The 42,891-nt window shown below is 45.0% G+C and carries 62 protein-coding genes; 38 read left to right on the forward strand and 24 right to left on the reverse strand.

Annotation, left to right across the window (positions count from 1 at the left end; translation table 11 throughout):
- Positions 1-169: 169 nt before the first annotated feature.
- From Q0N70_RS09380 to Q0N70_RS09400, 5 genes are all read right to left on the reverse strand, one after another.
- Complete coding sequence (locus Q0N70_RS09380; RefSeq protein ID WP_294016070.1) at positions 170-1,300, reverse strand: SLC13 family permease; 1,131 nt, start codon at positions 1,298-1,300, stop codon at positions 170-172.
- 164 nt (positions 1,301-1,464) lie between these two features.
- Positions 1,465-1,827, reverse strand: a complete 363-nt coding sequence (locus Q0N70_RS09385; protein ID WP_294016071.1) for a DUF3164 family protein — start codon at positions 1,825-1,827, stop codon at positions 1,465-1,467.
- Positions 1,828-1,839: 12 nt separating this feature from the next.
- Complete coding sequence (locus Q0N70_RS09390) at positions 1,840-2,112, reverse strand: hypothetical protein (protein ID WP_294016072.1); 273 nt, start codon at positions 2,110-2,112, stop codon at positions 1,840-1,842.
- Positions 2,109-2,450, reverse strand: coding sequence for a hypothetical protein (locus Q0N70_RS09395; protein WP_294016073.1), 342 nt, complete (start codon positions 2,448-2,450; stop codon positions 2,109-2,111). The genes Q0N70_RS09390 and Q0N70_RS09395 overlap by 4 nt, the downstream gene beginning before the upstream one ends.
- Positions 2,447-2,701 (reverse strand): helix-turn-helix transcriptional regulator, encoded by a 255-nt coding sequence (locus Q0N70_RS09400; protein ID WP_294016074.1) that lies wholly within the window; start codon positions 2,699-2,701, stop codon positions 2,447-2,449. The genes Q0N70_RS09395 and Q0N70_RS09400 overlap by 4 nt, the downstream gene beginning before the upstream one ends.
- A 180-nt stretch (positions 2,702-2,881) precedes the next feature.
- Between Q0N70_RS09400 and Q0N70_RS09405 the strand changes: the two genes are divergently transcribed.
- Positions 2,882-3,643 (forward strand): LexA family transcriptional regulator, encoded by a 762-nt coding sequence (locus Q0N70_RS09405; protein WP_294016075.1) that lies wholly within the window; start codon positions 2,882-2,884, stop codon positions 3,641-3,643.
- 13 nt (positions 3,644-3,656) lie between these two features.
- Positions 3,657-3,869, forward strand: coding sequence for a hypothetical protein (locus Q0N70_RS09410; RefSeq protein WP_294016077.1), 213 nt, complete (start codon positions 3,657-3,659; stop codon positions 3,867-3,869).
- Between the two features lie 107 nt (positions 3,870-3,976).
- Here Q0N70_RS09410 and Q0N70_RS09415 read toward each other — a convergent pair whose 3' ends face one another.
- Positions 3,977-4,171, reverse strand: a complete 195-nt coding sequence (locus tag Q0N70_RS09415) for a hypothetical protein (RefSeq protein WP_294016079.1) — start codon at positions 4,169-4,171, stop codon at positions 3,977-3,979.
- 476 nt (positions 4,172-4,647) lie between these two features.
- Between Q0N70_RS09415 and Q0N70_RS09420 the strand changes: the two genes are divergently transcribed.
- From Q0N70_RS09420 to Q0N70_RS09490, 15 genes are all read left to right on the forward strand, one after another.
- A complete protein-coding gene (locus tag Q0N70_RS09420) occupies positions 4,648-5,208 on the forward strand; it encodes a hypothetical protein (protein ID WP_294016081.1) in 561 nt (186 codons plus the stop codon).
- Entirely contained in the window at positions 5,205-5,510 is a 306-nt protein-coding gene (locus Q0N70_RS09425) for a hypothetical protein (protein ID WP_294016083.1), read from the forward strand. Before Q0N70_RS09420 ends, Q0N70_RS09425 begins: the two co-directional genes overlap by 4 nt.
- A complete protein-coding gene (locus tag Q0N70_RS09430; RefSeq protein ID WP_294016085.1) occupies positions 5,488-5,823 on the forward strand; it encodes a hypothetical protein in 336 nt (111 codons plus the stop codon). The genes Q0N70_RS09425 and Q0N70_RS09430 overlap by 23 nt, the downstream gene beginning before the upstream one ends.
- The gene (locus tag Q0N70_RS09435) at positions 5,747-6,022 is read left to right on the forward strand and encodes a hypothetical protein (protein WP_294016087.1); all 276 of its coding nucleotides are present in this window, start codon (positions 5,747-5,749) and stop codon (positions 6,020-6,022) included. Before Q0N70_RS09430 ends, Q0N70_RS09435 begins: the two co-directional genes overlap by 77 nt.
- Before the next feature lie 76 nt (positions 6,023-6,098).
- Entirely contained in the window at positions 6,099-6,479 is a 381-nt protein-coding gene (locus Q0N70_RS09440) for a hypothetical protein (protein ID WP_294016089.1), read from the forward strand.
- A 3-nt stretch (positions 6,480-6,482) separates the two neighbouring features.
- Positions 6,483-6,767 (forward strand): hypothetical protein, encoded by a 285-nt coding sequence (locus tag Q0N70_RS09445; protein ID WP_294016091.1) that lies wholly within the window; start codon positions 6,483-6,485, stop codon positions 6,765-6,767.
- Between the two features lie 3 nt (positions 6,768-6,770).
- Positions 6,771-7,334 carry a DUF3486 family protein gene (locus tag Q0N70_RS09450; protein WP_294016093.1) on the forward strand — a complete coding sequence of 188 codons (564 nt, stop codon included), beginning with the start codon at positions 6,771-6,773 and terminating at the stop codon, positions 7,332-7,334.
- Positions 7,335-7,348: 14 nt separating this feature from the next.
- Entirely contained in the window at positions 7,349-8,815 is a 1,467-nt protein-coding gene (locus Q0N70_RS09455) for a terminase family protein (protein WP_366774674.1), read from the forward strand.
- Positions 8,809-10,383 (forward strand): DUF935 family protein, encoded by a 1,575-nt coding sequence (locus tag Q0N70_RS09460; protein WP_294016097.1) that lies wholly within the window; start codon positions 8,809-8,811, stop codon positions 10,381-10,383. The genes Q0N70_RS09455 and Q0N70_RS09460 overlap by 7 nt, the downstream gene beginning before the upstream one ends.
- A 4-nt stretch (positions 10,384-10,387) precedes the next feature.
- Positions 10,388-11,725 (forward strand): phage minor head protein, encoded by a 1,338-nt coding sequence (locus tag Q0N70_RS09465; protein ID WP_294016099.1) that lies wholly within the window; start codon positions 10,388-10,390, stop codon positions 11,723-11,725.
- Between the two features lie 154 nt (positions 11,726-11,879).
- Entirely contained in the window at positions 11,880-12,101 is a 222-nt protein-coding gene (locus Q0N70_RS09470) for a hypothetical protein (RefSeq protein WP_294016101.1), read from the forward strand.
- Positions 12,059-12,349 carry a hypothetical protein gene (locus Q0N70_RS09475; protein WP_294016103.1) on the forward strand — a complete coding sequence of 97 codons (291 nt, stop codon included), beginning with the start codon at positions 12,059-12,061 and terminating at the stop codon, positions 12,347-12,349. Before Q0N70_RS09470 ends, Q0N70_RS09475 begins: the two co-directional genes overlap by 43 nt.
- 74 nt (positions 12,350-12,423) lie before the next feature.
- The gene (locus Q0N70_RS09480; protein ID WP_294016105.1) at positions 12,424-12,933 is read left to right on the forward strand and encodes a DUF4406 domain-containing protein; all 510 of its coding nucleotides are present in this window, start codon (positions 12,424-12,426) and stop codon (positions 12,931-12,933) included.
- A gap of 3 nt (positions 12,934-12,936) precedes the next feature.
- Positions 12,937-13,287, forward strand: a complete 351-nt coding sequence (locus Q0N70_RS09485; protein WP_294016107.1) for a hypothetical protein — start codon at positions 12,937-12,939, stop codon at positions 13,285-13,287.
- Complete coding sequence (locus Q0N70_RS09490) at positions 13,284-13,472, forward strand: hypothetical protein (protein ID WP_294016109.1); 189 nt, start codon at positions 13,284-13,286, stop codon at positions 13,470-13,472. Before Q0N70_RS09485 ends, Q0N70_RS09490 begins: the two co-directional genes overlap by 4 nt.
- A 133-nt stretch (positions 13,473-13,605) precedes the next feature.
- Here Q0N70_RS09490 and Q0N70_RS09495 read toward each other — a convergent pair whose 3' ends face one another.
- Both Q0N70_RS09495 and Q0N70_RS09500 read right to left on the reverse strand, forming a co-directional pair.
- A complete protein-coding gene (locus Q0N70_RS09495; protein ID WP_294016112.1) occupies positions 13,606-13,842 on the reverse strand; it encodes a hypothetical protein in 237 nt (78 codons plus the stop codon).
- On the reverse strand, positions 13,829-15,439 hold the full coding sequence (locus Q0N70_RS09500) for an SUMF1/EgtB/PvdO family nonheme iron enzyme (RefSeq protein ID WP_294016114.1): 1,611 nt from the start codon (positions 15,437-15,439) through the stop codon (positions 13,829-13,831). The genes Q0N70_RS09495 and Q0N70_RS09500 overlap by 14 nt, the downstream gene beginning before the upstream one ends.
- Positions 15,440-15,564: 125 nt before the next feature.
- Between Q0N70_RS09500 and Q0N70_RS09505 the strand changes: the two genes are divergently transcribed.
- From Q0N70_RS09505 to Q0N70_RS09520, 4 genes are all read left to right on the forward strand, one after another.
- Complete coding sequence (locus tag Q0N70_RS09505) at positions 15,565-15,897, forward strand: helix-turn-helix transcriptional regulator (protein ID WP_294016116.1); 333 nt, start codon at positions 15,565-15,567, stop codon at positions 15,895-15,897.
- 54 nt (positions 15,898-15,951) lie between these two features.
- Positions 15,952-16,389 carry an Rrf2 family transcriptional regulator gene (locus tag Q0N70_RS09510; RefSeq protein WP_294016118.1) on the forward strand — a complete coding sequence of 146 codons (438 nt, stop codon included), beginning with the start codon at positions 15,952-15,954 and terminating at the stop codon, positions 16,387-16,389.
- Between the two features lie 122 nt (positions 16,390-16,511).
- The gene (locus tag Q0N70_RS09515) at positions 16,512-17,021 is read left to right on the forward strand and encodes a GNAT family N-acetyltransferase (protein WP_294016120.1); all 510 of its coding nucleotides are present in this window, start codon (positions 16,512-16,514) and stop codon (positions 17,019-17,021) included.
- A 32-nt stretch (positions 17,022-17,053) separates the two neighbouring features.
- Complete coding sequence (locus Q0N70_RS09520) at positions 17,054-17,551, forward strand: GNAT family N-acetyltransferase (RefSeq protein ID WP_294016122.1); 498 nt, start codon at positions 17,054-17,056, stop codon at positions 17,549-17,551.
- A 297-nt stretch (positions 17,552-17,848) separates the two neighbouring features.
- Here Q0N70_RS09520 and Q0N70_RS09525 read toward each other — a convergent pair whose 3' ends face one another.
- Both Q0N70_RS09525 and Q0N70_RS09530 read right to left on the reverse strand, forming a co-directional pair.
- On the reverse strand, positions 17,849-19,777 hold the full coding sequence (locus Q0N70_RS09525; RefSeq protein ID WP_294016125.1) for a heavy metal translocating P-type ATPase: 1,929 nt from the start codon (positions 19,775-19,777) through the stop codon (positions 17,849-17,851).
- A gap of 133 nt (positions 19,778-19,910) precedes the next feature.
- Positions 19,911-20,129: a cation transporter gene (locus Q0N70_RS09530; protein WP_294016127.1), complete on the reverse strand. Its 219-nt coding sequence runs from the start codon at positions 20,127-20,129 to the stop codon at positions 19,911-19,913.
- A 166-nt stretch (positions 20,130-20,295) separates the two neighbouring features.
- On the opposite strand from Q0N70_RS09530, the gene Q0N70_RS09535 reads away from it, so the two are divergent.
- Positions 20,296-21,021, forward strand: a complete 726-nt coding sequence (locus tag Q0N70_RS09535) for a metalloregulator ArsR/SmtB family transcription factor (RefSeq protein ID WP_294016129.1) — start codon at positions 20,296-20,298, stop codon at positions 21,019-21,021.
- A gap of 12 nt (positions 21,022-21,033) precedes the next feature.
- Here the strand turns inward: Q0N70_RS09535 and Q0N70_RS09540 are convergent, their stop codons facing one another.
- From Q0N70_RS09540 to Q0N70_RS09550, 3 genes are read right to left on the reverse strand one after another with little or no spacing between them, the layout of a single operon-like run.
- Positions 21,034-21,663 carry an NUDIX hydrolase N-terminal domain-containing protein gene (locus Q0N70_RS09540; RefSeq protein WP_294016132.1) on the reverse strand — a complete coding sequence of 210 codons (630 nt, stop codon included), beginning with the start codon at positions 21,661-21,663 and terminating at the stop codon, positions 21,034-21,036.
- On the reverse strand, positions 21,660-22,112 hold the full coding sequence (locus Q0N70_RS09545) for a GNAT family N-acetyltransferase (RefSeq protein ID WP_294016134.1): 453 nt from the start codon (positions 22,110-22,112) through the stop codon (positions 21,660-21,662). Before Q0N70_RS09545 ends, Q0N70_RS09540 begins: the two co-directional genes overlap by 4 nt.
- Positions 22,113-22,544, reverse strand: coding sequence for a GNAT family N-acetyltransferase (locus tag Q0N70_RS09550; protein ID WP_294016136.1), 432 nt, complete (start codon positions 22,542-22,544; stop codon positions 22,113-22,115).
- 359 nt (positions 22,545-22,903) lie between these two features.
- On the opposite strand from Q0N70_RS09550, the gene Q0N70_RS09555 reads away from it, so the two are divergent.
- Positions 22,904-23,479, forward strand: a complete 576-nt coding sequence (locus Q0N70_RS09555) for an isoprenylcysteine carboxylmethyltransferase family protein (RefSeq protein ID WP_294016138.1) — start codon at positions 22,904-22,906, stop codon at positions 23,477-23,479.
- Positions 23,480-23,717: 238 nt separating this feature from the next.
- On the opposite strand, the gene Q0N70_RS09560 is transcribed toward Q0N70_RS09555, so the two are convergent.
- Positions 23,718-24,602 (reverse strand): hypothetical protein, encoded by an 885-nt coding sequence (locus Q0N70_RS09560; protein ID WP_294016140.1) that lies wholly within the window; start codon positions 24,600-24,602, stop codon positions 23,718-23,720.
- Between the two features lie 158 nt (positions 24,603-24,760).
- Here Q0N70_RS09560 and Q0N70_RS09565 point away from each other — a divergent pair, with 158 nt between their 5' ends.
- The 8 genes from Q0N70_RS09565 to Q0N70_RS09600 all read left to right on the forward strand — a co-directional run bounded on the left by Q0N70_RS09565 (position 24,761) and on the right by Q0N70_RS09600 (position 29,406).
- Positions 24,761-25,417: a hypothetical protein gene (locus tag Q0N70_RS09565; RefSeq protein WP_294016142.1), complete on the forward strand. Its 657-nt coding sequence runs from the start codon at positions 24,761-24,763 to the stop codon at positions 25,415-25,417.
- A 50-nt stretch (positions 25,418-25,467) separates the two neighbouring features.
- Positions 25,468-25,752, forward strand: a complete 285-nt coding sequence (locus tag Q0N70_RS09570; protein ID WP_294016144.1) for a type II toxin-antitoxin system RelE/ParE family toxin — start codon at positions 25,468-25,470, stop codon at positions 25,750-25,752.
- Entirely contained in the window at positions 25,724-26,041 is a 318-nt protein-coding gene (locus Q0N70_RS09575) for a HigA family addiction module antitoxin (protein WP_294016146.1), read from the forward strand. Before Q0N70_RS09570 ends, Q0N70_RS09575 begins: the two co-directional genes overlap by 29 nt.
- A 3-nt stretch (positions 26,042-26,044) precedes the next feature.
- On the forward strand, positions 26,045-26,659 hold the full coding sequence (locus Q0N70_RS09580; protein WP_294016148.1) for a C39 family peptidase: 615 nt from the start codon (positions 26,045-26,047) through the stop codon (positions 26,657-26,659).
- Between the two features lie 173 nt (positions 26,660-26,832).
- Positions 26,833-28,146, forward strand: coding sequence for a winged helix-turn-helix transcriptional regulator (locus tag Q0N70_RS09585; RefSeq protein ID WP_294016150.1), 1,314 nt, complete (start codon positions 26,833-26,835; stop codon positions 28,144-28,146).
- Between the two features lie 99 nt (positions 28,147-28,245).
- Positions 28,246-28,461, forward strand: a complete 216-nt coding sequence (locus tag Q0N70_RS09590) for a hypothetical protein (RefSeq protein ID WP_294016153.1) — start codon at positions 28,246-28,248, stop codon at positions 28,459-28,461.
- 114 nt (positions 28,462-28,575) lie between these two features.
- Entirely contained in the window at positions 28,576-29,133 is a 558-nt protein-coding gene (locus Q0N70_RS09595; protein ID WP_294016155.1) for a GNAT family N-acetyltransferase, read from the forward strand.
- Positions 29,134-29,178: 45 nt separating this feature from the next.
- On the forward strand, positions 29,179-29,406 hold the full coding sequence (locus tag Q0N70_RS09600; protein ID WP_294016157.1) for a pyridoxamine 5'-phosphate oxidase family protein: 228 nt from the start codon (positions 29,179-29,181) through the stop codon (positions 29,404-29,406).
- A 201-nt stretch (positions 29,407-29,607) separates the two neighbouring features.
- On the opposite strand, the gene Q0N70_RS09605 is transcribed toward Q0N70_RS09600, so the two are convergent.
- Positions 29,608-30,954 carry an MFS transporter gene (locus Q0N70_RS09605; RefSeq protein WP_294016159.1) on the reverse strand — a complete coding sequence of 449 codons (1,347 nt, stop codon included), beginning with the start codon at positions 30,952-30,954 and terminating at the stop codon, positions 29,608-29,610.
- 293 nt (positions 30,955-31,247) lie between these two features.
- On the opposite strand from Q0N70_RS09605, the gene Q0N70_RS09610 reads away from it, so the two are divergent.
- Both Q0N70_RS09610 and Q0N70_RS09615 read left to right on the forward strand, forming a co-directional pair.
- Positions 31,248-31,577 (forward strand): BrnT family toxin, encoded by a 330-nt coding sequence (locus tag Q0N70_RS09610; RefSeq protein WP_294016162.1) that lies wholly within the window; start codon positions 31,248-31,250, stop codon positions 31,575-31,577.
- Positions 31,540-31,824, forward strand: coding sequence for a BrnA antitoxin family protein (locus tag Q0N70_RS09615; RefSeq protein WP_294016165.1), 285 nt, complete (start codon positions 31,540-31,542; stop codon positions 31,822-31,824). The genes Q0N70_RS09610 and Q0N70_RS09615 overlap by 38 nt, the downstream gene beginning before the upstream one ends.
- Before the next feature lie 41 nt (positions 31,825-31,865).
- Here the strand turns inward: Q0N70_RS09615 and Q0N70_RS09620 are convergent, their stop codons facing one another.
- Together Q0N70_RS09620 and Q0N70_RS09625 are read right to left on the reverse strand one after the other, a co-directional pair.
- A complete protein-coding gene (locus Q0N70_RS09620) occupies positions 31,866-33,197 on the reverse strand; it encodes a hypothetical protein (RefSeq protein ID WP_294016168.1) in 1,332 nt (443 codons plus the stop codon).
- A gap of 37 nt (positions 33,198-33,234) precedes the next feature.
- Positions 33,235-33,513, reverse strand: coding sequence for a hypothetical protein (locus Q0N70_RS09625; RefSeq protein ID WP_294016171.1), 279 nt, complete (start codon positions 33,511-33,513; stop codon positions 33,235-33,237).
- Positions 33,514-33,660: 147 nt separating this feature from the next.
- Here Q0N70_RS09625 and Q0N70_RS09630 point away from each other — a divergent pair, with 147 nt between their 5' ends.
- Positions 33,661-33,936, forward strand: coding sequence for a helix-turn-helix transcriptional regulator (locus Q0N70_RS09630; protein ID WP_294016173.1), 276 nt, complete (start codon positions 33,661-33,663; stop codon positions 33,934-33,936).
- 6 nt (positions 33,937-33,942) lie between these two features.
- Here the strand turns inward: Q0N70_RS09630 and Q0N70_RS09635 are convergent, their stop codons facing one another.
- A complete protein-coding gene (locus tag Q0N70_RS09635; protein ID WP_294016176.1) occupies positions 33,943-35,211 on the reverse strand; it encodes an ATP-binding protein in 1,269 nt (422 codons plus the stop codon).
- Between the two features lie 257 nt (positions 35,212-35,468).
- Here Q0N70_RS09635 and Q0N70_RS09640 point away from each other — a divergent pair, with 257 nt between their 5' ends.
- Positions 35,469-36,344 (forward strand): radical SAM protein, encoded by an 876-nt coding sequence (locus Q0N70_RS09640; RefSeq protein ID WP_294016178.1) that lies wholly within the window; start codon positions 35,469-35,471, stop codon positions 36,342-36,344.
- A 3-nt stretch (positions 36,345-36,347) separates the two neighbouring features.
- Here the strand turns inward: Q0N70_RS09640 and Q0N70_RS09645 are convergent, their stop codons facing one another.
- Positions 36,348-37,271: a transglutaminase domain-containing protein gene (locus tag Q0N70_RS09645; protein ID WP_294016180.1), complete on the reverse strand. Its 924-nt coding sequence runs from the start codon at positions 37,269-37,271 to the stop codon at positions 36,348-36,350.
- Between the two features lie 114 nt (positions 37,272-37,385).
- Here Q0N70_RS09645 and Q0N70_RS09650 point away from each other — a divergent pair, with 114 nt between their 5' ends.
- Both Q0N70_RS09650 and Q0N70_RS09655 read left to right on the forward strand, forming a co-directional pair.
- Positions 37,386-37,763: a CrcB family protein gene (locus Q0N70_RS09650; RefSeq protein WP_294016182.1), complete on the forward strand. Its 378-nt coding sequence runs from the start codon at positions 37,386-37,388 to the stop codon at positions 37,761-37,763.
- Positions 37,764-37,903: 140 nt separating this feature from the next.
- Positions 37,904-39,292, forward strand: a complete 1,389-nt coding sequence (locus Q0N70_RS09655; protein WP_294016184.1) for an MATE family efflux transporter — start codon at positions 37,904-37,906, stop codon at positions 39,290-39,292.
- Positions 39,293-39,551: 259 nt separating this feature from the next.
- Here Q0N70_RS09655 and Q0N70_RS09660 read toward each other — a convergent pair whose 3' ends face one another.
- Entirely contained in the window at positions 39,552-40,058 is a 507-nt protein-coding gene (locus tag Q0N70_RS09660) for a flavodoxin domain-containing protein (RefSeq protein ID WP_294016186.1), read from the reverse strand.
- Between the two features lie 15 nt (positions 40,059-40,073).
- A complete protein-coding gene (locus tag Q0N70_RS09665; RefSeq protein WP_294016188.1) occupies positions 40,074-40,706 on the reverse strand; it encodes a TetR/AcrR family transcriptional regulator in 633 nt (210 codons plus the stop codon).
- 170 nt (positions 40,707-40,876) lie between these two features.
- On the opposite strand from Q0N70_RS09665, the gene Q0N70_RS09670 reads away from it, so the two are divergent.
- Positions 40,877-41,371: a GNAT family N-acetyltransferase gene (locus tag Q0N70_RS09670; protein WP_294016190.1), complete on the forward strand. Its 495-nt coding sequence runs from the start codon at positions 40,877-40,879 to the stop codon at positions 41,369-41,371.
- A gap of 51 nt (positions 41,372-41,422) precedes the next feature.
- On the opposite strand, the gene Q0N70_RS09675 is transcribed toward Q0N70_RS09670, so the two are convergent.
- The 3 genes from Q0N70_RS09675 to Q0N70_RS09685 form a co-directional block, all read right to left on the reverse strand.
- Positions 41,423-41,713, reverse strand: a complete 291-nt coding sequence (locus tag Q0N70_RS09675) for a type II toxin-antitoxin system YafQ family toxin (RefSeq protein WP_294016192.1) — start codon at positions 41,711-41,713, stop codon at positions 41,423-41,425.
- Positions 41,707-41,973, reverse strand: a complete 267-nt coding sequence (locus Q0N70_RS09680; protein ID WP_294016194.1) for a type II toxin-antitoxin system RelB/DinJ family antitoxin — start codon at positions 41,971-41,973, stop codon at positions 41,707-41,709. Before Q0N70_RS09680 ends, Q0N70_RS09675 begins: the two co-directional genes overlap by 7 nt.
- 67 nt (positions 41,974-42,040) lie before the next feature.
- Positions 42,041-42,574: a GNAT family N-acetyltransferase gene (locus tag Q0N70_RS09685; protein WP_294016196.1), complete on the reverse strand. Its 534-nt coding sequence runs from the start codon at positions 42,572-42,574 to the stop codon at positions 42,041-42,043.
- Between the last annotated feature and the right edge of the window lie 317 nt (positions 42,575-42,891).

Genomic DNA, 42,891 nt, shown 5'->3' on the forward strand with positions numbered 1-42,891 from the left:
TGCATAAAATTCGTTATTTTTCAGACAAAATGTCTGGACAAAGGGCTTAGCTTAGTCACTCTGCCTATATAATAAGTACAGTTTTTCTATATTATCGATTTTGCATTATAGCTCTCGTAAGCAAATCTAAAAACTCTTTTTCCACTTGGTACGTTTCGTTTTCTTTCCGTCACCCTTGTAAAACCGCTTTCATTGCGCAGAGGGCGGCTAGAAAAATAATGTTCATCAGTGTGAAGACTGCAAGGAATTTTGCGGTGCCGCCTTTTTCCTGCGTGTAGAGTTTCAGACTTATTAGGCTTGCAAGAGAGGCAACCGGTGTTCCGAGTCCGCCGATGTCCACGCCAAGAAGAAGTTCTTTTGTATTCTGCGCAAACGGGTAAAGCAAAAGCGTTGCGGGAACGTTGCTTATCACCTGGCTGAACGCAAGGCTTACGGCAAATTCGTTTGTGCCTGTTATCCGTTTTAGAAAACTGTCCACGCTTTCAAGCCGTGCGATGTTTCCTGTGAAAATGAAAAACGCCGTGAATGTCAGAAGCAGCATAAAATCGATGTTGCAGAAAATCTTTCTGTCTGAAATAAAAACGCAAAGAGCAACAAGAACTGCCGCCGCCCATTTTGGAATCACATTCACAACCGAAACCAGGCACAGAATAAAAAGCGCGGTGTACAGAATGTTTTTTCCAGTGAAGCCTGAGCCGCCGGTTTCAACTTCCTGCCGTTCAATCTGCATTTCTTCGTTCTTTATTATCAGAGTTGAAAAAATCAGAAGCACAAGGGAAAGCAACGTGTACGGAAAAATGATTTTCATAAACTGAATTGTGCCGAGCTGCATTTTTGAAAACAGAAAAATGTTCTGCGGATTCCCGATCGGCGTAATCATGCTTCCAAGATTTGCCGCAAGAGTCTGAAGCACAACGATGTATAATAGAAGAAAACCGCTCGTTTTTGAAAGCAGGACAACCGCAAACGGAACAAACGTAAGAAGCGCGACATCATTTGTGATAATCATGCTTGAAAAAAAACAGAGCAGGACAAGCGTAAGGCAAAGTCCGCGCTGCCCATGAACTTTACGGCAGACGATGTTTCCAAGCGTGCCGAAAAGCCCTGTCCGCCGCCAGCCTGAAACGACCGCCATAAGCGAAAAAAGCGTCAGAAGCGTTCCAAAGTCGATGTACGAAATGTATTTTGCGTCCGGCTTTACAAAGAGCATTGAAACGAGCGCGAACAAAAACGTGATGCAAAATATAATTTCCTTTTTGCACCAGCTGAATATTTTTTGAAAGATTTTTCCTGCTGACATTGTTTTTACCTTTTTTGATTTTGAAGATTCGAGCGATTCGTTGCAATTGTATCACAAATTGTTGTTTTGTGTTGCAAACGTCGCGAGGGGTATGACTGGAAATGACACGAGAGATTGCCGGGTCTATGCCCAGCAATGACAGGTTGCCTTTTGTCATTCCTGTGCTACGTTGCGATGCACTTGTCAATCAGCTGTTTTGCAACCTGCAGCTTCTCGTTGAACTGGACTGTGTCGTTCACGGCGACCATCACCTTGAACCTGCCGTCGAAGCTCGTGAGCGTCACATTGCCTTTCGGTCCGCCGAACTTTCTTGCGCCGCTGTCTTTTGCTGATTCCGCGAGGAAGTCCTGCACGCGGAGCCAGATTGACTTCTTGAACTCGACGAGCCTGTCACGCTCCTTGAATGTGTCAGCCATAATTGAGGTGACCGCCTCGTGCCGCTTCAGGTCAATCGGCTTTACTGCCGCTATAGGGACAAGCTGCCCCTGCGCGTCTTCCAAAAACTGTTCTTTCATTTCTTTTGCCATAGTCGGTTCTCCTTAAAAAATCTTGTTCAAAATGTCTTTCATAAATGCCGCCGATGAATCGCCCTCAACTCTGACTGTTCTGCGGAAGCCGTTGTTGAACACAATATCCACGCAGGCGTTATGTCCGCTCCACTCAAGACACCGCACATTTGTTCTTGGCGTGTTGTGGAGCAGTCTCCCGAACTGGATTCTTGTCCGCTCAAGGTCTGCCTGCCACCTTTGCAGGCTGCTCCGTTTTTCAGCCGCAGGCTTCGGAAACATCGGATTTGAAAAGTCCCATTTCATTTTCTGTATATCTCCCTGTCTGATTTTTTCATGCCGCGCCTCTTGTTGCTTCTGCCATAGTTGTTTTCCTTTAGAAATTGATTGTTTTCTACGGTAACAAAAAGTCCTATATCTTTGATGCCGTATGTTTCAGCCATGCTGCTGAATGCTGCAAGCAAATCAATGGCAACTCCTGCATTTTCACCGAACAGCTCAATAGCATCGCCGATGGTGATGCGGTGATATAAGGCTTTTGAAGCTGCAAGAATGCCTACTAGCCATGAATTGCAGAACAGGTTGTTGAAGCTGTCAAACGCCTTGAAACAATCCGTGGCTCTGATTAGGTCGCTTTTTTTCATGCCGCGCTCCTTCTGGAAACTACCAGCAGTTCGCCGACAGTTGTTAATCCTAGAATGCCGCAAAGCACGGCATATACTTTTGATGAGGAAGTGCGACCAGCCAGCACATTTGAGACTTGCGATTGGGAACAGCCTGCGCGGACTGCGATGTCTGTCTGCGTAAGTCCGCGAAGCCTGATTTGGTAATTGACCCATTTTCCCTTGTTCGCGTCCAATCTTTGCAGACAAGGGCTTCTTGTGGTATAATCCATAAATACTCCTTGCAAGGATTTCCCTTGCGCTGTGTTTTATGCCGAAAGAATCAGTTTTGCAGAGCCTTTTCTTTCGGCTTTTTTGTAGTCGGTTAATAAATCATTATTTATTGCCGATAATTAAAGTATAGCAGAAACTTCTAAAAAATCAAGAAGAAAATGCTAGAAATAGAGGTTTTTTTGGAAAATTTAGCAGAAATTTTGAAGCAAATTCGGCTAAATTCTGGTGTTTCACAAGCAGAATTTGCTAAAAAAATCGGTGTTTCTCAACGTACTTGGTCAGCTTATGAAATGGGGGAAACTCGCCCAAAAATGGCAACTATGCTTGCGCTATCGAGCATGGGATATGATGTGCCAGGAATTACAAGAGATTTTTTTCAAGAAAAGGAAAAATCAATTGTACCAGATGATGTTTTAAGAGAGTCAGAGAAAAATCAAAAAGATAACGGCTTTGGTATATTTAAATTAAAACATGGTACAGGAGTTACTTTTTCAGCAAAAGAAAGTGATATGGACGCTCTCGTATTGCTTCCAGTGTTCTCTCAGACAGCTGCGGCTGGTCGCGGTCAGCCCGAAACTCAACTACAGGAAATAGACAAATATATTCCTATTGTTCTCGAAATGCTGGGCGGAGCAAATCCTAAAAACTGCGGAATTGTGCGTGTCGTTGGCGACAGCATGACAGATATGAATTTGTTCAATGGTGATTTTGCTATTTTTGACCGAACTCAAATTGAAGGCGACGGGGTCTATGTTATAAGCATTGGAACTGATGTCCGGGTAAAGCATCTTGAATACAGACCAATAGAGCGGAAAATTGTCATTAGTTCAGAGAATGCAAAACGTTATCCGAATCCTGAAATAATCACTTATGAACAAGCTGAACTGCTATTGCGTATACATGGCAAAGTTGTCAGCTGGCTTCACAGAAATCCATACTAGGAGATAATTTCAAATGAAAAAGACTAAAGCCGCGCTCTGCGTCGCGCTGATGCTTCTAACCGCGCTTTTGTTTTCTCAGAGCAGCGCGAAAGTCTGCGTAAGCGCAAAAGGCAGGAAGTACCACACGGCGAACTGCCGGACAATCAAAAGTTCAGCTATAACAACGCTGACAAAAGAGGAAGCCATAAGAGCAGGCTATGAAGCCTGCAAAGTATGCAGACCGTAAGAATTTGCAAGAAATAAAAAAACGGATGCAAGATGGAATCCTGCATCCGACACATACACGCCATGAAGAATACAGCATAAGGCGTAAATTGCTCACACTAACAGCTGTTAAAAACGCTCAGCCAAAACCTTGTGAATGTACTTGCTTACTGTAAGACCGCTCTGCGCCGCAAGCTCCTCAAGACGCTTCTTCTCGCTCTCGGTAAGCCGGACAGCAACCTGAACAGAAAGGGGATTTTCCTTGCGAGTCCCCAGGCTTCCAGCAGGCCGCCCTGCGCCATCCCTTTTTCCGCCTCTCGGCATGGCTACCCCCAGATTCTGGAAATAATAACGACAACAATTCCCATGATGATTCCACGGAAAACCGACTCCAATGTGATTCTCAAGAATGCCTTCAGCTTGATTGACATATCCGCCCCCTAGGGAGTATACTATTCACTAAAGGCTGGGCGGCCGTCACACCAGCCCAGCCTCGCACCCGTTAGATGTACCTGCTGATTACCAGCAGAGCCACACCTATAAGGATTTGAACGAATGCCTTGTAGACTTCCACAACCACAGTCTTCAAGGCTTTTTTTATCCGTTCAGTCATCGCATACTCCCTTTAATAAAGATGAACTACGGAGCAACGCTCCTGATGGTTTTAATATACTTTTATTTGATTCTTTCGTCAATACTTTTATTCAAAAAATATATTTTTCAAGCCGCCTTTCTCTTTTAACCCCTGTTAAGCCATGCCCGCAATCCCGCCCTGCTATCATAAAGAGCAGAGGTGAACAATGCTAAAATTTGAAATACGGCGAAACCGCAAAAGCTACAATTTCAGGGCAGACCCGGACAAGCCCGACAGCTTTGAGAACAACTGGAAGAACAACAGCCTAGACCTGCTCGCTCTTCTGGACGGCTCAAGGACTCTTTTCCAGTGCCGGGCGCAGACAGTCGCGAACTACTGCTTCGGAGACATGAAGCCGGGCGACCGCCTTCCGCACGGCGACACAGTCGCCGAGGGCAAATTCACAGTCCGATGCTTCGCCGAGCCTAGAAAGTTCCACGGCGAAATCCACGCAATCACAAGCACTGCAGACCTTGACGGACAGCAAATCGGCAGGAACGCAATGCAGACAACCGACGGCGGATTCCAGAACGGACGCTGGCTAATCCACGACAAGTACAGCTTCAAGCTCGGAAAGGACACAAACTACGCATGGTCGGCAGGGTGCTTCATCCTGTCATCCAAAGACCTGTCGGAGCTGAACGCAGTCCTCAAACGAGAGGGCGTAAAGGCTGGAGATGAAATCGGGGACGAGGTCATAGAGGACTTCCACGGAGGCAACGCATGAACATTGATTTAAGCAGGCTGCTGCCTGCGGCGGTCATCGCCGCGATATTCCTGACGGTGATTCTCACGGAGCTCATCAAGAAGGCGGACAGGAATGACAGGCTCAAAGGCTACAGAATTTATATCCCGGCCGCGCTGAGCCTCCTTGAATCCGCTCTTCTTGCCTTCGGCGAGTTCTTCTCTTGGCGGCAGACACCTTTCTACTGGGCAACGATTTTCGCCGTGAGCGTATTCGGCTACGAGGCAATCTACAGAAAAATCAGGACATGGCTGGGAATGGATGAAAGCACTTCAAAAGATTAAATCAGCACTCGCGCTCATCGAACTGCTTGCGCTCAGAATTCTGACAGGCGCGCTGCTTCTCAGAAAAGCTGAAAGCGAAAAGGACGGCGAGGCGGAAAAGGCAAAAGAGGAAAAGAAGAATGAGATTGAAAGCACTCCTGCCGGCTCTCTTGTCTCTGCTGCTGGCAACGCAGGCGAGCTACGCGCAGAAAAGGACAGAATCGCAGCCGGATTCCGGGAACGGATACGGAATAGACTTGGCGAGGAGCTACACAGGCTCTCAGGTTCTGGCGATGATTCAGGCTGTGGAGCAGGAGGCGGAACTGGCGATTGACGAAGCCTTCAGCGAGGGCTACAAGCAGGGGCTGCTCGCCGCCGCCCCTGACGCAGAATACTGGCGCGCAAAATTCCTGCAGGAAGAGGCAAGAACCACGCGGCTGAAAAAAGAAAAATGGCTGTGCGCCTTCGGCGGACTTGGAGTGGGCTTCATTGCCGGAGGCGGCTTCGGCTTGACAATACGGCTTCAGAACTGAACCCAGCGATTCTTTTAACGCCTGTTAAACCGCAGGCGTTCTTTTTTTCTGGTAACATTCCCTAAACGGAGCAAATATGGAAATAGCAAAATTCGTCCTGACCTGTGTAGGAAGCTTTATCGCTGTCAGCGGGTTCTTCATGGGCATCTGGAAAGCATACAGCAAGAAGATGGAGGATAAAATCAAGTCCATCCAGCAGCAGGCAGACGCGAAGATAAAGGAAGCCGAGAGCAACGCGCGGACTGAAATTGACGAGGTGCGCGAAGGCTCAATCGCGAAGTCGGAAAAACTTGAGAGGCGGATTGCCGCACTTGAAAAAATTGTCTCGGACTTGCAGCGGGATGTAAGCCTCAATCTCGGGCAGCGGCTCTCAAACATCGAGGGCGAGATGAAGGGAATGAACAACATCCTGAAGCAGATTCAGGGCTGGTTCATAAACAACACGCCGAGGAGCTAGCAAGTGAAAGACATTTTTATCGGAAACCAGAGAATTCTCATTCTTCAGGGAATCGAGAAGAACATAACCCTATCAAATGAAATGGCTCAAAGGCTTCTGCGTGTCTACGGACACACGCTTCCGCTCGAAAAAGTGAACGCGCTCTGCCTGTGGCTTGAACAGCGCGGGCTTGTTACAACCGAAAGGCTTGACGAGACCCTCCTCACAATGAGGCTCACGAAGCACGGACAGGAAGTGGCTCTAGGCTTCGCCCGCGAGGACGGCGTAGACCTGCCTGTGGAGGACTAGGCGATGGGTCAGAAATCCAGCATCGACAGGCTTCCAGAAAATCTCCGCGCAAAGCTCATCGAGCTATTGCAAAATCCTGCGGTCACCCAGAAAGAAATTGTCGCTCTGATAAACTCCGAGGCTGGCGGAAATGTGGTAAGCAGAAGCAGCGTCAACCGCTACAAGCTCCGCATGGACAGGTTCGCCGCCAAAACACGCGAGGCGCGCGAGGTTGCGGACGCGTACATCGAAAAATACGGAACGGAAAACCGCAACAAGCTCGGAAAAGTCGTGAACGAGTACATCAAGCTGATGGTGTTCGACCTGACAACCGAGCTTGAGGAGCTCAAAGACTCTGACGGAGAGATAAAGCCTGAAAATCTAGCCGACATAATCTACAAGGTGTCGCGGGCAATCAAGGAGCTGGAGCAGGCGGAAAAGCTGAACGCCCAGCGCGAGGCTGAAATCAAAGCCGCAGTCCAGAAAGAAGCCGCGGAAAAGGTCGAGACCGTCTGCAGGCAGAAAGGCGTGACGGCGGAAACAAAAGAAGCAATCCTCGCTGAGATATTCAGCATTACAGAAAAATGACAATACAGGAAGCAATGGGCAAGGCAGTCCTGCTGCCGTACCAGAAGTCATGGATTCTCGACAAGGCACTTGTGAAGGTGTGGGAAAAATCACGGCGCATCGGAGCGTCCTATGTCGAGGCGCTGAGCTGCGTTCTTACAGCCATGATGTCGAAACCTGCAGGCGGAATGAACTGCTATTATCTCTCCTACTCAAAAGAGATGACGCAGCAGTTCATCAACGACTGCGCGTTCTGGGCGCACATTCTCGGAATCGCCTGCTCCGACATGGAGAAAGAAGTTGTCAGCGACGAGGACAAGGACATAATGGTCTACAGAATCCGCTTCGACTCCGGCTTCGAGATTTGGGGACTGCCAAGCGTTCCCCGCTCGCTCCGCTCAAAGCAGGGCCATGTCGTCATTGACGAGGCGGCTTTCGTTGACGATTTAGCGGAGCTTCTCAAGGCTGCGATGGCTCTCCTGATGTGGGGAGGCTCGGTCTCGATTCTATCCACACACAACGGCGACGACAATCCTTTCAACATCTTAATCCAGCAGATTCATTCAGGCGGAAAGGACTACTCGCTTCACCACACAACGATTGCGGACGCGCTTTCCGACGGACTTTACAGGCGGATATGCGAGGTCAAGGACAAGGAGTGGACGGAAGAGAAAGAAAGGCAATGGCTCTCACAGCTGGAAAAGGACTACGGGGACGCGGCTGAAGAAGAGCTTTACTGCATACCGGCACGAAGCGGCGAGCGTTATTTTCCTGCCGCGCTGGTGGCTTCCTGCGCCGTCAAGGACAAGAGCGTCTTCAGGTTCGGAGCGGACGACTCGTTCACATTCGAGAAAAAAGAGCGGCGCGAAAAGGAATGCAGAAAATGGTTCAGGGAAGTCAGACCTGTCCTGCAGTCAACAGATTTGCCTGTCTGCCTCGGCGAGGACTTCGCGAGAAGCGGAGACCTTACTGTTCTTCACTTCGACACCGAGCTTCCGGACGGAGGCACAGACACGCTGTGTGTAGTTGAGCTGCGCAATGTGCCGTTCGCGCAGCAGCTCCAGCTTATAATGCTGTGCTGCGAAACATTGAAGAATTTCAACGGAGCGGCTTTCGACTCGCGCGGAAACGGTCAGATGATTGCCGAGATGATGGCGCAGGAATATCCCGGCCAGATTTTTCAGGTCATGCTGACAAGAGGCTGGTACGCGGAGAATATGCCGAAGCTCAAGACCGCCTTTGAGGACGGCAAGGCGAATATTCCAGACGACCTGTTCCTGAAAGACGACTACAAGGCAGTCGGCCTGGTTCAGGGCGTTCCGCTCATAACCGAAAGGACAGGAACTAAAAGAAGCAAGCGGCACGGCGACGGCTGCATAGCAAAGGCAATGTCTCTCTACGCGCACAACGAGCTTGACGGCGCGGCTTACCAGAAGATGACATACGAGGCGGTCGAGACATCGAACAGATTCAGATTCAAAAAAGAGGACGACGAATGGTAGACGGCACAGAAAAAGACGAAACTAAAACAAGACAAAATGAAAAAAAACAGCTTGGAACAGAGCAGGCTTTCGCAGTTCCGTACACCAACAGGACTCCATGGTCAGATTTCTCAATTCTAAACAGGCTGTCCCCTGAAAGGCTCGCCTCAATTCTCCGCGATGTGAGAAGCGGCGAATGTCCTGCGGAATATCTGGAGCTTGCGCAGGACATGGAGATGAGGGACTTGCACTACCGCTCCGTGCTTTCCACAAGAAAGGACGCGGTGTGCGGGCTTGAAATCCGAGTCGAGCCTGCGAGCGACGACAAGCGCGACATGGAAATGGCGCAGGCGGTTGAGAATGACATCGTAAAGAACCGCTCCGCGCGCTTTGTTCCTCTTCTGCGCGATATGCTCGACGCTTTGGCAAAAGGCTTCTCCGTCTGCGAGATTGACTGGAACACACTGGGAAAAACTTGGAAGCCAAGAAAATACGCATGGAAAGACCCGCGCTGGTTTCAGTACGACAAGGAAACTGGTCAAAACTTAATGCTCCGCGATGAGCTGACGAGCGAACTTCATCCGCTTTTGCAAAACAAGTTCATAATCCATGAGCCGCACCTAATCAGCGGAACACAGATTGCGGGCGGTCTGGCTCTTCCCGCGCTCTTTTACTTCATGCTCAAAAGCTACGATGTTACAAGCTGGGCGGCGTTCATCGACCGCTACGGCTTTCCAATCCGGCTGGGAAAATACAGCCGCAAGGCGACAAAGGACGACATCGCAACTCTCCGTCGCGCGGTCGCCTCAATCGGCGCGGACTTCGGAGCTGTCATTCCAGAAGGGGCGGCAATCGAAATCATAGAGTCCAAGACTTCAAGCGAGAACAGCGAAGCCTACCAGAAAATGGCGGCATGGATAGACAAGCAGATTTCAAAGCTCGTGCTCGGACAGACAATGACGACAGACGACGGCTCAAGCCGCGCGCAGGGAGAAGTCCACGAGGAAGTCCGGCAGGACATCGCCGCCGCGGACGCTCTAGCCATAGCCGACACCCTCAACTCAATGCTTGTCGTTCCGTACATAAGATTCAACTTCGGAGAGCAGGAACGCTATCCCGAAATCGTGCTGTACAAGCCCGACGAGCGGAACATCGAGCAGGTTGTAAGCGCAATCGAGAAGCTCGCGCCCCACGGACTGACGGTCAGGGCAGACGAAATCAGAAGCCTGCTCGGGCTTTCAAAGCCGGAGGAGAAGGACGAGATTATCGGTGGTAGAATGCCTGTTTCAGACTTTTCAGACGAGGCGGCACTGAACGCAAAGAAGGAGCTGAACGCAGCAGAGGGCAGCCAATCTGATCCGAGCTTTGTCTCCGACATCGAAGCCGACTGCTCAGGCGACCTTGTGCCGATAAGCGACGAGATAGCCGGAGTCCTTGAAAAGGCGGCTGACAAGGCAACAGACTTTGACAGTTTCAAAGCTGAACTTTTGCAGCTCGCGTCCGAATGGAGTCCTGACAAAATCGCAGAGCTTATGGCGGTTGCGTTCTTCTCCGCGCGCGCAAAAGGCGACAATAATTTTGCAGGGTAAAAATATGGCAGAAAGGCTCATTCCAAGACAGGCACTTGAATACATCAAAAACAAGAAACTCCGCCCTGCGTTCAGCTACAAAGATGTGTGGAACGAGGAGCACGCCGCGGCTTTCACTGTGGCGAAGACTATGCAGATTGATGTCCTTTCCGACATAAAAAAAGCGGTTGAAAAGGCGATAGAGAACGGCACGACCTTCGAGCAGTTCAAGAAGGAGCTGAAGCCCGCGCTCATGCAGAAAGGCTGGTGGGGAAATAAGGAGATGTCCGACCCTCTCACAGGCGAGACCGTAACCGCGCAGCTCGGAAGCGACCGCCGCTTGAAAACAATCTACAGCACGAACCTACGCAGCGCGTACCAGAAAGGACAGTACGACCGCACGATGGAAAGCGACCTGCACCCGTACCTCATGTACAGAATCGGGCCGAGCCTGCGCCACCGCGAGCAGCATTTGAGGTGGAACAACCTTATCCGCCCGAAAGACGACCCGATTTGGAACAGCATCTTTCCGCCTAACGGCTACGGCTGCAAGTGCTACACGGTCGCAGTTACCGAAGCGAGAAAGCAGAAGTACGAGAGGGACGGAGTTCCGGCGTACAATCCTGACACGCGGAAAACTGTGCGACTGCCAGTACAGACGGAAGCTCCGAAGCCAAGCTACAGAAGCTACTTCAACGAGCGCAAGGGAACTCTGGAGCGGATTCCCGAAGGAATAACGCCCGGCTTCAACTGGAATCAGGGGCAGTCAGGACGGACAATTCCTGTGCTACAGGAGTGCCTAAAAAAAGCCCAGAACGAAATGCCCGAAGCCGTCGACTCCGTCATCAGGACACTGCAGAACTCAACGATTTACAGAGACCAGCTTTCCGACTTTGTAGACCAGGCGTACAAGCATAAAATTGATGGCAAAGCAAATTATAAAAACACTGCACCTGTCGGATTTTTAGATAAAAAATTAACCGAATTTCTAAAAACAGAAGGTATCGAAACTAGCGGCCGAAACTTAATTGTTCTTGAGGAAAGGCTGATTTTGAACGGAAAATATTCTGGTCGTCATACAGATGATGGCAATGCGCCTATTCAGCAAGACTGGAAAAATTTAATGGACTATTTAGCAGACAGTCCTGTCTATTGGGATAGTCGGCAGAAAAAAAAGAATCTTCTCTTTCTGAAAAAAATTACAGAATCAAGATACCTGAAAATTGCTGTTGATGTTTTGTCTACAGAGAGATATTTGAAACTGCCGAAAGTTGACACGATGTATTATCTGAATATTGCGACTGAAAATGAAATAGGAATTTCTGAATACAATGAAATTATGAAGCTAAAAAAAATAAGGTAAGCAAAGACGGTTGGAGTTGAACCAAACTGCAAACGCCTCGTAGAGCCGTCCGTCGCTCCTATACTCGGTTTCTTTCTTTGCTTACCTTTTACCAGCATAATACGGCTCTCCGCCTCATAAGTCAAGCCGGAGTTTTAACCGCTGTTAATCCACCGTGGCAGCTTCAATTCTCTATACTTGCACCATACGCTTTCATCAGGCAATGGACATTGCGGCGACCACCTGCGAACCGCAGTGTCCATACTCTGAAATCGGGGCAGATGCCGCGAGAAGCGGCGACAAAGAGTACATTTGCTGTCGTGTTTGCGCGGGGTGCGCACCCGGCGCAATGCAATGCAAGCCGACTGTGGCGGTTCAAGTCCGTCCTGCCCCATAAATCCAGCCGCAAAAGCGGAAGGAGGTGAAACAATGAAGAAATGGACTAAATGCCTTTTAAGCTTCTGGCTTTGGATTGCCGTGGTTCTTTTGTCGTTCATGCTGGCTGTCGTATCAGCCGCAGCAAGCTCTGTCCCGCGGCTCGCGGTAGCGATTTTCGCTATTGTAATTTTCGGGCTTTCTGTCGCAGTCCCGGTTGTCAATCCCGGAATCTTCGCGAAGCTGAACACCGCAGCGACCGGCTCATAGAGCCTGTTTCTGGCGAGAAAAGAAAAAACGCCTGCCGCCTAAAAAAACGGCGGGCTAGTCAAGAGAGGTCAAAATTGAAAGTCTACATCGCGGGAAAAATAACAGGGCTTGATGAAGCCCTTGTATTCAAGAAGTTCAACGAGAGCAAACTCCAGCTCAGAAAGCAGGGCTGCGTCGTAATGTCTCCGGCTGTTCTTGCGTCGAACGAGGGCTTCGCGCATTCCAACTATATGCACATCTGCTTCGCGATGATTGACGTGTGCGACGCTGTCTATATGCAGAAGGGCTGGCGGGTCTCAAAGGGCGCGCGGATGGAGCTCCAGTACGCAAGAAGCTGCAAAAAGAAAATTTTCTATGAGGACGAAAGCACACGGGAAGATTCAGAGCAGAAGGATGAAAGCACGGCGGAAGCTGGAGCTGGTAAATCCGAAAAGGAAAAATGCTGCCGCTTCAGGCACTTTTGCGCCGACATTCCGCCGGGAATAATGCCCGCGCCGCAGACAGAAGTTCCAGCCATACCATGCCATGAAAAGTACGGCTGCGGGAACTGCGCCTACAGAACGCAGAAAGAAAAGGAGCTGTAAAAAATGGCAAAGTGCAGGATATGCGGAAAAAGCGTCGGCTCTTTCTCAATAGCGATAAATCCGCGCGGGGATGTTCCCGAGATAAAGAGGACTGTCCGGCTTTGCAGCCGCCGCTGCGCGAACGCTTTTCTCGGCAGGATAAAAGCCTCCCGGACACGAAAGTCAAATCTCAACGAAAGAAAGACGCTCGAGGCTCTGGACAGGAAGCCCTCAAAGGATGAGATTGCGCAGGCTTTCCTCACGCTCACGTCCGGGGAGAAGCGGAATCTCGCTCTCCTCGGCATGACGGCAATTCTTGAGGACACGCAGTCCCTTAAGGGATTCTATGAATTCCTCTCCGGCTGGAAAAAATGAGATATTCAATATTAGTCTGCTATAAGAAATACGGCTGCCCATCCCGAAGATGCAAGGCTGATGTTGAGGCTGTCAATGAGAGCGAAGCCACCGCAATGGCTGTCGGCTATGTCATGCTGAACAATTCTGATTCCAGTCCCTATGTGAAGATTCTCTGCACAAAAATTCTGCCATCTGTGAACTGAAATCCAGCCAGAAATGCCTCTGAAAAAATCACACAATGTGAAAAGGCTTTGCACTATGTTCCCGATAAAAACCGCCTCTTCCCGGAAAATCCCGCGTTATAACTTCCAAATCCCTAAAATATAACTGCTTTATTCAATTTAAAATGTTTTCAGCAAGCTCTGATTCTCCATTTTTAAAAAGATAAAAATAAGTTTCTTGCAATGTCTTTAGTTCAGAAAATTCTTCAACTGAAAGATATGCCTTGTAACCAGAAATATTGCTTTCAAGAAATTTTTTAAATGTATTTTCATTCGTACCAGTTTCTGAAAAACATTTTGCAATTGAGAAAATCAGACAACTTGCAAAAAAGCACTTTTTATTTATTTTCATCGCTAGACCTTACAATTATAATTCCGGCAAGTTTTTCTTTTAGCATGGAAGACGGAATTTTTCCTGAAAGAGCTTGCAGTTTTCCAGAGTTGCAAGAATACACATAAAAATTATTTGTCCAGAAAGAAAATGTTTCTGAAGAATTTAAAAATATTTTTTCATCTTTGATTTCGTTTTCAAACGGAAGCCTGTATCCAGAATTATTGTTGAAAGTAATGTTGTTTTCTTCAATGGAATAAAATTCTGGCAGCCCATAAAGTCGGCTTAACCAGTTGCAGTAAGATGCTGCATCGTAAAAACTCAAATTTTGAACAGGCAAATCAAGCCCGTTTTCTGCCTTTGAATAATCAGGACTTCCTTTCATTGTAAGAAAAGAAATCCATTCTTTGTTTGTAACCGCATTTTCGCAATATTGAAAACCTTTTGCAGAATTTTTTAGTTCAGGCTTTGCCGGATAAACTGCAAAAATATTTGTTGAAACAAGCCGGATTCCCTGTTTTTGAAGATCTGAAATTTCATCATAAATTCCAGCTTGAAATTCCTTCGCAAGATTGTTTGTCAGTTCAATTTTTTCATTTTTTAGAGAAAGTTGATTTTCAAATTCTTTTACAATTCCTGATTTTTCTTGTTTTAGAAAAGAAATGTCAGATTCTAGTTTTTGTATGTAATCAGATTTTTGCTCAAGCTCTGCGGACTGCGTTCTGATTATATACAGATATTGCTGCTTCTGAACATCAGTCGGGTCAAATTCGTCCAATGATTTTTTTATTGTTTCAAGACACGTTTCGTATTTACGACGCTCTTCGTCAGCCAAATCCAATGAATTATAATAAGTCAAACCTTTTAAAACAGAATTTATTTCGCAGAGTTCAAAATATAAATTTTTATATTCCGTTTCTTTTTCCAAAAAGTTTGTATTTTGAATCAACTTGATTACGTAACTTGAACGTGAAGAATAATCTTCAAACATCCGCTTTTCTTTTTCTGAAATTTTTTCCTTGTGCTCCAGCTCCGATTTTGCCTTGTCTATATCTTTTTGGCTTATTGTGTAATGAATCCAGCTTTTATAAAAAAGTTTTCTGTCATTTTTCTTTTGAGTTTCATGACATTCCCAAAATTCATTGCGCCTTATAAGTCCACCAAAAGAAGATGAAGATTTGAAATAAGATTCAATGTAAAGCTCGTCTTCGGATTTTCGGTTCTCAATGGAAGTTTTCTTTCCGTTAATATTTTTATCAGAAGATATACCCGATTCTTGAACAAAATCTTTTACAGTTGATTTTATTTCGCTGTTCAAAAAATTAGAAACTTGAATTCTGGCATCTTCCGCTGCCTTGGTTCTTACAAATTCCAATTGGCTTCCGTTTGCTTCTTTTTCAGACGCAGAATAAGAGCCTATAAAATGATAAATTTTTCCATCAACAGTATCTTCTTCAGCAGGAATTTTTGTAACCCATTCAGGCTGAATTTTTAAATTTTGATTAGGCTGATTTTTATAATCATATCCTGAAAAATTAGAAATAAGCCGTGTCGTTTCGCATGACATACTGACAAAGCCTGTAAAAATAAAAAAACTCAATTTAAAAGAATTATTCATTCAGATTGTTCCTTTTTCAAATTCAAGAAATAAATATCATAAATTTAAAAATAAATCAACAGTAATAACTATAATTATAGTTGTGAGTATCTGTAAAATTTTAGTAATAGATATTTAATAAAGTTATGGCTGTTGATTTTTTTACTATAGGACAGAGGATTCAAAAAAGACGAAAAATGCTTCGCAAAACGCAGGAACAAATGGCAGAGGCGCTTTCGGTTTCGGTGGGATATGTCAGCCAACTTGAACGGGGCGTTACAAAAATCAGTTTGGACACGCTTTCGGAAATAACGGAATATTTGAACTGCAATTTTTCAGAGCTGCTTGACGGCACAGTTGTTCAGTCAAATTCGTATCTGAATGATGAATTAAAAATTCTTAAAAACAATCTTTCTCCGGCAAACAGAAAAATTCTTTCAGAAATCGCGGACATTCTCGAAAAAAATCAGCCGGAATAAAATCGTTTTATTGTAATAATTGAAGTTACAGCAAAAATTTGGTAGAGTTTAAATATGAAGGTAAGCAGCAAATTTACGGTGGCGGTTCACACTTTGTTGTGCATTCACCGGTTCGGAAAGGAAACAAAAGTTACTTCGGATTTTATCGCAGGAAGCACGGGTGTGAATCCGGTTATAATCCGGCGGACGCTCATTTCGCTTAAGGCGGCGGGTCTTGTGAACGTTGCGGCCGGAACTGGCGGAGCGGAAATTATTGCGGAGCCGTCGTCGTTCACGCTTTTTGACATTTACAAGGCTTCAGGCAGCATGGAGGAAAATATTTTCGGTTTCCACGAGCAGCCGAATCCGGCGTGTCCTGTGGGTGGAAACATTCACAAGATTCTCGACTCGCACCTTGCAGACGCACAGAAAGCGTTTGAGCAAAGCCTTGCGACGGTGAAATTTTCTGACCTTGTGAAAGAACTGGAAGCGGCGGAAAAAGCCAAAGCGTAGGCATAAAACGCAAATAGATTAACTGGAAAACATTTAATAATCTGTTGATAGACTATCCGAACAGGTCAGAAAATGACAATTTTACAGAAGCAAATAAACTGGCTAGGAATGAGTTCGATAAAATGAAAATACTGGAGCGTGTGAAAAATCACCAAAATATGTCAATATTAATAGAAGAAATTAAAAAATCTGAACGCACCGAAAATCTCGTGGCGAATCTTGTTGAGCTTTGGGAAAAATCTGTCTGGGCAACGCACACGTTTTTGTCGAAAGCGGAAATCTTAAAAATCAAGAAATATGTTCCATACGCGATTTGCAATGTTGATTCGCTTTTGATTTTGCGTGAAGATGATGAAAATTCCGAAAAATCAAATTCCCGCCCGCTCGGATTTATGGGAATCGAGAATAGAAAAATTGAGATGCTTTTTCTTTCACCTGACGCACGCGGAAAAGGATTCGGCAAAATGCTTGTTCAGCATGGAATTGAAAAATTTTCGGCGGAGGAAGTTACCGTGAACGAGCAGAATCCGAAAGCGAAAGGATTTTACGAGAATCTCGGGTTCAAGACGTACAAGACAAGCGAAACCGACGAGCAGGGAAATCCCTACCCGATTGCGTGGATGCGGCTGTAAAACACTTGAAAAAAATTAAGGAGGGTAAAAAATTGGATTTAGAAAAAATAACTTTGCGTGAATATAAAAGTAACGATGCAAAAACTGTAGTGAGTTGGCTCAAAGACGAATATGCATTCAGGCAGTGGTGCGCAGACCGCTATGAAAATTTTCCGATAACGGCGGACGACATGAATGCACTTTACTCAAATGGCGATGTTCTGCCTTTTGCTTTTTGCATTGGAAACGAAGTTGCGGGGCATTTTATAATTCGTTATCCGAATGAAAACCGTGATGAAGTGAGGCTCGGATTTGTGATTGTTGACGACAAAAAACGTGGTCATGGCTTGGGAAAGAAAATGATTCAGTTTGCCTTAAAATATGCTGCGGAAAATCTGCATGCAAAAAAAGTTTCACTCGGCGTTTTTGAAAACAATCCCGGCGCGCTAAAATGCTACAAGTCCTGCGGATTTAGGGAAGTTTCGCAATCGACTTACACTTGTCTTGGCGAGCACTGGAAAAGCATTGAAATGGAAATCAGTTTAGAATAGGGCAGTGGGATTCTGCTAGAGTTTGCTTTGCTACAATGTAATGTGCGCCATTCTTGCATTTTAATGTGCGGCAGCGGTACAGCAAAATGTGCCGAACTGGTACAAGGTAATGTATGGCAGTGATACATTGGAATGCATTATGCTGGTACAAGAAAATGTTCCCCAGCTATGCTGGAGAATTGCAGAAGAAAGTTGTCATCTTCAGACTTGACCCGAAGATCTTTGTGTTGAACTGGATTCCCCGATTCGCACGGGGAATGACAGCCAGCCAGTTACGATAATGACAGGAAATCCTTCCTACAGCCCCTTCACGTTCAGGGCGCGGACGGCGTTCAGGACTGCGAGCACCATTACGCCAACGTCGGCGAAGATTGCAAGCCACATATTCGCGATTCCCAGCGCGCCCAGCACAAGGCAGGCGAATTTTATTGCGAGTGCGAACGTGATGTTCTGGTAGACGATTCCGATGCACTTGCGCGATATTCTGATTGCCTTTGCGATTTTGAGCGGGTCATCGTCCATGAGAACAACGTCCGCGGCTTCGATTGCGGCATCCGAGCCCATCGCGCCCATTGCGATTCCTATGTCCGCACGCGAGAGAACCGGCGCATCGTTTATTCCGTCGCCCACGAACGCAAGCACGTCGTTCTTTCCTTTTTCCGCAATCAGCTTCTCAACCTGATTCACTTTGTCCGCCGGAAGAAGCTCCGCATGAACCTCGTCGATTCCAAGATCCGCCGCCACTTTCTCCGCAACCTTTTTCGCGTCCCCGGTGAGCATTACGGTCTTTGCGACTCCGGATTTTTTGAGCGCGGAAAGAGCTTCCCTGGATGTCGGTTTTTCAACGTCGGAAATCACGATGTGTCCCGAATATTCTCCGTCAATCGCCACGTGAATTATCGTTCCGACCGAATGACATTCCGCAGCCTCGATTCCAAGCTTTTTCATCAGCTTGAGGTTTCCCGCAGCGATTTTGTGTCCGTCAACTTCCGCGGTGATTCCGTGTCCGCTGATTTCCTCGATATTTGCGACCCTGTTCCTGTCGATTTCCTTTCCGTAGGCCGCCTGAAGGCTTCTGCTGATCGGGTGGGATGACGCACATTCTGCGAGTGCGGCGTATTCAAGAAGTTTTGCCTCCCCGATTTTGCTGTGGTGAACCGCCGTAACTTCAAAAACTCCGCGGGTCAGTGTTCCGGTCTTGTCGAACACGACGATTTTTGACTTTGAGAGCGTCTCAAGGTAGTTCGAGCCTTTTATGAGGACTCCTTCCTTGCTTGCGCCACCCAGTCCTGCAAAGAAGCTGAGCGGAATGCTGATTACGAGGGCGCACGGACAGCTGATTACGAGGAAGGTGAGCGCGCGGTAAATCCAGTCGCTCCAGTTCGGAGAGGATTTTGCGATGATGCAGACGAGCGGCGGAAGAACGGCAAGTGCAAGCGCGCTGTAGCAGACGGCAGGCGTGTAGACTCTTGCGAACTTGGAGATGAATTCCTCGGACTTGGATTTTCTTGAGCTGGCGTTCTCCACAAGCTCAAGGATTTTTGAGACGGTTGACTCTCCGAAATCTTTTGTCGTCCTGATTTTGAGAACTCCGCTCATGTTTATGCTTCCGCTGATGACTTCCGTTCCTGTGCCGACTTCACGCGGAAGGCTTTCACCTGTGAGCGCGCTTGTGTTCAGCGTTGAGTTTCCTTCTATTATAATGCCGTCAATTGGAACTTTCTCGCCTGGCTGAACGACAATCACATTTCCCGGCGCGACTTCGGATGGGTCAACCTGAACAAGTTTTCCGTCCTTTTCGATGTTCGCGTAGTCCGGGCGGATGTCCATAAGCTCTGTGATGTTCCTGCGGCTTTTTCCGACCGCATAGCTCTGGAAGAATTCGCCGATCTGGTAGAAAAGCATTACTGCGACCGCCTCGTTGCAGTCGTCAATCAGAAGAAGATTTCCGTGCGCGTTGTAGATTTCAAGCGCGAACGCTCCCACCGTTGCGACCGCCATCAGGAAATTCTCGTCGAATACCTGCCGGTTCCAGATTCCCTTTCCGGCCTTCTTGAGGATGTCGTATCCGATTATCAGATAGTCAGTCACGTAGAGAATCATCTTGAGCGGAACTTTTCCCGGAATGGCGGCGAAAACGTTCAGCCTGTCAAGCACGTTCAGAACCAAAAGCAGCGCGAACGCCACGATGATTCTTGCAAGCATTTTCTTCTGTTTCTTCTTCATAAATTCTTCCTTATTTAAGTGTCATTGTCGGACTTGATCCGGCAATCTTTTGCGGAGAGATTCCCCGATCAGGTCGGGGAATGACAAAGTCCTATGTCATTGTCAGACTTGATCCGACAATCTTTCCGGGCGTTTACAGCTCAATCTCGCAGTCGTCCTCGACCTTTTTGCACGCCTTGAGGACCGCCTTCATCACTTTCTTGTCGTCCTGTCCGTCGCCGAATTCCACGGTCATTTTCTGAAGCATGAAATTCACGCTGGAATCCTTCACGCCTTCAACAGTCTTTGCCGCGTCCTCCATTTTAAGGGCACAGCTCGCGCAGTCAACTTCAATCTTATAAGTCTTTTTCATAATGTCCTCCAAAAAATCCGGTTATGTTTATTCCTTCGATTAAGCGGTTGTTTAATCTTTATGTTCAAGATATAATCCGGGGCGGATATTTGCAAGAGCGGCGGAAGATTTATTTCCTTTTCGGAAAAACAAATTTCCGTTTGGGACGCTGAATTGGAGGCTGAAAATGAAGCTGGTTCACGGGCACAACGACTATTTCAATCTGGACTTGCTGAAGGAGATTCTTTCGGACGGAAACGCCGTTAGGGAGACTGCGGAATGTTTTGCGGTTTTTGCCGATGAGGTGCGCGTGCGGATTTTCATGCTGCTGTGCCACACCAAGCAGTGCGTCCTGAACATCGCAGACTTTATGGAGATGACCGCGCCTGCCGTCTCTCATCATCTGAAAATCCTGAAAGATGCGGAGCTGATTGAAAGCTGGCGGGACGGAAAGGAGGTTTTTTATTCGGCGTCGGATTCGGAAAAGAGCCGCACGATGCACGGAATAATCGAAAAGCTGATGCAGACCAGCTGCCCGGACTTTGAGACAAAGCACGAGAAAATCAACGAGAAGTCGGAATTTCAGGACAGGCAGATTGAGACGGTGAAAAAAATCCACGACTTTATGTGCGAGCATATTTCGGAGCGGTTCACGATTGAGGATCTCGCGCGCAGATTCGGCATGAACACTACGACGCTCAAGACGGTTTTCAAGGATGTTTACGGAACGTCGCTTGCCTCGCACATCAAGGAGCACCGCATGGAAAAAGCTGCCGAGCTTCTCGCCAAGACAGACCTTTCGATAAGCGAAGTTTCCGCGCGGGTCGGCTATGAGAGCCAGGGCAAATTCAGCGCGACCTTCAAGGAATTCTACAACATGATTCCGAGCGAGTATAAAAAGGAGAAGCGGTGAGGGGAAATTTCTTCAGTCAAGCTGTGTCTGCCAGTTTTTATTTTCGTAAGCGGCAAAGCACATTTTTATCTGCTCAAGATTATTTTTTTCTTCCGCAAGATTCAGACTGGAAATTTCTTCAAGTGAAAAGTAACGGCTTTCTGTAGTTTCGATATTTGCTGTGAACTTTCCGTCTTTTTTTATTGAGCAGAGAATGAAGATTTTGCAGATTTTCCAGGCGTAGACCGGCTTGTTGTGTTTTTCCCTGTCCTGAACCGCAATAACTTTTTCCGCGCTCGCTTCGATTCCGGCTTCCTCAAAAACTTCCTTTTCCGTATTTTCTTTTACTGAGCAGTCAACATCGCACCAGCCGCCGGGAAGAGACCAAGTTCCGTTATTTTCCTTTACGAGCAGAATTTTTCCGCCTTTGAAAACAGCAGCCCGCGTGTCAATTTTTGGAGTTTGGTAGCCGGTTTCATTGCAGAAAAGTTCCGTCACTTTTTCGAGCGGAATTTCTGTTTTATGCGCAATAATTTCCGCAGCGATTTTTCTGATTTCCTCGTAGCGTTCCCGGTCGAACTTGTCTTTTCCGTAAGCCAGTCCGGCCTGCGCAATGCTCTGGAGTTTCACCGCCCAGTCAAGCCAAATATTTTCCCCGCTCATTTTTCCTCCCTGTTTCTTACCATATCCTCATCACTGATAACTTTGTTTCTGTAGGTGATGTCGGTGCGTTTTGCAAAGCCGTGTTTTTCCCAGAAGGCGTTGCCGCTTTCGTTGTCGGAAAAGACGAGCAGGGCGACCTTTGCGATTCCCTGTTTTTTCAGCGCGTCCGTTGCGGCTTGGAGCAGGGCGGTTGCGATTCCGCGTCTTCTGAATTGTGGAAGAACCGCCGTGTGGTAAATGTAGCCGCGCCTGCCGTCGTGCCCCGCGATGAGCGTTCCGGCGAAAATTCCGTCTGCTTCAGCAACAAAGCACGTCTTTGGATTTCTGCGCAGAAAACGGACAATGCCTTCCTTTGTGTCGTCAATGCTGTTCAAGCCCATGCCCGGAATGTTCCGCCAAAACTCAAGGCATTTTTTCCAGTCGCGCTTTTTCATAACTCTGATTTTCATTTACTCCGCCTTGCACATCAGCTTGAGCCGCTGTGATTCATCGTAGTCAAAGCCTAATTTTTCGTAGAACGGAATTTTGCCCGGCTCAGCGCAGAGTTCCACGAAAATGTTTGTTCCGCTCACGCCGTTTTTTCTGACGAAGTTCAAAAGCTCGTCTATCAGAAGCCTGCCGATTCCCATCTTCTGATATTCGGGGCGAACGACAACGTCCTTGATGAAATAGTCCAGCCCCAAGTCGCCGAGCATCCTCGCCATGCCAACGATTTTTCCGCCGTCAAAAACTGAAATGCGGAACAGAGTGTTTTTCATCGCAAGCTCCGTTTGTTCCGGCGAAGGTCCTGCGCCCCAGACCGTTTCCCAAAGCTCGATGAACTGGTATGCCGTAAGCTCGTTGTATTTTATTGTAAGATTTTCTGTTGATTTTGATTTCATTTCTTATTTCCCTTGTCGTTGTCATTTTTATTTCTGGTCAAGTAGAACGTGCCTAGGCAAAAATTTGCAGTGCCCAAGCAAAGCCAGACTACGCTGCTAGAAAAACCGCTTTTAAGCATTCTTATTATAAAAATGATGAAAAATCCCACTGCAACCAAATAGTATAAAATTGAAAGTTTTTTGTTCATTTCTTTCTCCCATAAGAATTTTGACGCTATCTTAGGCAAAGTTTTTATTCCTTTCTCCCATAAAAAGTTTTTTTTCAGTATATTTCATTGCGACGGATTTTGACAAGCTAACATTGTTATTTTTTCGTTTTAAATTTACCCGAAAATCAAATTTTCTGCTATACTCGGCGCATGAAATTTGCCGCGCTTTTTGTAATTGTGTTTTTTTATTCGGTTTATCTTGGAAAAATGCTCGCCCAGCGTAAAAAGGGAATCCGCACCGACCAGATTGCAGTGGGAAAGAAAAAAGCCCCGCTTTTCTGGACGGAACTTCTGATGAAGATTGCGACATATTCCGTTGTTGCCGCCGAAGTTATAAGCGTTTTTGCCGTGCGTCCGGTTCTGCCGCTTCCTGTTCAAGTTGCCGGAGTTGTGATTGGATTTTTGGGAGACGCAGTTTTTCTGTGCGCAGTCATTACTATGAAGGACAGCTGGAGAGCCGGAATTCCCGAAAATGACCGCACAAAAATGGTTACAGGCGGAATCTACAGCGTAAGCCGGAATCCTGCGTTCCTGGCGTTTGATCTTGCTTACCTTGGCGTTCTGCTGGTTCTTTTCAACATTCCGCTTCTTGCGTTTTCAGTTTTTTCCGCAGTCATGCTTCACCTGCAGATTCTTCAGGAAGAAAAGTTTCTGCCCACAGTCTTTGGCGATGAATACAGGAACTACAAGAACCACGTCCGCCGCTATCTTGGAAAACGGAAATAAAAAGGATTTTTAAAAAAAACTCAAATGTCATTCATTTACTTGCTTCTGCTGTCATTCCCTTGCTTGACAAGGGAATCTTTGTTCACTACAGAAGATTATCCAGTCAAGCTGGATAATAACAGAGGAAATCGGATTTTGTCCGGCAATGACAAATTGCTATACTGACAATGGAAACAAAAAAGGCCGCCCGATTGGACAGCCTGTCTTTTAGCAATTATAAAATGTTATTTTTTTAACCTTACTGTTTTATGTATTCATCGCAGTCAAGGTCAAAAATGAATTTGTACTCTGTGCCTGTTTCCATGTTGTAGGGTGCTGATGACATTTCGCTAGGAAGCTTTGAGAATTTAACCATGATATATCCATTTGCTTCATTCAATTTGTCATCACCATTCAATTCTTTCAAAGTTTTTTTTGCCTTTGCTTTTACTGTGTATGAACCTGCAATATTATTGCCAGAGAAAGTTTCTTCTGCATCTAGTTCGATTTTCCAGTCAGTTTTTGTGGCTTCATTCAGTTCTATTTTTTCACTATCAAATTTTACTCTAAGTGTAGTTTCTTCCTCATAATTAAAATTAGAGCTCTTTACATCTTCATCATCATCAAAGTAGTTGCCCAAAAGAATGTTTCCATCATCCTTTACGAAATAGCACATAGAAATATTTTCTGCAAACATATCTTCATCGCCGAAAAATTCCTTTGCCTCGTCAACAGTGCATTCTTCAACTTTTGCAAAATACTTGTACACATCATTCATTGAAGTCATTTTTACGCCATCGCTAGTCCAAGAAACAATTTTCATATAAAGAAGTCCGGTATTTGCATTGTAAGTGTAGTTGTATACCGTTATGTCTGTTTCTGCTGATTTGCCAGTTTTCTGTTCAACTTTTGTTTCTGTAACAGTGTCGTCTTTAAATGCATAAGTAATTGTCTTTGTCTTATCGTCATCTGCCTTTGAATATTGATAAGAGTTTCCGGCAAGAACATTTTTTCCTACAGAAGATGGCAAACCGTTTGAGCTGCTGTCATCATCATCTGAATCACTGCCGTTAGAGCATGACGCGAATACGAACGCAAATGCAAGAAGCATAAGCGCTGTGCAAATTTTTTTAAAAGCTTTCATAAAAAGCCTCCTTGTAAATAATAAAATATGAGGCATTTTACATCGGGGGGGGGAGTGTCAAGTGGTTATATAAAAAAAGCGGAAATTTCTTTTCTTGACATGATTTTGCTATCAGTTATATAATTCCTAATTAAATTAGTTTTTAAAGGAAAGAGAAGATGAACAAGGAATGGTCAGAACTCAACAAGAAAATGCAGATTCAGCTGAAAAAAGAAGCGACTTTTGCGGACGGAATTAAAACGCTTTTTGAGCTGCGCAACGAACTCATGCAGGTTGCGGACGGATTTTTCCGCGATTTGAGTAGCGAGGAGTTCTGCGCGATTCCTTTTTTGAATGCGGAAGGTTATCATTCAAAAACTGTCGCATATTCGCTCTGGCACATTTTCAGGATTGAAGACATCGTGGCGAACACGCTGATTTCAGGCGGCGAGCAGATTTTCTTCCGCTCAAACTACAAGGAACGCACAAAAAGCCCGATTATCACGACCGGAAACGAGCTTGTAAAACAGCAGATTGCAGATTTTTCACGCCAGCTGAACCTTGCCGAACTTCAAAACTACATTCACGAAGTCAAAACCCAGACAGAAAAAATTCTTTCCGCCCTTTCCTATTCCGACCTGAAGAAAAAAGTTTCCGCCGAACGCAGAAAAGAACTTGAATCGCTGAACGTTGTCAGCACGGATGAAAACGCCATCTGGCTGATTGACTACTGGTGCTGCAAAGATTTCCGCGGACTTATTCAAATGCCGTTTTCGCGCCACTGGATAATGCACATCGAGGCAGCTCTGAGGATTGCAGGAAAAGTAAGGAAGTAAAAAATATTTTTCCCTTGACAAATACTTCTGACAAACGTTAGTATAGACTTATGATTCGGACTTTTGCGGACGGGGAAACGGAGCTGATATTCAGCGGAACAAAAAGCAGAAAGCTTCCGCCGGAAATTCAGAATGCCGCACGAAGAAAACTCAGAATGATTTACGCCGCAAAAACCATTGACGACCTGCGGATTCCGCCCGGAAACCGGCTTGAAAAACTTTCCGGAAATCTGGACGGATATTTTTCAGTCAGAATAAACGGCCAGTGGCGGATAGTTTTTAGATTTGAAGATGGAGGTGCCGAAGATGTCGGAATACAGGACTATCACAGATGACAAGCTGCCGAACATTCATCCCGGTGAAGTTTTGAAGGAAGAATTCCTTGAACCGATGAATATCACGGCGTACCGGATCGCGAAAGAAACCGACATTCCGCAGACAAGAATCTCAGAGATAATCCACGGGAAGCGTTCAATTACAGCCGACACTGCAATCAGGTTTTCAAAATTCTTTGGAACGACAGCGGAATTCTGGCTGAATCTTCAGAATCTCTACGACCTTGAGGAAGAGGAAAGCAAGCACAAGGCTGAATTTGCGGCAATCAAAATGTACGCTTACGTTTAGGATATGAAACTGATTCTTCTTATCACGGCAATTTCACTATTCTCATACTTTTTGACCACAACGATTGTTGACGTAGCGCTGATGGGGCGGCTTGATTTTTGTTTCAGCACAAAAACAAAGGCAAAGGAATTCCTTATTACAAAGCCGAACCGGATTGACTTTCAGGACGGATTCAAATGCTCAGGATTTTCCTCCGCGTTCGTAATGCGGCACTGGAATATTCAGGCGGACGGAAATTCAGTCTACGAAAAAATGCCGAATAAAATGAGCGGCGGCTACGTTTACCCGAAAGGGATTTTCAACTTCCTTTGTAGAAACGGATTCAAAGTAAAATACTGCCGCGGAAACCTGAACGCGCTCAAAAATGCTGTCGCAGGCGGAAACCCGGTAATCGTGATGATAAAAATCCGCTCGGACAAAAACTGGCTTCATTACGTTCCTGTTGTCGGCTACGACGAGCAGAATGTTTTCATCGCCGAATCGCTCGCTGAGCTTTCAAACTGCAACGAACCGCATTATAATAGAAGAATCCCGAAAAAAGAATTCAAGAAGCTCTGGAACACCGCAATGCCCAAAATGCCGCTGTACGCGAACACGTTTTTTACGGTGGAAAGATGAAGAGGTGTGTAATATAATTAATAAGAAGAAAAAGGGTTTCCAATAAGTTTAAATCCTAGAGGTCATTGAGCCTGTCGAAATGACAAGCCGATACGCATGGTAGTTTCGACAAAATCAGCCACCGAGATTTCAACTTCTAAGACATCCCCTGAAAACTAAAGGACTTTCCGATTATGCCGAAAAAAAAATCGCCTTATGAGCTTGATTTTGAAGAATATATCCGCAACTCAGAGCCTGCAAAAAAGGAAAAAACTTATGCCTGGGCTACGGCAATCGGCTTGCAGCAGGTGGATGGACTTACGCCGTCAAAATATCTTTTTGAAACCGCAAAGCGGAATATCGACGGTGAAATTTCGGTTGCAGAGGCGACCTCAATAATCGACAGCTATTATGAGTCGAAAGTTAACCGTTCAAGCGGTGACGACGGGCGGACAGAAGAAGCCGACAAAGTTTCATCAAGAATCGCGCAGATTTTAAGCGAAAAATCGTTTAACTTTTCTCCGTCATACTTGATTGCACTTCACGGCAGACTTTTTGACGGAATCTTCAAGTTTGCGGGAAAAATCCGGGACTATGACATCTCAAAAAAGGAATGGGTCCTGGACGGCGATTCCGTAATGTACGGAGCCGCATTTGAACTGAAAGCCGCGCTTGACTACGATTTTGAGCAGGAAAGACATTTCAGCTATAAAAATCTTACTCTGGAAGAAATCGTAAAGCACATAACTTTTTTTGTCTCGCGGCTCTGGCAGATTCACGCCTTTGGAGAAGGCAACACAAGGACAACTGCGGTTTTCACGATAAAATATCTTCGCTCGCTCGGATTCGATGCGGACAACGAACTTTTTGCGGAAAATTCCTGGTATTTCCGGAACGCCCTTGTCCGCGCAAACTACAACAATCTTCAAAAAGGAATCCATGAAAATTCGGAATTCCTTGAAAAATTCTTCCGGAATCTTTTACTGAAAGAACACAACGAACTGAAAAACAGATTCCTCCACATCAGGGCAAAAGATTTCCTGGAAATCAAAGAAAAAAATGTCACAGTAAACTACGGAAAAGTCACAGCAAATAATAAAAACATCACTCAAAATGTCACAGAAAACGACAAAAATATCACTGTAAAAGATGAAACTGTCACTCGAAACACTAAAAAAGCTACTGTAAATAACAAAAATATCACACGAAATGTCACTGTAAACAATAAAAATGTCACACAAAAAGATAAAAACGTCACTGTAAATCATGGAAAAATCACTGTAAATGATAAGAATGTCACCCTAAATATCACTGTAAAACTCACACAAACACAGAAAAAAATCCTGAACATGATAAAAGAAAATTCTTGCATAACACAAAATGAAATCGCATCAAAACTGAACATCGCACGCGAAACCGTGAACCGGAACATGAAAAAACTTCAGCAGGAAAAAATCATTCAGCGGCTCGGTGCGGACAAAAACGGCAGCTGGAAGATTTTGCAGTAAAATAGCAATTCAAAAATGCCGCTGTACGAGAGTGTGAACATAGTCTTTGAGGTGGAAAAATAGAGGCATGCGTAATACAATCAAAAAGGAAAAATTTTTATGAAAAATGGTACTGTAAAGCAAATTCAAGAATACACTAAATCTAATTATGGATTTATAGCAAAAAGTTGTTGGATTGCAGATGTTAAAGAAAAATGTGGGATTCTTGTAAAACCAGCATGGAATCGTAAAGATCCAAATGAAAGAAAAAATCCTTGCCCCACTGATAAAATTGAAAAAGTAAAAACGGCACTGAAATTTTACAACCTGATTTAATCAAAAATCAATCTTAAATATAAGACGTTATCACTCCCTAAAGTCCCCTTTCTTGACAAAACTAATCACGTTAGATATATATTAACTAACCATTTTAGTTTTACAAGGATTCACATGGAAATCAGATACGAAAAACTTAATCACGAAAATTTTGGCGGACATTCACTCGATGAATTCAGGCGGCATCAGACAATCACAGAATGTTGGAGGAACGTTGACGGCGAGCTAAAACTTGTTCCGAACAATTTTACGGAAAACTGGCCGGTTGAAAAATGCCGTGAGGTTGCCGCAGGAATTTCTTGCAGGCTGGAAAAAGATTTGTCGGCATTCGGGGCGTTCTGCAAAAACCGCATTGTGGGATTCGTTACGGTCGAGCACAAGATTTTCGGCAATTCTGCAAAGTACGTGAACCTTGAGCAGTTTCAGGTTTCAGAAGATTTCCGCGGTCGGGGAATCGGTCGCAAGTTGTTCGCCCTAGCCTGTTCGGAAGCGAAAAATCTTGGCGCGCAAAAACTCTACATTTCCGCCCATTCGTCAAAGGAAAGCCAGACGGCGTACAAGGCTTTGGGCTGCATTCCGGCTGTGGAAATCAACGAAAAAATGGTGGCGGAAGAACCATTCGACATCCAGATGGAATTTGTGCTGGAACAGACAAAAAGTGCTGATTTGTAAATTTCAGAATGGAAAAAACAGCTGGTGAGATTCAAAAAGAGCAGATTGCAGAAATTGAGAGGGAAGGCGACAAAACTTTTGAACAGCGAGACTTTGGTCGGCAACGTGGATTTTGTGGAAGACCGGGCGATTCAACAAAGCATTTGGAACGACTCGGACAAGTGGTTTTTCAGCAAGAAAATCGATGACCCGAAATTCCGCCTGCTAAAATTCCACACGATTGAAGCGACTTTCAGGATTGAAGGAAAGTTCAGGACGTGCAAGTATAAGTGATGGGGAATCTAGCGATTTGCAGAGAATGAACATATACTGTCCGGATGCAGCATATAGAATGCTATAAGCATGGTTCTTTAAAACCGCTGCCTATTGACAGCCGACAGGCAGAACTATTGACTGTCAATAAGCCTGCCTTTCGCCTCCCGAAAGGGAGGCTTGTCATCTGCTGACAGGCGTATCAGCAATCCCAATACAATTCTACTTTCTTTCCAGCTCCTCCTTTTCCAGCGCGCGGATTGAGCGGCTTGTTCTGAAGATTATGCAGACGGCGACTCCGGCGAACGCAATCACAAAGAAGAGCAGCGCCGCCCCGGAGCCTTTTCCTGTTCCGAAGACGCGCTCAAGGAATGTGCCTGCCGCGAATCTTGCCATGAACGGCTCGAACACTTTGTCCACAAGAAATCCGCCCAGGAAATATCCCGCCGGAATCGTGAAGAACTGGAACGTGTTCCGCACCGAATAGACCCGCCCCTGAATCCCGTCCGGCACGCGAAGGCGCATGATTGCGTCAAGGTTCGTGCTCATCAGCGGAATCAGGATGTAGCCCAAAAATCCGCCGACGCACCACACAACCGGCGAGCGTCCCAGAGCGAGCATGATGTTTTCCGTTCCCATCGAGATGAACAGGCACACAAAGATTGTGCGCACGCGGTTCTTCGGAGCCGGAACTGCCGACGCAAGAACGCTTCCGATCAGCATGGAAATTCCGATTACCGAATTCACAAGCCCCAGCGCCTTCTGTCCGCCGATTCCCTTTGAAAGAACCATCGCAGGAAGAGCCGCGCTGTAAATCGAAGCAATCAGGTTGATTGACGAGAGGAACATTATCATGCAAAGAAGTCCGCGCTCGTTTTTAAGGAACGAGATTCCGTCCTTCACCGAATCCATGAACTTTGCTTTTTCAGCCTGATTTTCCAAAGATGACCGCGCGTTTCCGTTTTCCGGATTTCCGCCCGGCTCAGGAATTTTTATGGCGAGCGCAAGGACAAGGAACGCCGCGGAAAAAGTCGCAAGGTCAAAGGCGACCACTGCCGTCATCCCGAAAAGCCCCACAACCGCAGTCGCAAGAATCGGCACGAAAATCGAATTGAGGGCGTTGGAAAAGTAGCGCAGGCCGCCCACACGCTGATAGTGTTTCTTCGGCAGAATCCGCGAGACAGCAACCTCCGAAGCCGGAGACTGGACCGTGTTCATCAGGCCGCCGACAGCGTTTATCAGGTAAAGGTGCCAGATTTCAAGAAGCCCGTTTTTAAGCAGGACGAACATCACCACCGTTGAGACCGCCGCCACCGAATCGCAGACGAGCATAGTGGCTTTCTTGTTCCACCTGTCGCTGAGCGCGCCGGCAAAAATGCTGAGAATCACATAAGGCGTGTAGGTTGAGACCATCAGAAGGGCTGTCATGAGCGCGGAACCTTTCTGCGTGTACGACCAGATGACAAGCGAGTATGAAGTCATCGCGCTTCCGAATGAAGAGAAGGACTGTGTAATCCACAAAAGCAGGAACGTCCTCATTTCCCGCAGTGTTTTCATAAAATTTTTCATAAGACTTTGCTCCATTTGATTTCATTTTTCTGATGAAACGCAAAGTCCAAGAGCAGAAACTACTCCGTACAAACTGCCCTAAAAGACTTTGCACGGAGACATTGCAATACAAAGAATCACGGTCTACCTCCTGAAAAAAATTTGTCATTATCCAGCTTGACTGGATAATCCGTTTGAAAATTTGCGACGCAAACTTGCCGCCTATTGTAGACAGCCGGCGGAACTTTGGCAAGGGGGAGAATGACATGAATTCTATCTTTACAACTTTGTAAATAACGATTTATAATACAATCATGACGGTTTTCAGCAGTGATGATACATGCGAATGGGACAGTGAAAAAAATCTCATCAACATAAAAAAGCATCACTTAAGCTTTGAGACGGCTTCCAGAGTTTTTCTTGACCCGCTGTTTCTTGAGATTGCCGATGAGGAACACTCAGAGACAGAGCAAAGGTATCAGGGCTTCGGAAACATAAACGGAATCGCCGTAGTCACAGTGTTTTATACGGAACGGTGTTCAGACGGAAAGGAACGGCACCGCTTGATTTCAGCAAGAGGGCTTGACCCGCAGGAAAAGAAAGCGTATGACGAATTTATCAAATCTTACACAGGAACAAATTGACGAGCTGAAAAATCTCGGAAATGTCCCTGTTGACTATTCTGACATTCCAAAGACAACGGATTTTTCAAAAGCTAAATTCAAATATTACAAGATTGAGCCTATAAAACAGACAGTCACAATGAGGCTTGACGCAGATTTAGTTGCAGTCTTAAAAAGTTTCGGGAAAGGCTATCAGTCAAAGACAAACGAAATCCTTCGTTCCGTCGTGATGGAGCACAAAATGCCTGTGCTGGATTTTACTGATTAAAAAAATCCGCCGGGGGGGGCGGACTTGCGGAAGAATCTATATTAACCGTAAACGGGGCGATTTTCATCAAGTAATTTTTGCAAAAGTGGATTATTAGCCTTTGCCTTTACATCCAATTTTGAAAGGGAATCGGATGGAAGAGTTCCATTACGTCCAGCTTCCTCCCAAGCCCTGTTTGTTGATGCAGATGAACCGTTATCATACTCAGAGTAAGCATAACCACCGGTAAAATCAGATTTTTCAACACCTGTTGGAAGATATACTTTTCCAACATTTTGAGATTTAGTTGAAACTTTACTTAATACATCTTTGCTAAGAGAAGAAAGATCAACAACACGACCCAAAAACTTACCTTCATCGCCAACTCCTTTTACAACAATTTTTGCACTTGGCGCACTAATATACTTAGGACCAACACCAGCAAAGTCTATGAGGCCGCATCCAGAAGTTGTAGTAAAGTTCAAACCAGAAACATTTCCAGAAAAACGAACATTTGTTGGAATAAAAGTAGCATCTTTATCAGATGTCATATTTCCAGATATATTAACATTTTTTATCTCATTCGTTAATTTTTCAGCCATTAAAAGAGCGGTATTGATGTCAAGATTATAAGCTCTGTTAAAAGTACCATCTTCTTTATACATAAATTCTCCATTCAAAGCATCCTTGGCGTCAAAAGGAGCATCAAGCGCATTCAATGATACCTTGCCGCTATTACCAGTCTTATAGTAATTTTCAAAAATCTTGTCTATACCAGTACCATAATAATTCCAATTAGATCCCAAGAAACCTATCAAAAATTCAAGTGTAGGCAACTTTGAAGCTTCCGTTAATTTTTTCATCAAGGAATTTTCTGATAACCCTTCCATTGTTTCTGCATATAAATTTCCTGTTAATGTTGTTGAAGCAATATTATCAGCCTCTATTGTAGCATTTGAATTTTCAAGGATTATACCACCCTTATATGCTTCGGTCATACTGTGACTGTTACCGAAGGTAACCTTTACATTATCAACATTTTTGCCAAATTTAAAAGCCTGTTGAATAACTTTATCATTATCACCTTTGTAATATATTGGTTTTGTAATAAATTCAACATCACCAATTTTTATTGTTTCGGTCAAATTTTCATCAGTAATTATTGATGTAGAAGAAGTCAAACCCTTCTTTGATGCATATTCACTTCTGCTTTCAATCTCATTGGTTGTATCAGCAAATGATTTGTTTGAAAAATCAAGTGTGTAATTTACATCAGTTTCTGTAAAAGACAAGTTTTCGCCAAGTATTTTCTTTGCAAGCACAAGTTTTGCGGCGTCTACAGTTCCGTCTGTCGCCTTAAAGATATATGTTTTTGCCGGATTGAGTTTGCTCATGTCGGTGCTGCTGTCGATTTCAGTTGTGCTTTCCGGATTATCGGGAGTGTCGGGGCTTGGGCTCGTCAGGCTCTGTGTTTCCTGAATCTTCTCCGTTGTTCCCACCTGTACTGTCATCGTCATCCGGATTTTCCGGTGCGTCCGGGTCGTCGGGATTTTCCCAGCTGCCGTTGTTTCCGGTGTCGCTTCCGCTGTCGTAGCCGGATGAATTTCCGCCTGAAGTTGAGTCCATGCAGCACGGAAAAAGCAGAATAAGCGCAGAGAGCGCGGCGGTGAGTTTTGCGGTGTTCTTTTTGCTGGTTGCCTGTGGTTTCATGATTTTCTCCTGTGAATAAGTTGATGATGGGTTGTTGTCTTATAGAGTTATTTTTGTTTACTATAAAGTAATTTAATTACTCTATCAAGTAATTGTTATTCTGTATAGAGAATCGTATCATGCTCTAAAGAATAATATCATTTTTGCATGACAAATGAGGAAATTCACAGATATGTAATCGAAAAGATAAGGCATGCGCGCATTTCAAAGGGACTTTCGCAGCTGGAAGTGTGCACGCGCGGAAATTTCTCGCAGAGCTTTTACACGCACGTGGAGTCCGGCAGAAACCAGCCGTCGCTCATGACAATCATCAGAATCGCCGAGGTCCTTGAGACGAATCCGCGTGAATTTTTCCCCGAGTCAGAAATAAAGTCAAAGTCAGAAATCAAAAAAGAAATCGCCGCGCTGCTTGAGGCGCTGTAAATCCGTTCAATTATGTTTTGCCAGAATCCATTTCCAGGCGGGAAGAATTTTAATTTGCGTTCCTTTGTATTCGGCGGTTTCCTCCGCATCCTTTGAAATCACAAGGCAGTTTTTCAGTTCGTAGCGTCTGTCCAATGAGTGCAGGGCGGAAAATTCGCGTTTTCTTGTCTCGTCATCGGAAAGGCTGTAGCAGACCTGAATGGCGGTTTTTTCTTCCGGCAGAACAAAGTCAACCTCGCAGTCGGCGGAGCGGTAAAAGTAGAATTCGGTCTCATTCCTCAAAAGCGTTACCGCCACAAGATTTTCCAGAAGTGAAGTGTTCGGGTCGGTCAGAAAAAGGTTCAGAATTCCGTTGTCCGTTATGTAGTATTTTTTGACGGATTCACGTTCCGAAAGCTTTGCTGAAAGATTTTCCGCATGAAAGACAAGCCACGCTTCTTCCGCATAGTTCAGATATTCCGCGACCGTTTCCGCCTTGACCTTTGTTCCGCACGATGAGACGATGTTCGCAAGCCTTGTGTACGATGAGGGCTGCTTTACGCTTTCCGCGATTTTTTTTATCAGAAGCTTGACTGCCATCTCGTTCCTGATTTTATAGCGCGAAATCAAATCGCCGAAATAGATTTTGTTGTAAAGGTTGCTGAGCCAAAGCCGCTTTTCCGCTCCCTGCGCATAGTGAAGCTCAGGAAGTCCGCCGTTGTAAAAATACGTCTCGAATTCGCGCACGATTTCATTTTTGCTGCGGATAAGAGAAACCGGATCCGTTGTGATTCCGTTCAGGGAAAGATGCTCCGCGAACGAAAACGGAAAAACGTTCTGAACAAGAAATCTTCCGCCAAGAACAGTCGCCATTTCCTTGGAAAGCATTTTGGCGTTGCTTCCGGTGATGAAAACCGAATATTTGTTGTCCGCCAGCCGCCGCGCGAATTTTTCCCAGCCCACGACATTCTGAATCTCGTCAAGAAAAACAAAAGGCTTGTGGCTGAACATCTCGCCGTAGCACTGCAGAAGCAGGTCAAGGTCGGCAAGTTCAATTCCGTCAAGGCGGTCGTCCTCAAAGTTGAAGTAAAGAATTTCCTCTATCTTATGACCGTCTGCCAGCAGGTCATGAATGCACTGAAACAGATAAAATGACTTGCCGGCGCGCCGTATTCCCACAAAAATATAGTTGAAGTTCGGCTGGATTTTTATGCTGCGTCGAACCAGACGGACAGACTGCGCGAACCTCTGATTTTCGAGAATTACTTCCTTAACTTTGTCCTTATTTATGCTCATACGGTAATTATATTGTTCAAAAAAGGAAAAATCAAGAATAATCCACTTTATAAGGGGATAAATTTTCTATATTTAACACTGTATAGGGTGAAAAATCACTAAAAACAGGCAGAAAGAGATAAATTTGTAAAGAATTCCGATTGATAACCCATGCGCCCAAAAGAAGGAAAAATCCTTTACTCCAAAACTTTGAGAAACACGGCGCAACTTTCAACTTCGGTGAATTGAAAACATCACGGAACATGCTATAATCAGCCATGCATTTTGTAGAATCAAAAGGAATTCTTTCGGCGCGCAATGGAATGAACATTTATCGAGGCTGCACGCACGGCTGCATTTACTGTGATTCCAGAAGCCGCTGTTATCAGATGAACCATGATTTTGAGGACATCGAGGTAAAGCGGAACGCGCCGGAACTTTTGGAGCAAAAACTTTCCTCAAAACGGAAAAAGTGCATGATTGGGACTGGCTCGATGTGCGACCCTTATATGCACTGCGAGGCGGAACTTGGTCTTATGCGTCGTTGTCTTGAAGTAATCAGCAGGTACGGATTCGGAGTTGCGGTTCAGACAAAAAGCAGTCTGATTCTGCGCGACATCAACATAATAGAAGAAATCAACGCAAAATCAAAAGCTGTTGTCCAGATGACGCTTACGACTGCGGATAAAAATCTTTGCCGAGTCATTGAGCCTGCGGTCTGCACCACGGATGAGCGTGCAAAAGTTCTTGCCGAATGCAGAAAGCGCAAAATTCCGACCGTTGTGTGGCTTTCGCCGTTTCTTCCGTTTATAAACGACAACGAGCAGAATATCCGCCGCCTTTTGGAAATCTGCGTTCAGGAAAAAGTGCGCGGAATAATCTGCTTTGAAATCGGACTTACACTGCGCGAAGGAAACCGCGAATATTTTTACAGCAAACTCGATCAGCACTTTCCAGGTCTTAAAGAAAAATATATCCGCACCTACGGATCTTCTTACGAAGTTACAAGCCCAGAAAACGACCGGCTGATGAGGCTTCTTGTAAGCGAATGTCAGAAAGCCGGAATCGAGTGGCGGCCGGAAAAAGTGTTTGAGTACCTTAACACGTTCCCCGAAGAAAAACAAAACGCCGCGCAGGGAATGTTTGAATTTTAGGATTCACTTTTCGTATTCCGCGCCGTGGTCGTAGCTTCCTACAAGCGGACTGTTGAGCACGCGGAATTTTCTTTTTGTTTCCCAGATGTCGCAAAGCTTTTCAAAATTTTTGTCCGGGTCTAAAAGCAGTTCTGCAAGCCCGTCAAGTTCGCAAAGTTCTTCTTCGCTTAAAGAATCAAGCCTTCCGTCCATGAATTCAGGCAGAAATGTAAATGTAAGCTCGTTGTTCATAAGCGCGTGGAAATCGTAAACCAGATAACGGGCTAGGGCAGGAATTCCGCAAGTTCCTTTTCCGTCCGCGTACAAAAATTTCTTTCCGTCTTGTTTTCCGCTCCTTGCTGAAATCCAGCTTTCCGCCGCCCAGTCAAATTTTTCGTGAGGAATATCGTACTGGCGAATTTCCATTCCGGCTTCCTCGTAAAATCCGTCAGCGTCAAATGTAATCCATCTGTTTTCCTTTTCGCAAAAATACTGATTTATCCAGTGGTCCATGCTGATTCCGTTTTTGAAATACGGAGCAAATCCCGCCCGGCTTCTTGCAGGAATTCCTTTTGCCTTTAAAATCGCGCTCATAAGAACTGAAACGTAGCGGCAGGTTACAACAATTTTGTTTTCCACGGCTCTGTCTTTTGTGAATCCGCGCTCGTCAAGCCTGAAAAGTTCCGCTGTCATTGCGGCTGCGGTTACAAGCAGATCATCGTGGCATCTAGGAGCGAACCAAGGATAGCGGTTCATGTCTCCGTATAAAAGTGTGGCGTTGAAATTTGTGTTGCCTTCTTTCAGCGTAACACGGTGAATAACCTGGGAGCAAACAAGCCGTCCGAGCTGTGCGATGTCGTCCGGCAGCGAGCGGAAATATTGCGCGTACAATCCTGAATAAGTGAACGCTCCGGTTTTTCTGTAATGCTCCAAAATTTTTTCTTCCATAAAAATCCTCCACGCTCATGTTACTAGAACCGAAAAATATCTTCTTGACAATTTTTGCGCATTTCTGTTCTTCCGCTGATTGAATTGCGAACGCAAAGTTTATAAAATTGCCTTATGATTTTGAATATTTTGGCTGTTGCAGCAGGCGGTGCGGCGGGAAGCGTTTTGCGTTATCTTTTTACGCTGATTCCGGTGAAGAGCGTTTTTCCGTTTCAGACTTTTGTTGTGAATATGCTTGGCTGCTTTGCGATTGGCGTTGTTACGGCGCTGGCTTCTCTGGCGGCGCAGAAAGTTTCTTTTAGGTTCAGTCCGCTTGTTGTGCTTTTTCTTAAGACTGGCGTTTGCGGCGGATTCACGACTTTTTCTACATTTGCGTTGGAAAGCGCGAATTTTGTTTCGGGGAAGAACTTTTTTATGGCGGCAGTTTACGCTTTTTCAAGCTTGATTTTGGGAATTCTGTGCGTGATTGCTGGGCAAAACTGCATCCGTTAGGTAAATGAATTTTAAAATGTGGCAGGGGATTTAATCCCGGTTTTTGTGAAGCGGAACGAAGTGAAGTGGAGCAAAAAGCCACCCGAATTTAAAAAATCTGAAGATTCGACACTTTTTTTCTTTTCTGCTATGATTTTGGTATGAAAAGCGATTATCTTACTTCAAAGCCGGCGTTTTATGCGCTTTTTGTTTTTTCTGTTCCGATTATAATTGGCAATTTGTTTCAGCAGCTTTACACGATGGTCGATTCGGCGGTTGTGGGGCGGTTTGTGGGCGAACAGGCTCTGGCGGCGGTCGGGGCGTCGTATTCGCTTACGGTTGTTTTTATTTGCGTGGCGATTGGCGGCGGCGTTGGTTCTTCGGTGATTGTGAGCAAGTATTTTGGCGCGCGTAATTTTTCTGCGATGAAGACTGCGGTGAGCACTGCGTTTTTGACGTTTTTGGGAATCAGCGTTTTTCTTGGCGCGGTGGGAATTGTCATAAACCGGCCGCTTCTTGTGCTTTTGAAGACTCCTTCTGACGCGCTGGACATGGCACTTGTTTATCTGCGGATTTACTTTTTAGGTTTGCCGTTTTTGTTCATGTACAATGTGATTTCTTCGATGTTCAATGCGCTGGGAAAGTCACGGATTCCGCTTGTTTTTCTGATTTTTTCTTCTGTTCTGAATGTGGCGCTGGATTTTGTTTTTGTTGCGGTGCTTAAAACTGGAGTTGCCGGAGCTGCCTGGGCCACGCTGATTGCGCAGGGGCTTTCGTGCGTTTTGTCGTTTGCGGTTTTTATGAGCACGCTTGGAAAATTCAAGGATTCAGGTTGTGTGGCGGCGACTGGAGAAGTTGCCGGTGGTGTGAGTTGCGGCAGAAAGTTCCGTTTTTTTGACGGACGCGAGCTTGCTTCAATGGCGAAAATTGCGATTCCTTCTATATTACAGCAGTCCACTGTTTCAATCGGGATGATGCTGGTTCAGTCTGTTGTCAACAGTTTTGGCTCGGAAGCTCTTGCCGGATATTCTGCGTTCAGCCGGATTGCCTCGATTGCGATTGTTCCGATGGCGGCAATAAACAACTCGATGTCTTCGTACACGGCGCAAAATGTCGGGGCTGGAAAACCGGAGCGCGTTGTAAAAGGCTACCATGCGGCGAATCTTATGGTCGCTTTTTTTGCGGTAACGCTCTGCGTGTGCATTGAGATTTTTTACCGTCCGCTGATTTCTCTTTTTATCGGTGCGGGCGGAAGCGAAACTGCGTTGCGGACTGGTCAGGCGGCTTTGCGTTTTGAAGGATTTTTTTACTGCTGGATAGGATTTAAAATGGCCTGCGACGGACTTTTGCGCGGCGCGGGCGACATGAAAGTTTTTACGCTGGCAAATCTAATCAATCTTTCAATCCGCGTGGTTGTTTCGGTCGTATGCGCTCCACGGTTCGGAATTGAATGGGTCTGGTATTCCGTTCCGATGGGCTGGTTTATGAACTTCGTGATTTCATTCTCGGAATACAAGACGGGGAAGTGGAGAAGGGGGGAATGGAACTAAAGTGATTTTCTGTGGCGTGCATTTGTGGTTGATTCAAATACTGACTGGAACAAAATAAAATGAGTTTTGTCATGAAGATGTCTAGTAAGTTTTAAATGACATTGCTGGATTTGAAAACTGACATTGCCGATTAAAAAAAAATGTCATTGACAGGTAAAAAAAGTGTCATCTTCGGGCTTGACCCGAAGATCTGTTGCAACAGATTACCCGGTTATGCCGGGCAATGACAATATGAATGAGAACTTCTGATGTTTAAGTTCTACTGGATGCTTTTGTAATAATCAAGAATGGACTTCAGATTTTCTTCCCGCACATTTTCTCCGCCGTGAAGCATAATTTCAAGCATTTCATTTTCCCTATGTGTGCGTTCTGCTTTTGCTCCGAGCTGCTTTGTAACCATTTTGACCATCATGTTCATCATAATGCGGTAGAGTCCATGCAGTTTTTTCACGTTGAAATTTCCCTGCAATGTAAAAAGCGGAATCTCAGCTGGAACGCAAGTTTTTCCGCGGATTTCTTCTGTGCGTGTTCCAGTCTTTTCCATTCCGACTGCGCAAATGGCACGGATTTTGTATTTTTTTGCAGCCGCCTTGCAGCCCTTTACTTGAGCCGCCATTATCCAGCCAAGATAAATAATTTCACTTCCTGCCTCAACTTTTGACTTTGCCTCTTCCATTGAAAAAGCCTGAAGTCCAGTTTTTTCCGCGAGCATTTTTGCGTACTGCGCCGTGCTTCCTGTGTTTGTTGTGTAGATGATTGCTTTCATTTTTTTTCTCCGAATTTATTTTGATTGTTTTTTAGTGCGCTCTTTTTCGAGACGTTCTATAAAATTTTCTATATGATTTTCAAGCTGAATAAAAACTGATTTTTTTGCGTCCTCTTCTGCGCCATCGTAAATGCTGTAAAGAATAAAAATCGGTCCGTAGAATTCAAGCGCAAGCTGTCTTGCCGCCACATCCGAATCTGTCATCTTTTTAAAAATCTCTGTCATGTACTCAATCGGTCCTGTCGCAAGATAAGTCTGATGAAGTTCTGACATTTTCTTGCTGCGGAACTGTTCCAGCGTAAGCATTTTTCTAAACTGGGATGGAAATTTTTCTTCCGTCCAATGCTTGAACTGTGCAATGCTGTACTCGCGGATTTTTTCAGCTGAAATATGATTGTATGCTTCTGCGAATTCTTTTTGCTCGTTTTCTGGCATCTCGTATTTTTTTGCGCGTTCCAAGTCAAGCTCTGCCATGCGTTCAATAATCCGCTCAAGAATTTGCTGTTTGCTTTCGTAATGCTTGTAAAGCGCGCCCTTTGTGATTTTTAGCTGAGACGCAATATCGCTCATGGAGGTTCCTAAAAATCCAATTTGGGAAAAAAGTTCAAGTGCGGCTTCCATAATTTGCTCTTTTGTTTCGCAGGACATTTTTATATTACCTCCCTTTTAAAATTTAATTAAGTAACCGTTCGTTTATTTATAATTGTATAATAGTTATCAATCGGTTACTTTGTCAAGAGGAATGAAATACTTTATTTAAAGAAACTATTGCCCGCATTTTTTGAGTTCGATATAATTTCTTGAATTAGGGAAAAACTATGAGCAAAATCATTGTGAGAAAATATACAGAAAAAGACATTGCTGCGATGTGCGGAATATGGAATGAGGTTGTAGAGGAAGGAGTCGCCTTTCCGCAGGAAGAATATTTAACTGAAAAAACAGGTGCGGAATTCTTTGCATCTCAAACTTACTGCGCTGTCGCCGAAGAAACTGAAAGCGGAAAAATAGTTGGTCTTTACATTCTGCACCCGAACAACGTCGGCCGCTGCTCGCACATTGCAAACGCAAGCTACGCCGTAAGCTCCGGTTGCCGCGGTCTTCACATTGGGGAACTTCTTGTAAAAGACTGCCTTTCTCAAGCCCGGCTCGCAGGTTTTAGAATTCTGCAGTTCAATGCGGTTGTGGCAACAAATATCCACGCGCGGCATTTGTACGAAAGGCTCGGATTTATCCAACTTGGCACAATCAAAGGCGGTTTCAGAATGAAAGACGGACATTTTGAGGACATCTGCCCATATTACCGCGAAGTGTGAATTTTACAAAAGGCTTTCGGAAAAAATAATCAGGCTGGAAGAAAAAACGTTCTATTTTTTAAATAAATCAGCGTGAGTTCCTGTGCGTGAAAGCTCAAGAATCAGCACGTCATTTTTTATCTGATAAATTAAAAGCCAGTCCGGTTTTATGTGACATTCCCGGTGATTTTTCCAGTTTCCTTCAAGCTCGTGGTCATGGTATTTTTCGTCGAGGGGGAGCCCGTTTGCGAGAGAGAAAACAACTTTTTGTAATTCTTCAATTTTGTAATGGCGCTTTTTCGCAAGTTTTATGTCTTTCTTATATTGCGAAGTCCACTTGATTTGATATTTCGGCTCTACCATTTTTTCATCTCCTCAACAAATTCATTAAATGGATATCCCTTCACATTCGGGTCGTTCGCAATTCTGTCACCCTCCTTCATGGCTTTGATTGTCTTGCGATTCGGGCGGTCAACGGCGATGTCGAACGGAATGCGTCCTTCGCGGAGAACTTGTTTTGTAAATACATTGTAAAGTCCAGAAACTGTCATTCCAACCTGTTCGCAGAATGAAGAAATATCTCTTTTGTCTTGATCGTCGAGTGTAATTGTTAAGTTTGCCATAATATCCTCCAAAAACAGTTGTTTACACTTGAATATATGTGAATTTTATGTGTTTTTCAAGTGTGAATTACAGTTTTTCTTCAACGTTCAGTTTTGAGTAAATATATGTGTCCTTCCAGATTGGGTTTCCGTTTTTGTCTTTGCGGAAATAAATGTTCTTGTGAAGATGGCCTTCGCGGACAAATCCGAGCCGTTCAAGAAGTTTCCATGAGGTGCAATTCTGCGGATCGCAGTTTGCTTCGATTCTGTGCGTGCCGTTTGAAAACGCATTTTCGCACATTGCGCTGCAGGCTTCAAAAGCATAGCCGTTTCCCCAGAATTTTCTGTTCAGAACATAACCAAGTTCCAGAGTTTCACATTCGCGCTTTCCAAGAAAAACGTTTCCTATCATTTTTCCGGAACTTTTCAGCTCAACTGCAAAAATTTCGTCGGAAGAAATCCGCCATTCAAGGTTTTTCTTTGTCTCATCAAGGTTAAGAACGGTGTACGGTTCAAAGCGCACGACTTCCTCGTCGGAAAGGTATTCGTATAAATCGTTCAAATCTTTTTCTTCGTATTTGCGGATAATCAGTCGGCCGGTTGTGATTATTGTTTTTTCCATATAAGCCCCAAGAAGTTTTTGCTTATAGTAAACTAATTGCAATGAAAATTCTCTATTCGTTTGCTAAAATTATGTGATTTTTATTGAAAATAAATGTTTTTGCAGATAATTACTATGATTTTTATTAACAATAAATATTATTACAGATAATTATTACGATTTTTATTAAGAACAAGTATTTTTATAGACAATCACAATGATTTTAGTTAATAATAAATGTTATTGTAAATAATCTTATAAATTTTAACTTATAATAAATGTTTTGATAGTGTACAATAAAGTTCGCAATTTGGGGTAGAAAAAAGCCATTGAAAATT

Origin of the sequence: uncultured Treponema sp. (assembly GCF_945873775.1) — a bacterium.
Lineage (GTDB): Bacteria > Spirochaetota > Spirochaetia > Treponematales > Treponemataceae > Treponema_D.

Coding starts and splice junctions, on each gene's coding strand:
- Q0N70_RS09455 (WP_366774674.1), top strand. CDS start 7,349: ATGGGCAAGGCAGTCCTGCTGCCGTACCAGAAGTCATGGATTCTCGAC.
- Q0N70_RS09515 (WP_294016120.1), top strand. CDS start 16,512: ATGAAAATACTGGAGCGTGTGAAAAATCACCAAAATATGTCAATATTA.
- Q0N70_RS09645 (WP_294016180.1), bottom strand. CDS start 37,271: ATGGAAGAAAAAATTTTGGAGCATTACAGAAAAACCGGAGCGTTCACT.
- Q0N70_RS09570 (WP_294016144.1), top strand. CDS start 25,468: ATGATTCGGACTTTTGCGGACGGGGAAACGGAGCTGATATTCAGCGGA.
- Q0N70_RS09550 (WP_294016136.1), bottom strand. CDS start 22,544: ATGAAATCAAAATCAACAGAAAATCTTACAATAAAATACAACGAGCTT.
- Q0N70_RS09685 (WP_294016196.1), bottom strand. CDS start 42,574: ATGGAAAAAACAATAATCACAACCGGCCGACTGATTATCCGCAAATAC.
- Q0N70_RS09535 (WP_294016129.1), top strand. CDS start 20,296: ATGAAGCTGGTTCACGGGCACAACGACTATTTCAATCTGGACTTGCTG.
- Q0N70_RS09565 (WP_294016142.1), top strand. CDS start 24,761: ATGAACAAGGAATGGTCAGAACTCAACAAGAAAATGCAGATTCAGCTG.
- Q0N70_RS09630 (WP_294016173.1), top strand. CDS start 33,661: ATGACAAATGAGGAAATTCACAGATATGTAATCGAAAAGATAAGGCAT.
- Q0N70_RS09385 (WP_294016071.1), bottom strand. CDS start 1,827: ATGGCAAAAGAAATGAAAGAACAGTTTTTGGAAGACGCGCAGGGGCAG.
- Q0N70_RS09425 (WP_294016083.1), top strand. CDS start 5,205: ATGAACATTGATTTAAGCAGGCTGCTGCCTGCGGCGGTCATCGCCGCG.
- Q0N70_RS09450 (WP_294016093.1), top strand. CDS start 6,771: ATGGGTCAGAAATCCAGCATCGACAGGCTTCCAGAAAATCTCCGCGCA.
- Q0N70_RS09430 (WP_294016085.1), top strand. CDS start 5,488: ATGAAAGCACTTCAAAAGATTAAATCAGCACTCGCGCTCATCGAACTG.
- Q0N70_RS09555 (WP_294016138.1), top strand. CDS start 22,904: ATGAAATTTGCCGCGCTTTTTGTAATTGTGTTTTTTTATTCGGTTTAT.
- Q0N70_RS09620 (WP_294016168.1), bottom strand. CDS start 33,197: ATGAGCAAACTCAATCCGGCAAAAACATATATCTTTAAGGCGACAGAC.
- Q0N70_RS09415 (WP_294016079.1), bottom strand. CDS start 4,171: ATGCCGAGAGGCGGAAAAAGGGATGGCGCAGGGCGGCCTGCTGGAAGC.
- Q0N70_RS09400 (WP_294016074.1), bottom strand. CDS start 2,701: ATGGATTATACCACAAGAAGCCCTTGTCTGCAAAGATTGGACGCGAAC.
- Q0N70_RS09675 (WP_294016192.1), bottom strand. CDS start 41,713: ATGGTAGAGCCGAAATATCAAATCAAGTGGACTTCGCAATATAAGAAA.
- Q0N70_RS09585 (WP_294016150.1), top strand. CDS start 26,833: ATGCCGAAAAAAAAATCGCCTTATGAGCTTGATTTTGAAGAATATATC.
- Q0N70_RS09575 (WP_294016146.1), top strand. CDS start 25,724: ATGTCGGAATACAGGACTATCACAGATGACAAGCTGCCGAACATTCAT.
- Q0N70_RS09540 (WP_294016132.1), bottom strand. CDS start 21,663: ATGAGCGGGGAAAATATTTGGCTTGACTGGGCGGTGAAACTCCAGAGC.
- Q0N70_RS09595 (WP_294016155.1), top strand. CDS start 28,576: ATGGAAATCAGATACGAAAAACTTAATCACGAAAATTTTGGCGGACAT.
- Q0N70_RS09660 (WP_294016186.1), bottom strand. CDS start 40,058: ATGAAAGCAATCATCTACACAACAAACACAGGAAGCACGGCGCAGTAC.
- Q0N70_RS09525 (WP_294016125.1), bottom strand. CDS start 19,777: ATGAAGAAGAAACAGAAGAAAATGCTTGCAAGAATCATCGTGGCGTTC.
- Q0N70_RS09505 (WP_294016116.1), top strand. CDS start 15,565: ATGGCTGTTGATTTTTTTACTATAGGACAGAGGATTCAAAAAAGACGA.
- Q0N70_RS09650 (WP_294016182.1), top strand. CDS start 37,386: ATGATTTTGAATATTTTGGCTGTTGCAGCAGGCGGTGCGGCGGGAAGC.
- Q0N70_RS09475 (WP_294016103.1), top strand. CDS start 12,059: ATGCAAGCCGACTGTGGCGGTTCAAGTCCGTCCTGCCCCATAAATCCA.
- Q0N70_RS09665 (WP_294016188.1), bottom strand. CDS start 40,706: ATGTCCTGCGAAACAAAAGAGCAAATTATGGAAGCCGCACTTGAACTT.
- Q0N70_RS09640 (WP_294016178.1), top strand. CDS start 35,469: ATGCATTTTGTAGAATCAAAAGGAATTCTTTCGGCGCGCAATGGAATG.
- Q0N70_RS09625 (WP_294016171.1), bottom strand. CDS start 33,513: ATGAAACCACAGGCAACCAGCAAAAAGAACACCGCAAAACTCACCGCC.
- Q0N70_RS09440 (WP_294016089.1), top strand. CDS start 6,099: ATGGAAATAGCAAAATTCGTCCTGACCTGTGTAGGAAGCTTTATCGCT.
- Q0N70_RS09410 (WP_294016077.1), top strand. CDS start 3,657: ATGAAAAAGACTAAAGCCGCGCTCTGCGTCGCGCTGATGCTTCTAACC.
- Q0N70_RS09485 (WP_294016107.1), top strand. CDS start 12,937: ATGGCAAAGTGCAGGATATGCGGAAAAAGCGTCGGCTCTTTCTCAATA.
- Q0N70_RS09605 (WP_294016159.1), bottom strand. CDS start 30,954: ATGAAAAATTTTATGAAAACACTGCGGGAAATGAGGACGTTCCTGCTT.
- Q0N70_RS09390 (WP_294016072.1), bottom strand. CDS start 2,112: ATGAAATGGGACTTTTCAAATCCGATGTTTCCGAAGCCTGCGGCTGAA.
- Q0N70_RS09545 (WP_294016134.1), bottom strand. CDS start 22,112: ATGAAAATCAGAGTTATGAAAAAGCGCGACTGGAAAAAATGCCTTGAG.
- Q0N70_RS09465 (WP_294016099.1), top strand. CDS start 10,388: ATGGCAGAAAGGCTCATTCCAAGACAGGCACTTGAATACATCAAAAAC.
- Q0N70_RS09590 (WP_294016153.1), top strand. CDS start 28,246: ATGAAAAATGGTACTGTAAAGCAAATTCAAGAATACACTAAATCTAAT.
- Q0N70_RS09495 (WP_294016112.1), bottom strand. CDS start 13,842: ATGAAAATAAATAAAAAGTGCTTTTTTGCAAGTTGTCTGATTTTCTCA.
- Q0N70_RS09680 (WP_294016194.1), bottom strand. CDS start 41,973: ATGGCAAACTTAACAATTACACTCGACGATCAAGACAAAAGAGATATT.
- Q0N70_RS09560 (WP_294016140.1), bottom strand. CDS start 24,602: ATGAAAGCTTTTAAAAAAATTTGCACAGCGCTTATGCTTCTTGCATTT.
- Q0N70_RS09380 (WP_294016070.1), bottom strand. CDS start 1,300: ATGTCAGCAGGAAAAATCTTTCAAAAAATATTCAGCTGGTGCAAAAAG.
- Q0N70_RS09510 (WP_294016118.1), top strand. CDS start 15,952: ATGAAGGTAAGCAGCAAATTTACGGTGGCGGTTCACACTTTGTTGTGC.
- Q0N70_RS09530 (WP_294016127.1), bottom strand. CDS start 20,129: ATGAAAAAGACTTATAAGATTGAAGTTGACTGCGCGAGCTGTGCCCTT.
- Q0N70_RS09420 (WP_294016081.1), top strand. CDS start 4,648: ATGCTAAAATTTGAAATACGGCGAAACCGCAAAAGCTACAATTTCAGG.
- Q0N70_RS09610 (WP_294016162.1), top strand. CDS start 31,248: ATGACGGTTTTCAGCAGTGATGATACATGCGAATGGGACAGTGAAAAA.
- Q0N70_RS09490 (WP_294016109.1), top strand. CDS start 13,284: ATGAGATATTCAATATTAGTCTGCTATAAGAAATACGGCTGCCCATCC.
- Q0N70_RS09460 (WP_294016097.1), top strand. CDS start 8,809: ATGGTAGACGGCACAGAAAAAGACGAAACTAAAACAAGACAAAATGAA.
- Q0N70_RS09395 (WP_294016073.1), bottom strand. CDS start 2,450: ATGAAAAAAAGCGACCTAATCAGAGCCACGGATTGTTTCAAGGCGTTT.
- Q0N70_RS09655 (WP_294016184.1), top strand. CDS start 37,904: ATGAAAAGCGATTATCTTACTTCAAAGCCGGCGTTTTATGCGCTTTTT.
- Q0N70_RS09580 (WP_294016148.1), top strand. CDS start 26,045: ATGAAACTGATTCTTCTTATCACGGCAATTTCACTATTCTCATACTTT.
- Q0N70_RS09615 (WP_294016165.1), top strand. CDS start 31,540: ATGACGAATTTATCAAATCTTACACAGGAACAAATTGACGAGCTGAAA.
- Q0N70_RS09635 (WP_294016176.1), bottom strand. CDS start 35,211: ATGAGCATAAATAAGGACAAAGTTAAGGAAGTAATTCTCGAAAATCAG.
- Q0N70_RS09500 (WP_294016114.1), bottom strand. CDS start 15,439: ATGAATAATTCTTTTAAATTGAGTTTTTTTATTTTTACAGGCTTTGTC.
- Q0N70_RS09670 (WP_294016190.1), top strand. CDS start 40,877: ATGAGCAAAATCATTGTGAGAAAATATACAGAAAAAGACATTGCTGCG.